Source organism: Streptomyces ficellus (assembly GCF_030406405.1).
GTDB classification, from domain to species: Bacteria; Actinomycetota; Actinomycetes; order Streptomycetales; family Streptomycetaceae; genus Streptomyces; species Streptomyces ficellus_B.
In genome coordinates this window covers 1-57240 of the sequence record NZ_JAUEPL010000044.1, presented here as the reverse complement: position 1 = coordinate 57240, position 57240 = coordinate 1, and the positions used below count along the sequence as shown (strand labels likewise).

Sequence of the window (57240 nt, the reverse complement as noted above, 5' to 3'; positions counted from 1 at the left end):
AAACAACCCCCGCGGATGCCGGTCACGTTCAAGCCCGGCCAGTGAGCCGGCGGGAGCCCCCAGTGACAACGATCACCCCCGACCCCGGGAACCGTTCCGGCGGCCACGCGGCCCAGGCGCCCTCATTTAGCCCGATCACGGGTGCGCCCGGTACGCTCACCGCCGTGCCACACGCTGATCAGTCCCGAACCGCCCAGAAGGACGCCCCCGTGAAACACCCGGGAGCGCCCCGACCGGCCCAGGTCCGCCCCACACCCCTGGGCGAGCTGGCCGCCCACCTGGGAGCGCAGCCGCAACCGACCGGCGAGGTGACCGGGATCACCCACGACTCGCGGGCTGTGCGCCCCGGTGACGTGTACGCCGCCCTCCCGGGCGCCCGCGCCCACGGCGCCGACTTCGCCGGCCAGGCCGCGGACCTCGGCGCCGTCGCGATCCTCACCGACCCCTCCGGCGCCGAACGCGCCGCCGCGACCGGCCTGCCGGTCCTGGTCACCGAGGACCCGCGCGGCCGGATGGGCGAGCTCGCCGCCGAGATCTACGGCCGGCCCGGCAGCGACCTGCTCCAGATCGGGATCACCGGTACCTCCGGCAAGACCACCACGGCCTACCTCGTGGAAGGCGGCCTGCGGGCCGCCGGCCACCGCACGGGGCTGATCGGCACGGTCGAGACCCGCATCGGTGACGAGCGCCTCAAGTCCGAACGGACCACCCCCGAGGCCACCGATCTCCAGGCACTGTTCGCGGTGATGCGCGAGCGCGGCGTCGAATCGGTCGCCATGGAGGTCTCCAGCCACGCCCTCGTGCTCGGCCGGGTCGACGGCTGCGTCTTCGACGTCGCCGTCTTCAACAACCTCAGCCCGGAGCACATGGAGTTCCACTCCGGCATGGAGGACTACTTCCAGGCCAAGGCGCAGCTGTTCACGCCGCGCCGCTCCCGGCAGGGCGTGGTGAACTTCGACGACGAGTACGGAAGGAGGCTGGTCACAGAGGCCTCCGTCCCCGTGGTCACCTTCTCCGCCGAAGGCCATCCGGACGCCGACTGGCACGCCGAGGACGTCGAAATCGGCGCCCATGGGTCCACGTTCACCATCCGCGGCCCCAAGGGCGAGCGGATCGACGCGAGGGCCCCGCTGCCCGGCCCGTTCAACGTGGCCAACGCCCTGGCCGCCGTCGTCACCCTCGCGGTGGCCGGGATCGACCCGCAGACCGCCGCCGACGGCGTGGCCGCCGTACCCGGCGTACCGGGCAGGCTGGAGCGCGTCGACGCCGGGCAGCCCTACCTGGCCGTCGTGGACTACGCCCACAAGACGGACGCTGTCGAATCGGTCCTGCGCTCCCTGCGCAAGGTCACCGAGGGCAGGCTGCACATCGTGCTGGGCTGCGGCGGCGACCGGGACGTCACCAAGCGCGGCCCGATGGGCGCCACCGCGGCCCGCCTCGCCGACACCGCCGTACTGACCTCCGACAACCCCCGCTCCGAGGACCCGCTCGCGATCCTCGCCGCGATGCTCGCGGGCGCCGCCGAGGTGCCGATCCACGAGCGCGGCGAGGTCGTCGTGTACGAGGACCGGGCCGCCGCCATCGCCGCCGCCGTGGCGCGCGCCCAGCCCGGCGACACCGTGCTGGTCGCCGGCAAGGGCCACGAGCAGGGCCAGGACATCGCCGGCGTCGTGCGCCCCTTCGACGACCGCCAGGTCCTTCGCGAAGCCATCGCTGCGCGATACGCAGGCACGGAGCGCCCGGTGGAGCGCGCCAATCGATCCGAGAACAGTCAGGGATGAAGTAGTGATCGCCCTCTCCCTCGCCGAGATCGCCGAAATCGTCGGCGGGCAGTCGTACGACATACCGGATCCAGCCGTACTGGTCACCGGACCCGTCGTCATCGACTCCCGCCAGGTCGAGCCCGGCGCTCTCTTCGCCGCCTTCGCCGGCGAGAACGTCGACGGCCACGACTACGCGCGGCGCGCCATGGACGCGGGCGCGGCGGCCGTGCTGGCCACCCGCCCGGTCGGCGTGCCCGCCATCGTCGTGGACGACGTCCAGAGCGCGCTGGGCGCACTCGCCCGCGCGGTCGTCGGCCGTCTCGGCACGAAGGTCGTCGCGCTGACCGGCTCGGCCGGCAAGACCAGCACCAAGGACCTGATCGCCCAGGTACTCCAGCGCAAGGCGCCCACCGTGTGGACGCCCGGCTCCCTCAACAACGAGATCGGCCTGCCGCTCACCGCGCTGCGCGCCACCCAGGACACCGAGCACCTGGTCCTGGAGATGGGAGCGCGCGGAATCGGCCACATCCGCTACCTCACCGAGCTGACCCCGCCGTCGATCGGCCTCGTCCTGAACGTGGGCAGCGCCCACATCGGCGAGTTCGGCGGCCGCGAGCAGATCGCCCAGGCCAAGGGCGAACTGGTCGAGGCGCTGCCCCCGGCCGAACAGGGCGGCGTGGCCGTGCTGAACGCGGACGACCCACTCGTGAGGGCCATGGAAAAGCGCACCCACGCGCGCGTGATCCTCTTCGGGGAGGCCGACGAGGCCCACGTACGTGCCGAGAATGTCCGTCTCACCGGGAGCGGACAGCCCTCTTTCAGGCTTCACACACCCACCGGGTGCAGTGACGTGACCTTGCGCCTGTACGGTGAGCACCACGTGTCGAACGCGCTCGCCGCGGCCGCCGTCGCCCATGAGCTGGGCATGTCCGTCGACGAGATCGCCACCGCGCTCTCCGAGGCGGGCACCCTCTCCCGCTGGCGCATGGAGGTCACCGAGCGTCCGGACGGTGTGACGATCGTCAACGACGCCTACAACGCGAACCCCGAGTCCATGCGAGCCGCCCTGCGCGCGCTCGCGGCCATGGGCAAGGCCGCACAGGCCAAGGGGGGCCGTACGTGGGCGGTGCTCGGTCAGATGGCCGAGCTGGGCGACGAGGCGCTCGCCGAGCACGACGCGGTCGGACGGCTCGCCGTCCGGCTCAACGTCAGCAAGCTCGTCGCAGTCGGGGGCAGGGAAGCGTCCTGGCTGCAACTGGGCGCATATAACGAGGGTTCGTGGGGTGAGGAGTCGGTGCACGTGTCCGACGCGCAGGCGGCGATCGACCTGTTGCGCAGTGAGCTGCGCCCGGGAGACGTCGTGCTGGTGAAGGCATCCAGGTCGGTCGGGCTCGAGCGGGTCGCCCAGGCACTGCTCGACACCTCCACCGAGGGCGAGGTTGCCGGCCGATGAGGCAGATCCTCTTCGCGGGGGCCATCGGGCTCTTCCTGACCCTGATCGGTACGCCGCTGCTGATCAAGCTCCTGGCCCGCAAGGGATACGGGCAGTTCATCCGGGACGACGGCCCGCGCACGCATGGCAGCAAGAAGGGCACGCCCACCATGGGCGGTATCTCCTTCATCCTCGCCACCCTCATCGCGTACGCCCTCGCCAAGGTCATCACCGGCGAGGACCCGACGTACTCGGGTGTGCTGGTGCTGTTCCTGATGGCGGGCATGGGCCTCGTCGGCTTCCTCGACGACTACATCAAGATCGTCAAGCAGCGCTCGCTGGGTCTGCGGGCGAAGGCCAAGATGGCGGGCCAGCTGATCGTCGGTATCGCCTTCGCGGTGCTGTCACTGCAGTTCGCCGACAGCCGTGGCCAGACCCCGGCCTCCACCAAACTCTCCTTCATCACCGACTTCGGCTGGTCCATCGGGCCCGTGCTGTTCGTGGTCTGGGCGCTGTTCATGATCCTGGCCATGTCGAACGGCGTGAACCTGACCGACGGTCTCGACGGCCTCGCCACCGGCGCCTCGGTGATGGTCTTCGGCGCGTACACCTTCATCGGGCTGTGGCAGTTCCAGGAGTCGTGTGCCAACGCCACGACCCTGACCAACCCCAACGCCTGTTTCGAGGTGCGCGACCCGCTCGACCTCGCCGTCGTCGCCTCCGCGCTGATGGGCGCCTGCTTCGGCTTCCTGTGGTGGAACACCTCGCCCGCCAAGATCTTCATGGGTGACACCGGCTCGCTGGCCCTCGGCGGCGCGCTGGCGGGCCTGGCCATCTGCTCCCGTACGGAGCTGCTGCTGGCCCTCCTGGGCGGTCTGTTCGTCCTCATCACCCTCTCCGTGGTCATCCAGGTCGGCTCCTTCCGGCTGACCGGGAAGCGGGTCTTCCGGATGGCGCCGCTCCAGCACCACTTCGAACTCAAGGGCTGGTCGGAAGTCCTGGTGGTGGTCCGTTTCTGGATCATCCAGGGCATGTGCGTCATCGTGGGACTGGGCCTCTTCTACGCGGGATGGGCAGCCGAAAAGTGAGTACCTCCTGGCAGGGCAAGAACGTCACCGTCGCCGGTCTGGGCGTGAGCGGCATCCCCGCCGCCCGCGTCCTGCACGGCCTGGGCGCGCACGTCACGGTCGTCAACGACGGCGACGACGAGCGCTCCCGCGCGCAGGCGGAGCAGCTGGAGGCGGAGGGCATCACCGTCCGCCTCGGCGATGCCCGCGGCGGAGCCGCTATGGGACGCAGCCCCCTGCCGGAGGGCACCGAACTGGTCGTCACCACGCCCGGCTGGCAGCCGGACAAACCCCTGTTCGCCGCCGCCGCGAAGGCCGGGGTCGAGGTCTGGGGCGACGTCGAGCTGGCGTGGCGCCTGCGCGGCCCCGACGCCGCGCCCTGGCTGGCGGTCACCGGCACCAACGGCAAGACCACCACCGTACGGATGCTGGCCTCCATCCTCCAGGCCGCGGGCCTGCGGACGGCGGCCGTCGGCAACATCGGCGTCTCGCTCCTCGACGCCGTCCTCGGCGAGGAGCGGTACGACGTCCTCGCCGTCGAGCTGTCCAGCTACCAGCTCCACTGGGCGCCCTCCCTGCGCGCCCACTCCGCCGCCGTCCTGAACCTGGCCCCCGACCACCTCGACTGGCACGGCTCCATGCAGGCGTACGCCGCGGACAAGGGCCGCATCTACGAGGGCAACCAGGTCGCCTGCGTCTACAACGTGGAGGACAAGGCCACCGAGGAGCTGGTGCGCGAGGCGGACGTCGAGGAGGGCTGCCGCGCGATCGGCTTCACCCTCGGCACGCCGGGCCCCTCCCAGCTGGGAATCGTGGACGACCTCCTGGTGGACCGGGCCTTCGTCGAGAACCGGCAGAAGCAGGCCCAGGAGCTCGCCCAGATCTCCGACGTCACCCCCCCGGCCCCGCACAACATCGCCAACGCGCTCGCCGCCGCCGCCCTCGCCCGCGCCTTCGGTGTCGAGCCGAAGGCCGTACGCGACGGACTGCGCGCCTTCCGCCCCGACGCCCACCGCATCGAGCACGTCGAGGAGGTGGCGGGCGTCCAGTACATCGACGACTCCAAGGCCACCAACACGCACGCCGCGCAGGCCTCGCTCGCCGCGTACGACCCGATCGTCTGGATCGCCGGCGGCCTCGCCAAGGGGGCCACCTTCGACGAGCTGGTCAGCAAGTCGGCGAAGCGGCTGCGCGGCGTCGTCCTCATCGGCGCCGACCGCGCCCTGATCCGCGAAGCCCTCGCGCGACACGCCCCCGAGGTACCGGTCGTCGACCTGGACCGGACCGACACTGGGGCGATGCCGGCGGCGGTCCAGGAAGCGGCACGGCTCGCCCAGCCCGGGGACACGGTTCTGCTCGCCCCGGCCTGCGCCTCGATGGACATGTTCGCCAACTACAACAAGCGGGGCGAGGCGTTCGCGGACGCGGTCCGCGCCCTCGCCGCCGAGCGCGCCTGACAGCCACCGGTCCGGCCGCGCCGGGCACGACTGGAGGGGACAGCGACCATGCCGGCCGATGACGCCGCGTACGCACCGCACCGCGCGGGTCTCGCCTTGAACGGCCCCACCATGGGCGCCGCCTCGAACGGCCCCACCATGGGCGCCGCCTCGAACGGGACGCCCATGGTGGCCGCCTTGAAGGCCCCGACCATGGGCCCCGCCTCCGAAGGCCGGACCCTGGGCGCCGCTTTTCGCGTCCGCGCCATGGGTCTCGCCCTGCGCGGCCGCACCGCGGGGCTGCGGCGCCCGCCCGTCGCCCGCGGGGGCGGCCGGATCCGCGGGGCCACCTTTCCCCGGCCGCCGCGCGGCAGCGGGGCGCGGGGGCTGTACGAGCGGGCGCGCCGGGCCTGGGACCGCCCTCTGACCGCCTACTACGTCATCCTGGGCGCCAGCCTGCTGATCACGGTCCTGGGCCTGGTGATGGTCTACTCCGCCTCGCAGATCAAGGCGCTGGAGCTGTCGCTGTCCGACACGTACTTCTTCCGCAAGCAGTTCCTGGCCGCCGCCATCGGCACCGGACTGCTGCTGTTCGCCTCGCGGGTCCCGGCCAAGCTGCACCGGGCGCTGGCCTACCCGCTGCTCGTCGGCACGATCTTCCTGATGGTGCTCGTCCAGATCCCCGGGATAGGACACTCCGTCAACGGCAACCAGAACTGGATCTATCTGGGCGGCCCGTTCCAGCTCCAGCCCAGCGAGTTCGGCAAGCTGGCGCTCATCCTGTGGGGCGCGGACCTGCTCGCCCGCAAGCAGGACAAACGGCTGCTGACCCAGTGGAAGCACATGCTGGTGCCGCTCGTCCCGGTCGCGTTCCTGCTGCTCGGGCTGATCATGCTCGGCGGCGACATGGGGACGGCGATCATCCTCGCGGCGATCCTCTTCGGCCTGCTGTGGCTGGCCGGGGCCCCGACCAGGATGTTCGTCGGCGTCCTGACCGTGGCGGCCGCGATCGGCGTGATACTCATCAGGACCAGCGACAACCGGATGGCGCGGCTCGCCTGCATCGGGGCCACCGACCCCGGCCCCGGGGACTCCTGCTGGCAGGCCGTGCACGGGATCTATGCTCTGGCGTCGGGCGGATGGTTCGGTTCCGGGCTCGGTGCCAGTGTGGAAAAATGGGGCCAACTCCCGGAACCGCACACCGACTTCATCTTCGCCATCACCGGGGAGGAACTGGGGCTGGCGGGGACGCTGTCGGTGCTCGCCCTGTTCGCGGCTCTAGGCTATGCGGGTATCCGCGTGGCCGGACGCACGGAGGACCCCTTCGTGAGGTACGCCGCGGGAGGCGTGACCACCTGGATCACGGCCCAGGCCGTGGTCAACATCGGTGCGGTGCTCGGTCTGCTGCCGATCGCAGGTGTCCCTCTCCCGCTGTTCTCCTACGGAGGGTCCGCCCTGCTGCCGACCATGTTCGCCGTCGGGTTGCTGATCGCCTTCGCGCGAGAGGAGCCCGCCGCGAAAGCGGCCCTCGCCATGCGGCAGCCCGCGTTTGGTAAAAGGGCCGGGGTGAGTTGGAAGTCGATGCGACGGCGCGTCAAGAAGCGTCCGTCCGGAGAGCGGTGAATTTCGGTGCATGTCGTACTCGCCGGTGGGGGGACCGCCGGCCACATCGAGCCCGCGCTCGCCCTCGCGGACGCCCTGCGCAGGCAGGACCCGACCGTGGGGATCACGGCCCTCGGCACGGAACGGGGGCTGGAGACCCGCCTCGTACCCGAGCGGGGCTACGAGCTGGCGCTCATCCCCGCCGTCCCGCTGCCGCGCAAACCCACACCCGAGCTGATCACCGTCCCCGGGCGGCTGCGCGGCACGATCAAGGCGGCCGAGCAGATCCTGGAGCGGACCAAGGCCGACTGCGTCGTCGGCTTCGGCGGCTACGTGGCGCTGCCCGGCTACCTGGCCGCCAAGCGGCTCGGCGTGCCCATCGTCGTCCACGAGGCGAACGCCCGTCCGGGCCTCGCCAACAAGATCGGTTCGCGGTACGCGGCCGGGGTCGCCGTCGCCACGCCCGACAGCAAGCTGCGCGGCGCCCGCTACATCGGCATCCCGCTGCGGCACACCATCGCCACCCTGGACCGCGCCCGGGTGCGCCCCGAGGCGCGCGCCGCGTTCGGCCTGGACCCGAACCTGCCCACGCTGCTGGTCTCGGGCGGCTCGCAGGGCGCCCGCCGGCTGAACGAGGTGATCCAGCAGATCGCCCCGGTCCTCCAGCGCTCCGGCATCCAGATCCTGCACGCGGTCGGCCCGAAGAACGAACTGCCGCAGGTGGACAACATGCCCGGGATGCCGCCCTACATCCCGGTACCGTACGTGGACCGGATGGATCTCGCGTACGCCGCGGCCGACATGATGCTCTGCCGCGCGGGCGCGATGACCGTCGCCGAACTCTCCGCCGTCGGGCTCCCCGCCGCATACGTACCGCTGCCGATCGGCAACGGCGAGCAGCGGCTCAACGCCCAGCCGGTGGTCAAGGCCGGCGGCGGCCTGCTGGTCGACGACGCCGAGCTGACGCCCGAGTGGGTCCAGGGCAATGTGCTACCGGTGCTCGCCGACCCGCACCGGCTGTACGAGATGTCCCGCGCCGCCGCCGAGTTCGGCCGCCGGGACGCCGACGACCTGCTCGTCGGCATGGTCTACGAGGCGATGGGGAAGTCGCGCGGATAGGGACCGCGACGCCGCGGGCGCCGTCCGCGTGACCTCCAGGGCGCGCCACAGGGCGTGAGAAGGCAGGGAGCATGGCCGGACCGACGACGACCGCCGAGCGGGGCACCCGCAAGCAGGGAGGCCCATCGCCGGCCCGGCCCTCGGGTCCTGGGCCGCGCGGTGGCCGCCGGCCGCTGCCCGGCCCCCGGGCCGTGCTGCTGATCGCCACCGCGCTGGTGCTCCTCGCCTCGGTGGCGTGGGCCCTGTACGGCTCCGCGTGGCTGAGGGTCGAGCACGTCACGACCTCCGGTACGCGGGTGCTGACGCCCGCGGAGGTCAAGGCGGTCGCGGCGGTGCCGGTCGGCGGCCCCGTCATCTCGGTCGACACGGGCGACATCGAGAACCGGCTCCGGCAGAAATTGCCCCGGATCGACTCGGTGGACGTCGTCCGTTCATGGCCGAACGGAATTACTGTCGACGTGGTCGAGCGCACGCCGGTCCTGCTGGTGGAAAAGGGCGGAAAGTTCATCGAGGTGGACGCGAAAGGTGTGCGTTTCGCCACGGTTGACCGGGCCCGGGCTCCCCAGGGCGTACCCCTGCTGCACTTGACGGTAGGTCAGTCGCCCAGTCTGCGCCGCTTCGGCGCGGAACGGCTGACCGTGGCGGCGGTCCGGGTCGCGGGCGACCTCCCGGCACAGGTCGCCAAGGACACCAAGGTCCTCCATGTCCGCTCGTACGACTCCATCACCCTGGAGCTGACCGACGGCCGGACCGTGGTGTGGGGCAGCGGTGAGGACGGCGGTGCGAAAGCCCGTGCGCTGACCGCACTGATGAAAGCGGCGCCCAAAGCGGGGCACTTCGACGTGAGTGCTCCCACCGCCCCGGCGGCGTCGCGGAGTTGACGCACATATGCGCTGGCCAGCACCCTGGTTGGTCAGCGCTATGGGTGATCACATAGGGTGAAAAGAAAAACGGGAGGTTCGGCGTGTTCGTTGAACGTGCGCCACTTGTCGACTTAGTGTCCTGTTCGGAAGAGTCCAGCGAACACAGACACTGGTAACCCTAAACTTCAACGTTAGGGTTTGGGTCGGCGTTTCGGACCGTCCCATCGGCATCCGTCGTCGCGGCGCGACAACCACCGCGAAGCGGCGACACGTAACTCGAGGCGAGAGGCCTTCGACGTGGCAGCACCGCAGAACTACCTCGCAGTCATCAAGGTCATCGGTGTCGGCGGCGGTGGTGTCAATGCCATCAACCGAATGATCGAGGTCGGTCTCAAGGGCGTCGAGTTCATCGCCATCAACACGGACGCGCAAGCTCTGTTGATGAGCGACGCCGACGTCAAGCTCGACGTCGGTCGTGAACTGACCCGCGGCCTCGGGGCCGGAGCCAACCCGGCAGTCGGTCGCAAGGCGGCAGAGGACCACCGTGAGGAGATCGAGGAGGTCCTCAAGGGGGCCGACATGGTCTTCGTCACCGCCGGCGAAGGTGGCGGCACCGGCACCGGCGGCGCTCCCGTCGTCGCCAACATCGCGCGCTCGCTGGGCGCCCTGACGATCGGTGTGGTCACCCGGCCGTTCACCTTCGAGGGCCGGCGCCGCGCCAACCAGGCGGAGGACGGCATCGCCGAGCTCCGCGAAGAGGTCGACACCCTCATCGTCATCCCGAACGACCGGCTGCTGTCCATCTCGGACCGTCAGGTCAGCGTGCTGGACGCGTTCAAGTCCGCCGACCAGGTGCTGCTGTCCGGTGTCCAGGGCATCACCGACCTCATCACCACCCCGGGCCTCATCAACCTCGACTTCGCCGACGTCAAGTCGGTCATGTCCGAGGCGGGTTCGGCGCTCATGGGCATCGGTTCCGCGCGCGGCGACGACCGCGCGGTGGCCGCCGCCGAGATGGCGATCTCCTCGCCGCTGCTGGAGGCGTCCATCGACGGCGCCCGCGGTGTGCTGCTCTCCATCTCCGGTGGCTCGGACCTCGGCCTGTTCGAGATCAACGAGGCCGCCCAGCTGGTCAGCGAGGCCGCCCACCCCGAGGCCAACATCATCTTCGGTGCCGTCATCGACGACGCCCTGGGCGACGAGGTACGGGTCACGGTCATCGCGGCAGGCTTCGACGGCGGCCAGCCGCCGGCCCGGCGGGACAACATCCTCAGCGCCGGATCGAGCAAGCGGGAGGAGTCCGCGCCCCCCGCCCGCACCACCGAGCCCCCCCGCCCGGTGAGCGGACTGGGCACGGTGCCCGTGCGCGAGGAGTCGCCCGTCCCGGTGGCCGAACCCGCCCCGGCGGTGAACGACAGCTCCCTGTCGGCCACTCCTCCGGCGGTCCCGCCGGCCCGCCCCTACCCGGACACCTCCGCCGAAGAGCTGGACGTCCCGGACTTCCTGAAGTGACCTTGTGAAGTGATAGGGCAGCACGACTCAGTGAGCGGCGCGCACTTCGCCTTCACCGACCGGTGGGGCGGGGTGAGCGCCGTTCCGTACGAAGAGCTCAACCTCGGCGGAGCGGTCGGCGACGACCCCGGTTCGGTCACGACCAACCGCCGGCTCGCCGCCGGGGCGCTCGGGCTCGACCCCGCGACGGTCGTCTGGATGAACCAGGTGCACGGGCGGGACGTCGCCGTGGTCGACGGCCCCTGGGCCGGGGACGACGTCCCGGCCGTGGACGCGGTGATCACCGCGCGGCGCGGTCTTCCGCTCGCGGTGCTGACCGCCGACTGCACGCCCGTCCTGCTCGCCGACCCGGTCGCGGGCGTGACGGGCGCGGTGCACGCGGGCCGCCCGGGGATGGTCGCCGGTGTGGTGCCGGCCGCCGTCGAGGCCATGATCACCCTCGGCGCCGAGCCGTCCCGGATCGTCGCCCGCACCGGGCCGGCCGTCTGCGGCCGGTGCTACGAGGTCCCGGCGGCCATGCGCGACGAGGTGGCGGCCGTCGAGCCGGCGGCCTGGGCGGAGACGAGCTGGGGCACCCCGGCCGTCGACGTCACGGCCGGGGTGCACGCCCAGCTCGATGCGCTGGGGGTGCGGGACCGGCGCGCGTCGGAGCTCTGCACCCGTGAATCGGGTGACCACTACTCGTACCGCCGCGACCGCACCACCGGGCGGCTCGCCGGATATGTCTGGCTTGAGAACACCTCCCGGCCGGAAGTCGGGGGAGGATAGGGCGATGACGGACATGGCGGGCCGCAGGGCTCAACTCGCCGAGAACCTTGCCCGGGTGGAGGAGCGCATCTCCGCCGCGTGCGCGGCAGCCGGCCGCGCGCGGGAGGGCGTGACCCTGATCGTGGTCACCAAGACCTACCCGGCGAGCGATGTGCGGCTGCTGCACGAGCTCGGTGTCCGGCACGTCGCCGAGAACCGGGACCAGGACGCGGCACCGAAGGCCGCCGCGTGCGCGGATCTCGACCTGACGTGGCACTTCGTCGGTCAGCTACAGACCAATAAAGTCCGTTCTGTGGCGAGTTATGCACATGTCGTGCACTCGGTCGACCGGCTGAAGCTCGTCACCGCACTGTCGGACGCGGCGGTGCGCGCCGGGCGCGAACTGGGATGCCTGATCCAGGTCGCGCTCGACGCGGAGTCCGGTGAGCGCGGCCGGCGGGGTGGCGTCTCGCCGGAGGGCATCGAGGAGTTGGCGGACGCGGTGGGCGCCGCGCCCGGGCTGCGGCTCGACGGACTGATGACCGTCGCGCCGCTGACCGGGTCGTACGCGGGGCGCCAACGGGCCGCATTCGATCGGCTGATGGAATTCTCATCCCGCCTGCGCGCGGCACATCCGGCTGCGAACATGGTGTCGGCAGGGATGAGCGCGGACCTCGAGGACGCCGTGGCAGCCGGAGCGACACATGTACGCATCGGTACGGCGGTACTCGGAGTCCGACCCCGGCTCGGGTAACGTCGCGAAGCAAGTCGGACCACAGCAGAAAATATGGTCATTTCCGCCAAAGAGCGGACAGACCTAGTGGATCGCGGGCACTTGGTGACGCTGTGCCCATCATGGTGAGGGCGATCCACCACAGAGCGGAGGACTCAGAGAATGGCCGGCGCGATGCGCAAGATGGCGGTCTACCTCGGCCTCGTGGAGGACGATGGGTACGACGGCCGGGGCTTCGACCCCGATGACGACTTCGAACCCGAACTGGAGCCGGAGCCCGAGCGCGACCGACGCCGCCACCAGCCTCCCCACCAGGCTTCGCACCAGGTGTCGCATCAGGTCTCGCACCAGGTGTCGCACCAGGCGGAGCGCGAGGAGCCGGTGCGCGTCGTCCAGCAGCCCGTGCAGCGCGATCCCGTTCCGCTTCCCGCCGAAAACGGACGTCCGGCGCGAATCGCCCCCGTGGCATCCATCACACCTGAACGACCGAGCCTGGAGAAGAACGCACCGGTGATCATGCCCAAGGTCGTGTCCGAGCGGGAGCCCTACCGCATCACCACGCTGCACCCGCGGACCTACAACGAGGCCCGTACCATCGGGGAACACTTCCGCGAGGGCACGCCTGTGATCATGAATCTCACCGAGATGGATGACACGGACGCGAAGCGACTTGTCGACTTTGCCGCCGGTCTCGTCTTCGGGCTGCATGGCAGCATTGAGCGAGTGACGCAGAAGGTGTTCCTGTTGTCGCCTGCTAACGTCGATGTCACGGCGGAGGACAAGGCCCGCATCGCAGAGGGCGGATTCTTCAACCAGAGCTGAGAGCACGACACCGGGAACGGCCGGCCGGAAGGCCGGAGGACATGAGATCCAGGGGAGAGGGAAGCGCGGGATGGGCGTCGCACTACAAGTGGTCTACATCGCTCTGATGTGCTTCCTCGTCGTCCTGATCTTCCGGCTGGTCATGGACTACGTCTTCCAGTTCGCCCGTTCATGGCAACCCGGGAAGGCGATGGTGGTCGTTCTGGAGGCCACCTACACTGTCACCGATCCACCACTGAAGCTTCTGCGGCGGTTCATCCCGCCGTTGCGTCTCGGGGGCGTGGCACTCGACCTGTCCTTCTTCGTTCTGATGATCATCGTCTACATCCTCATCTCCATCGTGAACAGCTTCATGATGAGGGTGTGAGGGTGTAGCGATACGGTCCTGCCGACTGCCGACGACTACGTAGAGGTGAAGGAAAGATGCCGCTGACCCCCGAGGACGTGCGGAACAAGCAGTTCACGACCGTCCGCCTCCGAGAAGGCTATGACGAGGACGAGGTCGATGCCTTCCTCGACGAGGTCGAAGCCGAACTGACGCGCCTGCTCCGCGAGAACGAGGACCTGCGCGCCAAGCTCGCCGCCGCCACGCGCGCGGCCGCGCAGAACCAGCAGCAGCAGGGCATGCGCAAGCCGCCGGAGCAGCAGGACCGTCCCGTCGGTCCCGGCGCCCCCGTACCCGCCGGGATATCGGGACCGCCGGTCCAGCAGCAGCCCCCGCAGATGGGTCCGCCCCAACTGCCCGGTGGAGCGCCTCAGCTGCCGGCCGGTCCCAGCCACGGTGGTCAGCAGGGCCCGCACGGCCCCGGCCAGATGCAGGGCGGCCCCATGGGTGGCCCCATGCAGGGCGGGCCCATGCAGGGTGGCCCGATGCAGGGCGGTCCCATGGGTGGCCCCATGGGCGGTCACGGTCCGCAGATGCCGCAGCCGGGCCAGGGCCCGGGCGGCGACAGCGCGGCGCGTGTCCTCTCCCTCGCCCAGCAGACCGCCGACCAGGCGATCGCGGAGGCCCGTTCCGAGGCCAACAAGATCGTCGGCGAGGCCCGTTCGCGTGCCGAGGGCCTGGAGCGCGACGCCCGCGCCAAGGCGGACGCCCTTGAGCGGGACGCGCAGGAGAAGCACCGCGTCGCGATGGGCTCGCTGGAGTCGGCCCGCGCCACGCTGGAGCGCAAGGTCGAGGACCTGCGGGGCTTCGAGCGGGAGTACCGTACGCGGCTGAAGTCCTACCTGGAGAGCCAGCTGCGTCAGCTGGAGACCCAGGCGGACGACTCGCTGGCCCCGCCGCGGACGCCGGCGACCGCGTCGCTGCCGCCGTCCCCGTCGATGGCGTCGGCGGGCGCGAGCGCCCCGTCGTACGGCGGCAACCAGACCATGGGCGGCGGCCCGTCGATGGGCGGCGGCCCCTCGTACGGTAGCCAGCAGCAGATGTCGCCGGCCATGACGCAGCCGATGGCACCGGTGCGGCCGCAGGCGCCGCAGCCGATGCAGCAGGCTCCGTCGCCGATGCGCGGTTTCCTCATCGACGAGGACGACAACTGACGGGGGCGGGTCGGGCGTCGCGCGTGTAGTCGCGTGTATGGCGCGTAGCCGTCGGTAGGCAGTCGGGCTGGGGCCCGGGACGTGTGACGTCCCGGGCCCCAGCCCTTTGCGTCCCCGCCGGGGTGGTACGCCGGGTGCGGGCCGTGGGGATGCGAAAGGCCCGGCCACGTGGTGTGTGGCCGGGCCTTGGCGCTTGGTTACGCCTTGCGGAGGCGGAAGGTGAGGGAGAGGCCCTCGTCGGTGAACGGTTCGCCGTACGTGGCGTCCGGCTCGGCGGACGAGAAGTCGGTGGCCAGGACCTCGTCGGCGATCAGGGACGCGTGGTCCGTGAGGGCCGCGCTCACCTCGGGATCGGTGGACTCCCAGCGCAGGGCGATACGGTCCGCGACGTCCAGGCCGCTGTTCTTGCGGGCCTCCTGGATCAGGCGGATCGCGTCACGGGCCAGGCCCGCGCGGCGCAGTTCCGGGGTGATCTCCAAATCCAGGGCGACCGTCGCGCCCGCGTCGGAGGCGACCGACCAGCCCTCGCGCGGGGTCTCCGTGATGATGACCTCGTCGGGGGTCAGGGTGATCGTCTCGCCATTGACCTCCAGCGTGGCCTCGCCGTTGCGCAGGGCCAGGGACAGCGCGGCCGCGTCGGCGGCGGCGACCGCCTTGGCCACGCCCTGGACGCCCTTGCCGAAGCGCTTGCCCAGGGCGCGGAAGTTCGCCTTGGCCGTGGTGTCGACCAGCGAGCCACCCACCTCGGAGAGGGACGCGAGCGAGGTGACGTTGAGTTCCTCGGTGATCTGGGCGTGGAGCTCGGGGGAGAGCGTGTCGAAGCCCGGCGCGGCGACCAGCGCGCGGGAGAGCGGCTGGCGGGTCTTGACACCCGACTCCGCGCGCGTGGCCCGGCCCAGCTCGACCAGGCGGCGGACCAGGGCCATCTGGGAGGAGAGGGTCGGGTCGATCGCGGAGAGGTCGGCCTCGGGCCAGGTGGAGAGGTGGACCGACTCGGGTGCGTGCGGGGTCACCGGAACGACCAGGTCCTGCCAGACCCGCTCCGTGATGAACGGCGTCAGCGGGGCCATCAGGCGGGTGATGGTTTCGATCACGTCGTGGAGGGTGCGCAGCGCCGCCTTGTCGCCCTGCCAGAAGCGGCGGCGGGAACGGCGTACGTACCAGTTGGAGAGGTCGTCGACGAAGGCGGACAGGAGCTTGCCTGCGCGCTGGGTGTCGTACGCCTCCAGGGACTGCGTGACCTGGTCGGTGAGGGCGTGCAGCTCGGACAGCAGCCAGCGGTCCAGGACCGGGCGGTCGCAGGCGGCGGGGTCGGCCTCCGACGGGGCCCAGCCGGCGGTGCGGGCGTACAGCGCCTGGAAGGCGACCGTGTTCCAGTACGTGAGGAGGGTCTTGCGGACCACTTCCTGGATGGTGCCGTGGCCCACCCGGCGCGCCGCCCACGGGGAGCCGCCGGCCGCCATGAACCAGCGCACCGCGTCGGCGCCGTGCTGGTCCATGAGCGGGATCGGCTGGAGGATGTTGCCCAGGTGCTTGGACATCTTGCGGCCGTCCTCGGCGAGGATGTGGCCGAGGCAGACGACGTTCTCGTACGACGACTTGTCGAAGACCAGGGTGCCGACGGCCATGAGGGTGTAGAACCAGCCGCGGGTCTGGTCAATGGCCTCCGAGATGAACTGCGCCGGGTAGCGCTTCTCGAAGACCTCCTTGTTGCGGTAGGGGTAGCCCCACTGCGCGAACGGCATCGAGCCCGAGTCGTACCAGGCGTCGATCACCTCAGGGACGCGGGTCGCCGTCTCCTGGCAGGTCGGGCAGGGGAAGGTGACGTCGTCGATGTACGGGCGGTGCGGATCCAGCGACGACTGGTCCGTGCCGGTCAGCTCGGTCAGCTCGGCGAGGGAGCCGACGCAGGTGAGGTGGTTGTCCTGGCAGCGCCAGATGGGCAGCGGGGTGCCCCAGTAGCGGTTGCGGGAGAGCGCCCAGTCGACGTTGTTGTTGAGCCAGTCGCCGAAGCGGCCGTGCTTGACCGACTCCGGGAACCAGTTGGTCTTCTCGTTCTCCGCGAGGAGACGGTCCTTGACGGCGGTCGTACGGATGTACCAGGACGGCTGGGCGTAGTACAGCAGCGCCGTGTGGCAGCGCCAGCAGTGCGGGTAGCTGTGCTCGTACGCGATGTGCTTGAAGAGCCGTCCACGTGCCTGGAGGTCGGCCGTCAGGGCCTCGTCGGCCTTCTTGAAGAACTGGCCGCCGACCAGGTCGAGGTCCTCCTCGAAGGTGCCGTCCGGACGGACCGGGTTCACGACCGGGAGACCGTACGCGCGGCAGACCTTGAGGTCGTCCTCACCGAAGGCGGGCGACTGGTGGACCAGACCCGTACCGTCCTCGGTCGTGACGTACTCGGCGTTGACGACGAAGTGGGCGGCTTCCGGGAAGTCGACCAGCGTGAAGGGGCGCTCGTACGTCCAGCGCTCCATCTCGGCGCCGGTGAAGGTCTCGCCGGTGGCCTCCCAGCCCTCGCCGAGGGCCTTGGCGAGCAGCGGCTCGGCGACGACCAGCTTCTCGCTGCCGTCGGTCGCGACGACATAGGTGACGTCGGGGTGGGCGGCGACGGCCGTGTTGGAGACCAGGGTCCAGGGGGTGGTCGTCCAGACCAGGAGCGCGGCCTCGCCCGCGAGGGGCCCGGAGGTCAGCGGGAAGCGGACGAAGACGGACGGGTCGACGACCGTCTCGTACCCCTGCGCCAGCTCGTGGTCGGACAGGCCGGTGCCGCAGCGGGGGCACCAGGGGGCGACACGGTGGTCCTGGACCAGCAGGCCCTTGGTGAAGATCTCCTTGAGCGACCACCACACCGACTCGATGTACTCGGGGTCCATCGTCCGGTACGGGTCGTCGAGGTCGGTCCAGTAGCCCATACGGGTGGTGAGCTCGGCGAACGCGTCCGTGTGGCGGGTCACGGACTCACGGCACTTGGCGTTGAACTCCGCGATGCCGTACGCCTCGATGTCCTTCTTGCCGGAGAAGCCCAGCTCCTTCTCGACGGCGAGTTCGACCGGCAGGCCGTGGCAGTCCCAGCCGGCCTTGCGGCCGACGTGGTAGCCGCGCATGGTGCGGAAGCGGGGGAAGACGTCCTTGAAGACCCGGGCCTCGATGTGGTGCGCGCCGGGCATGCCGTTGGCGGTGGGCGGGCCCTCGTAGAAGACCCACTCGGGGCGGCCCTCGGACTGCTCAAGGGACTTCTGGAAGACCTTGGCCTCGCGCCAGAAATCGAGCACGGCGTGCTCGAGCGCGGGCAGGTCGACCTGGGCGGGTACCTGGCGGTACTGCGACATCGAATCCTCCGGCGGACTGTGGTTCATTCCGTCGGAGGGACGAGAGCGCGCTGTGCTCCCGCGGTACCACCCTCCTTGGCCCCGGACGCCTCGTGGGCGTCCTGAGCCCCCTCATTGGGGTCGCGAAGCCGGTTCTACTGACCGTGCGGTCTCCCGCGGGCGTTCTTCCGGCGGCTCCGGGGTGATGCTTCACATCGGGCTCGCCCCCGGGCTCTCACCGTCCCCGGGTCGCTCATGGCTGCGTACGACGCTACTCGTCCCCATCCAAGCCTTTCGCTGCGCCCAGTGTAAGGGCCCGGCGGGGGAGGGGCGGACCCGTTTTCGGGTGGCGGTGGTGTGACCCGAATGGCCACACGGGGTGGGGTGGGTCCGGATGGGGGAGTGGAGCGGATGACGGGGCGGATTACGGGGCGGGGAGCTGGGCACAACGGATGCAGGCTGCCTTGCCGCGGGCATGGGACGACCGGAACCGGCGGCGTGCCCCGTTGCCGCGGGGCCCCAGTCGATTTATCGTCCCAGCACGATTCGCGAGCAAGATCACAATATGTGAAGGGGCCGCGAGATGGTGGCGAAGAAGACCGCCGTGAAGAGGACGGCGTCCGCGAGATCCACCGCCACGGGCGCGGCGGCCAAGGACACGAGTGGGAAGAAGAGCACGGCGGCCGGGGCTTCGAAGAAGGCCACGGCCACGGCCAGGAAGACGGTGACGAAGAAGACCGCTGCCCGGGCCGCGTCGGCGAAGAAGACGGCTGGGACGGCCTCGATGGCTTCGACGGCCGCTGAGCGGGCACGGGGCGACACCGCGGCCGCGAAGAAGGCCACCAGGGCCGCGAAGCGCGCCGAGACGGCGGAGGCGGCGGCGCCCGGGAAGAGGGCGGCGGGTAAGGAGGCGGAGGCTGCCGGCAAGGGTGCCGCGAAGAGACCTCCGGCCAAGAAGGCGTCCACGCAGGGTGCGCCCGCGGCGAAGGCCGCGGCGAAGAAGACCGGCACCTCCACCACGGCGAAGACGGTGCCGGCCAAGAAGGCTGCCGCGAAGAAGACCGCGGGGGCCGGCAAGGCGACGGAGCGGGCCGCGCCGGGCAAGAAAGTCACCGCGAAAAAGGCCCCCGCCAAGGAGGTGGCCGCGGCGAAGAAGGCCCCGGCGACGAAGGCTGCGGTGAAGAAGGCCCCGGCGACGAAGGCCGCGGTGAAGAAGGCCGCAGTGAAGAAGGCCACCACGTCGAGGGCCCCGGCCGGAAAGAAGGCGGCCCTCAAGGGTCCGGTTTCCGAGCGAGAGGCCGCCCTGGCTGGGGCGGCGCCCGGTGAGGAGGCGGCTCCCCGTAAGAAGGCGGTCGCCAAGAAGGCCGCCGCGAAGAAGACGGCCTCCAAGGGCGCGGTTCCGGAGGGGGAGGCCGCCGTGACGGGGGCCGGGCCGGCTGAGGAGGCCCCTCGTAAGAAGGCGCCGGGGAAGAAGGCTGCCGCGAAGAAGGCCGTGGCGAAGAAGGCCGCCTCCAAGGAAGCGGTTCCCGAGCCGGCGGGGGCCGGGGCCGGTGAGGAAGCGGCTCCTCGTAAGAAGGCGGTGGGCAAGAAGGCTGTCGCCGAGGAGGCGGCCGCCGGGCGGGAGGGGGGCGCGACTGAGGCGCGGCCCGGCAAGAAGGCGACCGCCAAGAAGGCGACCGCCAAGAAGGCGACCGCCAAGGAGGTGTCCGGCGGGAGGGAGGCCGGGCGGGTGGGCAGGAAAGGCGTGGCCGGGAAGGCCGCGGAACACGAGGGGGCGGCCCAGGCCGCGGAGCAGACAGGAGCCAGGACAGTGGCAGCGAAGAAGACCGCGGATGTGACCCCGGCGCCGGCCGCCTCGGCCGTACCCCCCGCCCGGGGCATCGCCGAGACGGCGCCCGAGGAGCTGGCCGTACGGCCCGGGGAGGAGCCCTGGAGCCCCGAGGAGGTCGCGGAGGCGCGCGCCGAGCTGGAGAGCGAGGTGGTCCGCCTCCAGGCGGAGATCGCCGCCTCCGAGGAGGCCCTGTCCGGGCTGATGCGGGACTCCGGGGACGGCGCCGGGCACGACGAGGCCGACACCGGCACCAAGAACATCACGCGCGAGCACGAGATGGCGCTCGCCGCCAACGCCCGCGCCACCCTGGAACAGACCCAGCACGCCCTGCAACGGCTCGACGCGGGAACGTACGGACTGTGCGAGGTGTGCGGCAAGCCCATCGGCAAGGCGCGCATGCAGGCCTTCCCGCGCGCCACCCTGTGCGTGGAGGACAAGCAGAAGCAGGAACGGCGGGGCTGAGGAGGCCGGGTCCGTACGTGTGTGCCGTACCCTCGTGCACAGTCAGGCACCTAGGTTGAGGGACTCACGTGGCAGAGGCGGAGAGCGTCATCGGTACGCCGGATGTTGACGACGAGGCTGCGGCGCCCGCCGAGCAGCCCAGGGGCAGGCGCCGCGTCGTGGTGCTCTTCGCCGTGGCCCTCGTGGCGTACCTGCTGGACCTCGGCACCAAGATGCTCGTGGTGGCCAAGCTGGAGCACCAGGAGCCGGTCCGGGTCATCGGTGACCTGCTGAGGTTCGTGGCGGTACGCAACCCGGGCGCGGCGTTCGGGATGGGCGAGGCGTTCACGGTGATCTTCACCTGCATCGCGGCGACGGTCATCGTGGTGATCATCCGGCTGGCGCGCAAGCTGTACAGCCTGCCCTGGGCGATCGCGCTGGGGCTGCTGCTGGGCGGCGCGCTCGGCAATCTCACCGACCGGATCTTCCGTGCGCCCGGCGTCTTCGAGGGCGCGGTCGTGGACTTCATCGCGCCCGCGCACTTCGCGGTGTTCAACCTGGCGGACTCGGCGATCGTGTGCGGCGGGATCCTGATTGTGATCCTGTCGTTCAAGGGGCTGGACCCCGACGGGACCGTCCACAAGGACTGACAAGGCATACTCGACGGGTGAGCACCATTCCGGAAATCCGTACGCTGCCCGTTCCCGATGGCCTGGAAGGCGAGCGCGTCGACGCCGCCATCGCCCGTATGTTCGGGTTTTCCCGTACCAAGGCGGCCGAGCTGGCCGCCGCCGGGAAGGTGCTCGTCGACGGCGCGGCGGTCGGCAAGTCCGAGCGCGTCAGCGGTGGCGCGTGGCTCGAGGTCGAGATGCCCGGTGCCCCCGCCCCCGTACAGATCGTCGCCGAGCCCGTCGAGGGCATGGAGATCGTGCACGACGACGACGACATCGTCGTGATCGTGAAGCCGGTCGGCGTCGCCGCTCACCCGAGCCCCGGCTGGACCGGCACCACCGTGATCGGCGGCCTCGCGGCGGCCGGGTACCGCGTCTCCACGTCCGGCGCGGCCGAGCGGCAGGGCATCGTGCACCGGCTGGACGTGGGCACGTCCGGGCTCATGGTCGTGGCCAAGTCGGAGCGGGCCTACACCCTGCTCAAGGCGCAGTTCCGGGACCGGGTCGTCGACAAGCGCTACCACGCGCTCGTGCAGGGCCACCCCGACCCGCTGAGCGGCACGATCGACGCGCCGATCGGGCGCCACCCGAACCACGACTACAAGTGGGCGGTCACGGCCGAGGGCAAGCCTTCGGTGACGCACTACGACCTGATCGAGGCGTACCGCGCCGCCTCCCTGCTCGACATCAAACTGGAGACGGGTCGGACTCATCAGATCCGGGTTCATATGGCGGCTCATCGCCACCCGTGCGTCGGCGACCTGACCTATGGCGCCGATCCGACGATGGCGAAGCGGCTGGGCCTGACCCGGCAGTGGCTGCACGCCGTACGACTCGGCTTCGAGCACCCGTCGGACGGTCAGTGGGTCGAGTTCGAGAGCACCTACCCGGCCGACCTCCAGAGCGCCCTGGACAGGATCGCCGCGGAGAGCGCGTGAGCGAGTTCGTCGTACGGGAGGCCGTGACCGAGGCCGACCGTGAGGCGGGCTTCGCCGTCCGCCGCGAGGTCTTCGTCACCGAACAGGGCGTGCCCGAGGAGATCGAGTACGACGCGTACGACGCGACCGCCGTCCATGTGCTGGCCGTCCGCCGCGCCGACGCGGCCGCCCTGGGCACCGGTCGGCTGCTGTACGGGCCGCACGCGGCCGGCAAGACGGGCGGCGCGGACGGTGTGGGCTCGCTGGGGCGGCTCGCCGTGTCCAAGGCGGCGCGGGGCCTCGGAATCGGCGTAGCGCTGGTACGGGCCATCGAGGAGGCGGCACGCGCGCGTGGGCTGACGGCGGTGGACCTGCACGCCCAGACGCAGGCGCTCGGATTCTACGAGCGGCTCGGGTACGAGGCGTACGGCGACGAGTTCCAGGACGCGGGCATCCCGCACCTCGCGATGCGACGGGTCCTGTAGCCCGCATGGCAGGGTGGAAACCTTGATCGTCGTGGCCTGACGGCCGGAGGGGCGCACCGTGGACCAGCTGGCTCTCTTGCTCGCGCTGTTGCTCGGGGCGGTACTGACCGTACCGCTCGGGGAACGGCTGGGACTGCCCGCGCCGGTGCTGATGACGCTCGCGGGCATGGTGCTGGCGCTGCTGCCCTTCGTACCGAACGTCGAGATCCCGCCGGAGTTCATCCTCCCGCTCGTGCTGCCGCCGCTGCTGTACGCGACGGTTCAGCGGACGTCATGGCGCCAGTTCGCGGCCAACAAACGCCCGATCTTCCTGCTCGCCGTGGCGCTCGTGTTCGTCACGACGGCCGCCGTCGCGGCGGTGGCGAGCGCCGTCGTACCCGGCCTGCCGATCGCCGCCGCCGTCGCGCTCGGCGCGCTCGTCGCCCCGCCCGACCCGGTCGCCGCGACCGCCGTCGCCGGCTCGCTGGGGCTGCCGCGCCGGCTCGTGTCGATCCTGGAGGGCGAGGGCCTGTTCAACGACGTCACCGCGATCGTGCTGTACCACGTGGCGATCGGGGCGGCGGTCGGCGGAACGTTCACCTGGGCGGGCGCGGCCGGCGAACTGGTGCTCTCCGGCGTGGTGGCCATCGTGGTCGGGCTGGCCCTGGGCTGGCTCACCAACCGGCTCCTGGGGCTGCTGGGCGACGCCACCCTCCAGACCGGGCTCACGCTGCTGGTGCCGTTCGTCAGCTACGTACTCGCCGAGGAACTGCACGGTTCCGGTGTCCTCGCCGTCCTCGTCACCGCCCTGTTCCTCGCCGAACACGCCACGGACGCCGATGACGTCATGGGCCGTCTCGCCGGGCGGACCTTCTGGGAGATCGTCGACACCCTCGTCACCGGCATCGCCTTCGGCCTCATCGGCCTGGAGCTGCACCACGTCTTCGGCACGGCCGACGGGCGGGAGCTACAGATGCTGGGGTGGGGCGCGGCGATCGTCGCCTGCGTGGTGGGTGTACGGCTGCTGTGGCTGCTGCCGGCGACGTGGCTCGCCAAACGGCTCCATACGAGAAGGGATTACAACGAGGAGATCCCCATGAGCTGGCGGGAGACCGTCGTCATGTGGTGGGCCGGGATGCGGGGCGTGGCGTCGGTCGCGCTGGCGCTGGCCATTCCGCTGCGTACGGAGGACGGGGCGCCGTTCCCGGGGCGCGACGAGATCGTCTTCATCGCCTTCTGCGTGATCATGGCGACCCTGGTCTTCCAGGGACTGACGCTGCCGTGGCTGGTGAAGCGGCTCGGCGTACGCGCCGACACGGACGCGGAACGGGAGCTGGAGCGGAAGCTCGCCGTCCGGGCCGCCGGGGCCGCGAAACGGCGCCTGAAGGAGATCGAGGAGGTGGAGGACCTGCCTGAGGATCTCCAGGAGCGGCTCCAGCGCGTCGCATTCGACGTGGGGGCGCGGATCAGCCCCGACCTGGTGGACGAGGAGCGGCGGTCGGCGTCCGCGAAGCGGGCGGAGCGGTTCAAGGCGATGCAGCGGATCCAGCGGGAGCTGATGTCGGCGGCGCGGCACGAGGTGCTCTCCGCGCGCAGCGAGCCGGGTGCGGACCCGGAGGTGGTCGACCGCGTGCTGCGGCAGCTGGACGTGCGGAGTCTGCGCTGAGGGAGGTGTGGGCCGCCTGACGCGTGGCGTCTGGCGCATGGCGTCTGACGCGTGGCGTCTGACGCGTGGCGTCTGGCGCGTGGCGTCTGGCGCATGACGTCTGACGCGTGGCGTCTGGCGCGTGGGCGGTGCGGTCGGGGGTGGTGGGGCGTGGCCCCTCCGGGCTCGGCTCCTCGGGGACCGGCGGGGTGCCCGGCCTTGGTGGGGAGCCCGGGCGTTCCGCCGGTCCCCTGCGGGGCCGACCCTGCACGGCCCCGCCCCGGCCGGATCCCGGCTGCGGGTCGTGGAACGTCGGGTTTGGAGGCGGCCTCGGCCGGACGCCGGCTGCGGGGCGTGGGACGTGCGGCGTGGAGGCTGGCCTCGGCCGGACGCCGGCTGCGGTCGTGGGACGTGCGGCGTGGAGGGCGGCCTCGGCTGGATTCCGGCTGCGGGTCGTGGGACGTGCGGCCTGGAGGGCGGCCCCGGCCGGATCCCGGCTGCGGGGCGTGGGACGTGCGGCGTGGAGGCTGGCCCCGGCCGGACGCCGGCTGCGGTCGTGGGACGTGCGGCCTGGTGGGCGGCCTCGGCTGGATTCCGGCTGCGGGTCGTGGGACGCCGGCTCGGCTGCGGGTGGGTCAGCCGCGGCCTGTGCGGCGGGCGTCGTCCGTGACGTAGCCGTCCGCGTTGTTGCTGTGGACCTCCGCGGCCCGTGGCGGACGCTGGTCCGTGTTGCTGCCGTGGGCCGGCCACGGCAGCGCCGCCGGGGACGTGGCGATGCGCGGCAGCGCGTACGGGTGCTCCTCGCACAGCCACGCGACCATCTGCTCGCGTACGACGCACCTCACCGTCCAGACGTCGTCGGCGTCCTTCGCCGTGACCACCGCGCGGACCTGGATCGTGCTGGGTGTGGTGTCCGTGACGGCCAGGGACCAGTCGCGGCCGTCCCAGGCGGGGCACTCCGCGAGGATCTCCTTGAGCTTGTCGCGCATCAGGCTCACGGGCGCCGTGTGGTCCAGGTGGAAGAAGACCGTGCCGGTCATCTGGGCGCCGCCGCGTGACCAGTTCTCGAACGGCTTGCTGGTGAAGTACGAGACCGGCATCGTGATGCGGCGCTCGTCCCAGGTCCGTACGGCCAGGAACGTCAGTGTGACCTCCTCCACCACGCCCCACTCGCCGTCCACGACCACCGTGTCGCCTATCCGGACCATGTCGCCGAAGGCGATCTGGAAGCCGGCGAAGAGGTTGCCGAGCGTGGACTGTGCCGCGACACCGGCCACGATGCCGATGATGCCCGCGGAGGCCAGCATCGACGTACCGATGGTGCGGAAGTCGGGGAACGTCAGCAGCATCGCCGCGACCGCCACCACGCCGACCACCGCCGTGACGATCCGCATGATCAGCGTGACCTGCGTGCGCACCCGGCGCACCCGGGCCGCGTCGCGGGTGGACGAGGCATAACGGGCATAACTGGACTCCACTATGGCGGCGGCGATCCGTACCACCAGCCAGGCGCTGGCGCCGATCAGGACCAGGGTCAGCACCTGGCCTATGGCCGCCTCGTGGTTCTCCAGGGCCCGCCACCCCGTCTGCCGGTACGAGCCGCGCAGCAGTGCGGCGACGAGGACGACCTGAAGGGGCAGCCGGCAGCGGCGCAGCAGCCCCCACAGCGGGGTCTCGTGGTGCCGGGCGTCGGCTCGGCGCAGGATGACGTCGGCCGCGTAGCCGACGAGCAGCGTGAGCACGACCGAGCCACCGATGACGGTCAATGGGCGCAGTACGTTCTCCATGGCTCCGAATCCAGCTGGCAGGATTGGCCGGATGAACATCATGCTCTTTCACTCGGCCTACGGTCTGCGCCCGGCCGTGCACGCCGCAGCCGGCCGGCTGCGTGCCGCCGGGCACCACGTGCACGTGCCCGACCTCTACGACGGTCAAACGGCCGATCGTTTGGAGGAGGGCATGGCTGTCAAGGACCGGATCGGCAAGGAAGAGCTGCTGAAGAGGGCGATCCTGGCCGCAGCGCCCTACTCCGGGCAAGGACTCGTGTACGCCGGTTTCTCCCTGGGCGGGTCCCTCGCGCAGACTCTCGCGCTCGGTGATGAGAAGGCGCGCGGACTGCTGTTGTTGCACGGCACTTCGGACCTGGCGGAGAACGCGTCGGTGGACCAGTTGCCCGTACAGCTGCATGTCGCCGATCCCGATCCCTTCGAGCCGGACGACTGGCTGAACGCCTGGTACCTGCGGATGCGGCGGGCCGGTGCGGATGTGGAGGTCTACCGCTATCAGGGCGCCGGACACGTGTACACCGACCCGGACCTGCCCGACTACGACGAGGACGCCGCCGAGCGGACGTGGCGGATCGCCCTGGGCTTCCTGGACAGCCTGTAAAGGGGCACGGTGTCCGCACACCGTGCCCCCGCTGGGCTCAGCCGGCCCGGTAGGCGGTCCAGTGGTCCTTCATGCGCTGCACCTGGCCCGCCGTGAACTGGTACATGCACGCGTCGTACGTGTAATCCATGAAGTTGTGAATCGGGTCAACACCCGTCTTGTTGGTGCACGTGTCGCGCCCGGTGGGGCACTGGTAGGCCGGGCTCTTCTCGGCGGCGGTGTCGGCCACGTAGTCGCCGTTGCCGTTACAGCCGCCCTGGAAGGTGTGGTACAGCCCCATCCAGTGGCCGACCTCGTGGGTGCCGGTGTCGCCCTCGTCGTAGTTGGTGGCCGAACCGCCGGGCAGGGAGGCGTCGAGCACCACGACGCCGTCCATCGTGGGGTTGGACTTGTACGAGGACGGGAAGGTCGCCCACCCGAGCAGTCCGCCGCTGAGGTTGGCGGTGTAGAAGTTGAGCGCACCGGCGCCGCCCTTGCGGAGGGCGGACTTCATGGCCTTCTCCTCGGCCGAGCCGGAGCTGAGGTTGTACCAGGCGGCGTTGTCGGTGTAGTCCGTGCCGGCCAGCGAGAACTGGAAGCCGGAGTCGGCGTTGCCTGTTCCCTGGCCGCCGAAGGCGGAGTTGAGGACGGCCATCTGCCGACCGACGTCGGTGGCGGAGAGCTTTCCGGTCTCGCCGTCGTGGATGACGTGGAAGTAGACCGGGACGGTGGTGGCGGCGGCGGTGAACCGGCCGGCGCCGCCGGCCCGCGCGGCCTCCAGTCTCTTCCTCAGGTCGGCGTCCATGGCCCGGGCCTTGGCGTCGGTCACCTCGTTGGGCTCGTGTGCGTGGCCGGCGCCCGCGTGGGTCTCGCGCGCGCCCGCGCCCGGGCCCTCGGCGCACTCCTCGGCCGCGGCGGTGACTGCGGGGGCCTTGGCGGCGGCGCCCGTCGGGGTGGAGAGCGGGAAGAGGGCCAGGGATCCGGCCATGACCGCCGTACCGAGGACACGTCGGTGCATACGCGGGGATATTCGGGCAAGAGCACGCATGGTGACTCCTCGCGGGGGGTTGTGGAGAGGGCCTTCCTCGCCACCGCGGGGAGATTACGTGGCCATGTCAGATTTCCATGAGCAGGGAACCAGCCCAATCGATCGTTGAGTAAGTGAAGACATCCGGGAGAAATCCTTCGGCCCGCGCGAGGGTGCGAGCCGCGTGCGTAACGAACCGGCCACCCAAGGCGGGTGGTGTGTCCCCATTGCGTCCACGGAACACACCACCCGGCATGACTGTGTGATCCCCTGTTAACAGGTGGGTGATTGGCCGAAAATCACCCGTAGGGGGCCGCTAGCGAACCGGCGCGTACACCCGCTCGACCCTCTGCGTTCCGCTGAGCGTCCGGTATGAGCGGATCCAGGCCGAGGAGGCGTCCGGATTCCTCTTGTCGGAGACGGTGTAGTAGTCCATCTGCGAGCGCTCCGCGGTCACATCGAGGACGCCGTACCCGTGATGGTCCATGTCCACCCACTTCACATGGCGGTTGGCACCCCTGATGGCCGCCGCGGCGACCAGTGAGACGGTGCCGGGGGCGACATGGAGGATGTCGTCCAGGTTGTCCGAGGTCACCGACGTCACCACGAACTCGGTGGCCGCCGAACGGGACTTCGGGTACGTCGCTGCCGTCACCGGTACGTCGTTGGCCCACGCCATGTGGATGTCGCCGGTCAGGAACACGGTGTTGGTGATGGATCGTTCCGTCAGGTGCGCGAGGAGCTCCTTGCGGTCGTCCGTGTAGCCGTCCCACTGGTCCACGTTGATCGCCAGCCCTCCCTTGGGCAGGCCGAGCAACTCCGCGACCGGCTGCAGCAGATGGGCCGGCAGGGAGCCGAAGGCGACCGGCGAGATCATCACCGACGTGCCGACCAGCTTCCAGGCCGCGTCCGAGGCGGCCAGCCCTGCCTTCAGCCAGTCCAGCTGGGCGCGGCCGGTGAGCGTGCGGTCCGGGTCGTCGACCTGGCCGCTGCCCATCGAGACCTGCTGCGAGCGGAACGAGCGCAGGTCCAGCAGGTGCAGATCGGCCAGCCTGCCGAAACGCAGCCTCCGGTAGACGGTGCCCTCGGTGGAGGCGCGTACCGGCATCCACTCGAAGTACGCCTGCTTCGCGGCCGCCACGCGGGCCGCCCAGTCGCCCTCGGTGCCCGGCGTGTGGTTCTCCGCGCCGCCCGACCAGGTGTCGTTGGCGAACTCGTGGTCGTCCCAGATGGCGATCACCGGGTGCGCGGCGTGCAGGGCCTGGAGGTGGGCATCCGCCTTGTACGTGGCGTGCCGCAGACGGTAGTCGGCGAGGGTGACGATCTCGTGCTTCGGCTCGTGCTGCCGTATGACGTACTCCGGCTTGGGGTAGCCGCCCGTCTCGTACTCGTAGATGTAGTCGCCGAGGTGGACCACCGCGTCGAGGTCGGCCCGCGCGGCGAGATGGCGGTACGCCGAGAAATGGCCCGCCTCCCAGTTGGCGCAGGAGACCACACCGAAGCGGACGCCGGACGTGGTGGCGTCGACGGCCGGAGTGGTGCGGGTCCGGCCGGTGGGCGAGACGGCCGTACTGGCCGTGAAGCGGTAGTAGTAGGCGGTCTCCTGGCGGAGGCCTCTGACATCCACCTTGACGGTGTGGTCCGAGGCGGCCGTCGCGATGACCGTGCCCCGGGCCACGGTCCGGGTGAACGCTCTGTCCTCCGAGACCTCCCATCTCACCTCGGTGTCCGCGCCCTGACCGGACCCGGGAAGGGCGTCGGGGCTCGGCGTGACGCGCGTCCACAGCAGGACGCCGTCGGGCAGCGGATCGCCGGAGGCGACTCCATGGAGGAAGGCGGGGGCCTTGACGTCGGCCGCCGCGGGCGCGGCGGAGGCCAGGACGGGGGCGGCGACGGCGGTGGCGGCAGCGGCTTTGACGACCGTGCGGCGGCTGGGAGCGGGAAGAATTCGACTGGTCACGGCCGATCAGATTACTGATCGGTAAAGCCGATAGGAGGGCGAACTCCGCAGAGTTCGCCCTCCCGTTGGCCAAAAGCCGTGCCCTTATCCCTTGAGCGCCTTGTCGATCGCGGCCGTGAAGTCGGCGGCCGTCATGGGGGCGTTCTTGCCACCGGGGTCGGTGACGGTCTTGCCGTCCATCTTCAGCGACGGCGTACCCGTGACGTCACTCTTGTCGAAGGCCTCGGACATCTTCATCGCCCAGGCGTCGAAGGTGCCCTCCTCGACGTTCTTCTTGAACTCCGCGTTGCTCTTCAGGGCCGGGACCGTGTCGGCGATCTCCAGGAGGTAGGAGTCCTTGGCGAACTTGTCGTCGCTCTCCTCCGGGTGGTACTTCGCCGAGTAGAGCGCCTCCTTGTAGTCCAGGAACGCCTCGGGGCTGACGTTGAGCGCGGCGCCCAGCGCGGACAGCGCGTTCTTGGAGCCCTCGCCCTGATCGGCGTTGTCGATGAAGGTGGCGCCGATGTACTGGATCTTGTACTTGCCCGCGGTGACATCCTTCTCGATCGTCGCGCCCACCTGCTGCTCGAACACCGCGCAGACCGGGCAGCGGGAGTCCTCGTACAGCTCCAGCGTCTTCTTCGCGGCCGGCTTGCCGATCACGACGGTGGTGCCGTTGTCGCCCGAGGTGTTCTTCGGGGCCGTGACGCTCTTCTGCTCCTTCATCGCCTCCCAGTGGGAGGGCTTGGTCGCCTGCATGACGCCGTAGGCGATGCCGCCGGCCACCGCCAGGACGGCGATGGCGGAGACGCCGACGGTGACCTGCCGGCGAACCTTGTCCTTCTTGGCCTGGCGCTCGCGCTCCTGGCGCAGCCGCTCGCGGGCCGCGGCCTTGTTGGCGTGGCTGTTGCGTGCACTCATGATCATGTTCTCCGGGTGAAAAGGGTCGTACGGGACTGCTGTGCTCAGGCGGTCAGAGCCCGGCACGGCGGTCCACGCCGCCCCACGGAGTGCACGAGAAGGCGGGTACGGGAGACGCGCGGACGGCTCGCGGGCCGCGGCCCCCGGCGTACGCCCGGGCCCGCCGTACCCACCGCGGCGGCCGCGATCCGCAGCGGCCGGAACGCGAAGGCGGCCACCGTCCGCACCAGCCCGGCGAGCGCGCTCTCACCCCGCCGCAGCCAGGCCGCGGCGAGCAGCCCGACCGCGACGTGGGCGGCGAGCAGCAGCCACGGCAGCGCCGGGTCGGGGGAGCGGAGCAGGGCGGCGGCCCCACCGCCCTCGGCCGCGACACCGGGCAGCGGGGCGCCCACGCCGCCGCCGCACAGCACATCGACGCCGACCGCGCGCAGAGAGCCGGCGACCGGGCCGCCGGCCGGCCCGTAACAGACATGCTGACCGGTCGTGAACACGGTGTCCGCGGCCAGCTCCAGCGGAACGAGCACCCCCGCGATGGGCCCGAAGCCGCGCTCCGCGCCCGCCAGCGCGTAGGCGACGGCGAACACCGCGGCCGCCACCGCGGCGACGGTCACCACCGGCAGCGCCACCCCCGACAGCAGCACATGGGAGGCCACGGACAGCGTCACCACGAGTGCCGTGAAGAGCGCCGCCCGCAACCACCTGAGCTGCGCTACGGATATGTCGTCCATCGACCGAGAGTGTGCCACGACCGCCCGTAAGCGGTCCCTAAAGGATCCGGACTTCCCCGGCCGCTCCTCAGAGACCCGGAATACGGCCGTTGCGGAACAGGTCGACGAAGATCTGGTGGTCCGCCCGCGCCCGCGCCCCGTAGCCGTGCGCGAAGTCCACCAGCAGCTCCCCGAAGCCCTCCTCGTCCGCCGCGATCGCCGCGTCGATGGCCCGCTCCGTGGAGAACGGCACCAGGGAGTGCCCGCTCTCGTCGTCCGCCGCCGCGTGCATTGTCGCCGTCGCCCGGCCCAGGTCCGCGACGGTCGCCGCGATCTCCTCCGGCTCGTCGATGTCCGACCAGTCCAGGTCCACGGCGTACGGCGAGACCTCGGCCACCAGCTGTCCGGCGCCGTCCAGCTCCGTCCAGCCCAGCCACGGGTCGGCGTGCGCCTGGAGGGCGCGCTGCGAGATGACCGTACGGTGCCCCTCGTGCTGGAAGTACGCGCGCACCGCCGGGTCCGTCACATGGCGGGAGACCGCCGGGGTCTGGGCCTGCTTCATATAGATCACGACATCGTTCTCCAAGGCGTCGCTGTTGCCTTCGAGGAGGATGTTGTACGAGGGCAGCCCGGCCGACCCGATGCCGATGCCGCGCCGCCCCACCACGTCCTTCACGCGGTACGAGTCCGGCCGGGCCAGGCTGGACTCGGGCAGCGTCTCCAGATACCCGTCGAAGGCCGCCAGCACCTTGTACCGGGTGGCCGCGTCCAGCTCGATCGACCCGCCGCCCGGCGCGAACCGGCGCTCGAAGTCACGGATCTCGGTCATCGACTCCAGCAGCCCGAACCGGGTCAGCGACCGGGCGTCACGCAGCGCGTCCAGCAGCGGGCCCTCCGCCGTGTCCAGCGTGAAGGGCGGCACCTCGTCGTTCTTGGCGCCGGTCGCCAGGGCGTGGATCCGCTCCCGGTAGGCGGCGGCGTAGATCCGTACGAGCTCGGTGATCTGCTCGTCGCTCAGCGCCTTCGCGTAGCCGATCAGCGCCAAGGACGCCGACAGCCGCTTCAGGTCCCAGGTGAAGGGGCCGACGTACGCCTCGTCGAAGTCGTTCACATTGAAGATCAGCCGGCCGTTGGCGTCCATGTACGTGCCGAAGTTCTCGGCGTGCAGATCGCCGTGGATCCACACCCGGCCGGTCCGCTCGTCCAGGTACGGGCCGCCGCGCTGTTCCCTGTCGAGGTCGGCGTAGAACAGGCAGGCCGTGCCACGGTAGAAGGCGAAGGCCGAGCCGGCCATCTTCCGGAACTTGACCCGGAAGGCGGCCGGGTCGGCGGCCAGGAGCTCGCCGAAGGCGGTGCCGAACACGGAGAGGATCTGCTCACCGCGTTCCTCGGCGGTGGGCTGCGGGACCGACATCGCGGGGTGCCTCCTGGTGCGTACGTCAACGGCTGCGCGCATGATTCGCGCGCATGACAAAAGGGACGGCTGTTCCGTCCATCCCAACGCGCGACGGTACCTCCGAGTGCCCCCGTTGATCGACAGCCGCGGTCCGTCCCGGCATCGCGTCGCCCGCCGCTCGTTGTCAGTGGGGAGTCGTAGACTTCCGAGCTGTCCCCCTTCCCCGACCTCCCGGAGCCGCAGCCGTGTCGAAGCCGCCGTTCACGCACCTTCACGTGCACACCCAGTACTCGCTGCTGGACGGTGCCGCGCGGCTCAAGGACATGTTCGATGCCTGCAACGAGATGGGCATGACGCACATCGCCATGTCCGACCACGGCAACCTGCACGGGGCGTACGACTTCTTCCACTCGGCGAAGAAGGCGGGTGTCACCCCGATCATCGGCATCGAGGCGTACGTCGCCCCGGAGTCGCGGCGCAACAAGCGCAAGATCCAGTGGGGCCAGCCGCACCAGAAGCGGGACGACGTCTCCGGTTCGGGTGGTTACACCCACAAGACGATCTGGGCGGCCAACGCGACCGGCCTGCACAACCTGTTCCGGCTCTCCTCCGACGCCTACAAGGAGGGCTGGCTCCAGAAGTGGCCGCGTATGGACAAGGAGACCATCGCCCAGTGGTCCGAGGGCCTGATCGCCTCCACCGGATGCCCCTCCGGCGAGCTGCAGACCCGGCTGCGCCTCGGCCAGTTCGACGAGGCCCTGAAGTCGGCCTCCGAGTACCAGGACATCTTCGGCAAGGACCGGTACTTCCTGGAGCTGATGGACCACGGCATCGAGATCGAGCGCCGGGTCCGCGACGGCCTGCTGGAGATCGGCAAGAAGCTCGGCATCCCGCCGCTGGTCACCAACGACTCCCACTACACCTACGCGCACGAGGCCTCCGCCCACGACGCGCTGCTGTGCATCCAGACCGGTAAGAACCTCTCCGACCCGGACCGCTTCAAGTTCGACGGCACCGGTTACTACCTCAAGTCCACGGACGAGATGTACGCCATCGACTCCTCCGACGCCTGGCAGCAGGGCTGCGCCAACACGCTCCTGGTCGCCGAGCAGGTCGACACCACCGGCATGTTCGAGAAGCGCGACCTCATGCCGAAGTTCGACATCCCCGAGGGCCACACCGAGGTCAGCTGGTTCAAGGAGGAAGTGCGGCGCGGCATGCACCGCCGCTTCCCCGGCGGCATCCCCGAGGACCGCCAGCGGCAGGTCGAGTACGAGATGGACGTCATCATCCAGATGGGGTTCCCGGGGTACTTCCTCGTCGTCGCCGACTTCATCATGTGGGCCAAGAACCAGGGCATCGCGGTGGGCCCCGGCCGGGGCTCCGCGGCCGGTTCGATCGTGGCGTACGCGCTGGGCATCACCGACCTCGACCCCATCCCGCACGGCCTGATCTTCGAGCGCTTCCTCAACCCCGAGCGCGTCTCCATGCCCGATGTGGACATCGACTTCGACGAGCGCAGGCGCGTCGAGGTGATCAGGTACGTGACCGAGAAGTACGGCGAGGACAAGGTCGCCATGATCGGCACGTACGGCACGATCAAGGCCAAGAACGCGATCAAGGACTCCGCGCGCGTGCTGGGCTACCCGTACGCGATGGGTGACCGCATCACCAAGGCCATGCCCGCCGACGTCCTCGGCAAGGGCATCCCGCTCTCCGGTATCACCGACCCCTCCCACCCCCGGTACTCGGAGGCGGGCGAGGTCCGGGCGATGTACGAGAACGAGCCGGATGTGAAGAAGGTCATCGACACCGCGCGAGGCGTGGAGGGCCTGGTCCGGCAGATGGGCGTGCACGCCGCCGGCGTGATCATGTCCAGCGAGCCGATCGTCGACCACGTCCCGGTCTGGGTCAGGCACACCGACGGCGTCACCATCACGCAGTGGGACTACCCGAGCTGTGAGTCGCTCGGCCTGCTGAAGATGGACTTCCTGGGCCTGCGCAACCTCACGATCATGGACGACGCCGTCAAGATGGTGAAGGCCAACAAGGGGATCGACATCGATCTCCTGAGCCTGCCCCTCGACGACCCGACCACCTTCGAACTGCTCCAGCGCGGCGACACCCTCGGCGTCTTCCAGTTCGACGGCGGACCCATGCGGTCCCTGCTGCGGCTGATGAAGCCCGACAACTTCGAGGACATCTCCGCCGTCTCGGCCCTCTACCGGCCGGGCCCGATGGGCATGAACTCGCACACCAACTACGCGCTGCGCAAGAACGGCCAGCAGGAGATCACCCCGATCCACCCGGAGCTGGAAGAGCCGCTCAAGGAGGTCCTCGGCGTCACCCACGGCCTGATCGTCTACCAGGAGCAGGTGCAGAAGGCCGCCCAGATCATCGCCGGGTACTCGCTCGGCGAGGCCGACATCCTCCGCCGGGTCATGGGCAAGAAGAAGCCCGAGGAACTGGCGAAGAACTTCACCATCTTCCAGGCCGGCGCCAAGAAGAACGGCTACAGCGACGAGGCGATCCAGGCCCTGTGGGACGTGCTGGTCCCCTTCGCCGGATACGCCTTCAACAAGGCGCACTCCGCCGCGTACGGCCTCGTCTCCTACTGGACCGCGTACCTCAAGGCCAACCACCCCGCCGAGTACATGGCGGCGCTGCTCACCTCGGTCAAGGACGACAAGGACAAGTCGGCCGTCTACCTGAACGAGTGCCGCCGCATGGGCATCAAGGTGCTCCCGCCCAACGTCAACGAGTCCGAGTCGAACTTCGCCGCCCAGGGTGACGACGTCATCCTCTTCGGCCTGTCCGCCGTGCGGAACGTCGGTACGAACGTCGTCGAGTCGATCATCAGGTGCCGCAAGGCGAAGGGGAAGTACACCTCCTTCCCCGACTTCCTCGACAAGGTGGAGGCGGTCGTCTGCAACAAGCGCACCATCGAGTCGCTGATCAAGGCCGGCGCCTTCGACACCATGGGCCACACCCGCAAGGGCCTGGTCGCCCACCACGAGCCGATGATCGACAACGTGGTGGCGGTCAAGCGCAAGGAGGCCGAGGGGCAGTTCGACCTCTTCGGCGGCATGGGTGAGGAGACCAGCGACGAACCGGGCTTCGGCCTGGACGTCGAGTTCTCCGACGTCGAGTGGGACAAGTCGTACCTGCTGGCGCAGGAGCGCGAGATGCTCGGTCTGTACGTCTCCGACCACCCCCTCTTCGGTATCGAGCACGTCCTGTCGGACAAGACCGACGCCGCGATCTCCCAGCTCACCGGCGGCGAGCACGCCGATGGCGCGGTCGTCACCATCGGCGGCATCATCTCGGGCCTCCAGCGCAAGATGACCAAGCAGGGCAACGCCTGGGCCATCGCGACCGTCGAGGATCTCGCCGGCTCCATCGAGTGCATGTTCTTCCCGGCCACGTACCAACTGGTGTCCACCCAGCTCGTCGAGGACACCGTCGTCTTCGTCAAGGGCCGCCTCGACAAGCGCGAGGACGTGCCCCGGCTGGTCGCGATGGAACTGATGGTGCCCGACCTGTCGTCGGCGGGCACGAACGCGCCTGTCGTCGTCACCATCCCGACCGTGAAGGTGACCCCGCCGATGGTCAGCCGCCTCGGCGAGATCCTCTCGCACCACAAGGGCAACACCGAGGTGCGGATCAAGCTCCAGGGCCCCCGGAAGACCACGGTCCTCCGGCTCGACCGGCACCGGGTCCAGCCCGACCCGGCGCTCTTCGGCGACCTGAAGGTGCTGCTCGGCCCGTCCTGCCTGGCCGGGTAGTCGGCTCGCGGGAGTCCGGCCGGCTGAGCAGGCCGAACGCCCAGGAAGGGGCGCGCCCGTCGTCACGGGTGCGCCCCTTCCCGCATGGACTCACCGTCCAGCGAGGTCAGTTGTGGCCGAAGCGTTTCTGCCGGCCCTTCTGCGCCATGTCCGACGGAGTCACCGGGGAGATCCGCTCCTCCGCCTGCGTCTCGATCGCCGACGTCTGGGCCTGCTGCTCACCGCGCTGGGCGGGCGACGTCTTGTGCTGACTACGGTCCGACTTCTTGTTCTTGGCCATGGTGATGCCTCCTGTGGGGTGTAGGGGCCAGGGCCGCTGTCAGACTCACATACGCCGATAACAGCCGCATTTTGGATCATTACGGACCGTGGTCGGCGGTCGTTGGCGAGGCGGAGGGCGATCCGCCACGCCGATGATCCAGTTCCGGCCGTTAACCCTCCGGCAGTCGGGCAGACTCGAAGGAAACCCGAAGCAACTCCCGATCCCGAGGTTCCCGAAAGAGGGTGGAACACGTGGACCGCTGCGTCGTTCTGGTGGACGCCGGCTACCTGCTGGGAGCCGCCGCCAGCCTTCTCGCCGGAGAACCGGCCCGCTCCCGGATCACCGTCGACCACACCGCCCTCATCCACGGCCTGCGCGAACGCGCCGAGGCCGACACCCAGCAGCCCCTGCTCCGGATCTACTGGTTCGACGGCGCCCCCGACCGCGTACCCCAGCCGGAGCACCGCCGGCTGCGCGTCATGCCCCGCGTCACCGTCCGGCTGGGCGCCCTGACCCGCAGCGACGGCCGCTGGGCCCAGAAGGGCGTCGACGCCGCGATGCACGCCGAACTGACGGAACTCGCCCGCAACCGCGCCTGCTCCGACATCGTGCTGGTCACCGGCGACGGCGACCTGCTGCCCGGCCTGATGTCGGCCAAGGAGCACGGCGTCGCCGTCCATCTGTGGGCCGTCCAGGCCGCGGACGGCGACTACAACCAGTCCGAGGACCTGGTCGCCGAGGCCGACGAACGCCGGGTGCTGGACCGCGAATGGATCACCCGTGCCGTGCGGGCCAAGGAGCTCACCGGCGCCTGCGCGCCACCCACCGCCCCGCGCCCCGAGATCGCCGCGATCCTCTCCGCCCCGCTGCCCGAGTCGGCCCTCGCCGCCTCCGCCGAGCGCGCCGCCGAGGCCGCCCCCGCGGGCGTCAACGGCACCGCCGTCAACGGCACGGGGGGCCTCGGCACGGGGGCCAATGGCACGGCGGTCAACGGCACGGCCCGCGAGGACGGCGACGGCGACGGCGACGCCGCGACCGGTACGACCGGCCCCTCCGGCACCACCAAGGGCGTCCCCACCCCCAAGGACCTGGCCGCCCTGTGCGCCCCCGGGCCCCACACCGCCGCCGCCCCGCCACCCGCCAACGCCACGCTGCGCTGGTCGTCCGACCGGGGCTGGGTCGACCGCCCCGGCGCCGCGGCCGGCGAGCCGCCCGAGACCGCGTCGCTGCCCACCCTCGCCCAGCTCACCAGCGCCGAGCAGCGCTGGGCCGACCGGGAGGAGGACATCACCACGGTCGGCGGCGACCCCTTCGAGGTCGGCCAGGTCTTCGCACGGCGCTGGATGGCACGCCTCCCCGACCCCGCCCACGTACAGAAGCTGTCCAGCATGTACCCGCGCATCCCGCACCGCATCGACGGCGAACTGCTGCGGTACGCGGCCAGGTTCGGGCTGCTCGCGCACAAGGACGATCAGATCGACGAGCACGACCGGTACGCGATCAGGGCCGGGTTCTGGCGCGAGATCGACGTACGGACGGCCACCGAACACGCGACCGCCGGGGAGTAGCACCCCGGTCCCGCCCGCCCCGGGCGCATTCCGGGCAGCCCGACCCTTTAGGCTCATCCCTCGTGAGTACGGTGTGCGCGGTGCGGGATCTGGTCAAGACGTACCCCGCCACGCGCGGCAGGCGCGGGGCGCCCGCGACGCCCGAGGTGCGCGCCACCGACGGGGTCTGCCTCCAGGTGCGCGGCGGCGAGATCTTCGGCCTGCTCGGCCCCAACGGAGCCGGCAAGTCGACCCTCGTACGCCAGCTGACCGGCCTGATGCGGCCCGACTCCGGCACCGTCGAGGTGCTGGGCCACGATCTCGTACGCCACCCCGAGCGCGCCTCGCGCCTCATCGGCTACCTCGGGCAGGAGTCCACCGCCCTGGACGAGCTGACCGTGGCGCTCGCCGCCGAGACCACCGGGCGGCTGCGCGGGCTGACCGCCCGCGACGCGCGGGCGGGGCGCGATGCCGTACTGGAGGAGCTGGGCCTGACCGGACTCGCCGGGCGCCCCCTGAAGAAGCTCTCCGGCGGACAGCGGCGGCTGGCCTGCTTCGCCGCCGCGCTGGTCGGCGCACGGCCCGTGCTGATCCTGGACGAGCCGACCACCGGCATGGACCCGGTGGCGCGGCGGGCCGTGTGGGCCGCGGTCGACCGGCGGCGCGCCGAGCACGGCACGACGGTGCTGCTCGTCACGCACAACGTCATCGAGGCGGAGACCGTACTGGACCGGGTCGCCGTCCTGGAGCGCGGCCGGGTCATCGCCTGCGACACCCCGACGGGCCTGAAGGAACAGGTGGCCGGCGAGGTGCGGGTGGAGCTGGTGTGGCGCGACCGGGCGCCGCTGGAGGTGCCCGAGGTGGCCGCGCTGCGGGCGTCCGCGCAGGAGTCGGGACGCCGGTGGGTGCTGCGGCTCGCGCCGGACGAGGCGCGGGCGGCGGTCGCGGCGGTGACGGGCGGCGCGGCGTTCGCGGCGCTGGACGACTTCACGCTGGCGACGCCGAGCCTGGAGGACGTGTACCTGGCGCTCGGCGGCGCGGCGAAGGGGCTGGTCAAGGCATGAGCTCGCCGGCAGGCATGAACGTGAGGGACAGGAGCGTCGTCAGGTGAGCACCGTGCCCGCACAGGCCCTTACCCCCGGCGTGGTCCGCAGCGCCGCCGTGGACGACGAGCCGGGTGCCGCCCCACTCGCGCCCCGGGCGCGGCTGCTGCCCGCGCTCGTCGCGGTCTACCGCGCCCAGCTGTCGCGGGCGAGGGTGGCCCGCATCCCCCTGCTGTTCGTGGCGACCTTCCAGTCCATCGGGATCATGGTCCTGATGCGCGGGGTCGTGGACGGCGGGGCGGAGGCGCGGGCGGTCGTCGCCGGGTCGTCGGTGCTGGTCGTGGCGTTCGTCGCGCTGAACCTGCTCGCGCAGTACTTCGGGCAGCTGAAGGCGAGCGGCGGACTGGACCACTACGCCACGCTGCCCGTGCCGCCCGCCGCGGTGGTACTGGGCGCGGCCGGTGCGTACGCCTCCTTCACGGTGCCCGGGACGGTCGTGACGGCCGTCGTCGGGTCGGTGCTCTTCCAACTGCCGCTGACGCACCTGTGGGTGCTGGGCGCGGTGGTGCCGCTCGCCGGAGCCGCGCTCGCCGGGCTCGGTGCGGCGCTCGGGCTGCTCGCGCCGCGCCAGGAGCTCGCCACGCTGCTGGGCCAGCTCGGGATGTCGGCCGCCCTGCTGCTCGGCGTGCTGCCGGCCGGCCGGCTGCCGGAGCCCATCGGCTGGGCGCGTGACCTGCTGCCCTCGACGTACGGGGTCGAGGCGCTCGCCCGCACCTTCGACGCCCGCCCCGACTGGGCGGCCGTGGGCCTGGACCTCGCGGTCTGCGCGGTGGTCGGCGTCGTCTCCCTCGCCCTCGCGACCTGGGCGTACCGGCGGGCCGCGGTGCGGTGAGGTACGGGGTGAGGTACGCGTTGTGCGGGGCCCGGGCGGCGGGCGGCGGCCGGTGAGGCGACGCCGGGGGTCGCCTGGCACGATGGCAGGGTGACCGCACCGCTGACTCCGCCCCACCGGCCGTCCCATCAGCCGTCCCATCAGCCGTCCCACCAGCAGTCCCCGCACGACTCCGCCTGGCCGCCGCCGTACCCGTCCGGCGCGGCGCACGCGGGGGAGGCGGGGGAGGCGTACGACGCGGACGACGCGCCGGATGTGGCGACGGAGGTGCGCCAGGGTGCCCTGGTGCTGCTCGTGGTGACCTTGTCGGGTATCGCGCTGGGGCTGCTGTGGCTGTGGCTGGCGCCGCGGATCCCGCTGGTCTCGGACGGCGAGGCCGTGTTTTTGAAGGACACGGAGGGCGAGGGCGCGGTCGGTGCCGATGGCACGTTCGTCCTGCTGGCGCTCGGCTTCGGCGCGCTCAGCGCGGCGGTGGTGTTCTGGTTCCACCGGCACGGCGGCATCGCGGTGGTGGTGGGCCTGGCGCTGGGCGGCCTGCTCGGCTCGCTGCTCGGCTGGGGCGTGGGCACGCTGCTGGGGCCGACGCACGACGTGGCCGCGCACGCCCGGGCGGTCGGCGCCGGGGTCACGTTCGACGCGCCGCTGGAGCTCCACGCGCAGGGCGCGGTGCTGGCCTGGCCGGTGGCGGCGATGCTCGTCCACCTGGCCCTCACGGCCGCCTTCGGGCCCCGCGACCCGGAACCGGACTGGAACACCACGCCGTACGACGCTCCGCCGCCCCCCAAGGACGCCCCAGGCTGAAGGCGGGCCGCGCCGGGGCCCGCCGCCCGCGAGGACGCCCCGGCTGAACGGCCGCGCCGGGGGCCGCCGCCCGGGAGGACGCCACAGGCTGAACGGGGCCGCGCCCCCGGCCGCCGTCGAGCCGCCGTCGAGCCCGCCGTCCGCAAGGACATCCCGGCCCGGACCGGCGGCCGTGCCCGTGGCCCCCGGCCGCCGAGCCCGCCGCCCCGAGCCCGGACCGGACCGGACCGGACCGGACCGAAACAGCGGCCGCGCCCCGGACGCGCCGCCGGCAAGGCGGGGTTACGCGCGGCCGATCGGCGCCAGTACCGCGTCCGTGAGGGCCGCCAGGTCCGCGGCGGACAGTTCCACTTCCAGGCCCCGGCGCCCCGCCGAGACGCAGATCGTGTCGTGCTTCGACGCCGACGCGTCCAGTACCGTACGCAGCCGCTTGCGCTGGCCCAGCGGCGAGATGCCGCCCCGGACGTACCCCGTCGCGCGTTCCGCCGCCGCCGGGTCGGCCATCGCCGCGCGCTTGCCGCCCACCGCGGCCGCGAGGGCCTTCAGGTCCAGCTGGCCGGCCACCGGGACGACCGCGACCGTCAGGGCGCCGTCGACATCGGCGACCAGGGTCTTGAAGACCCGGTCGGGGGAGACGCCCAGGGCCTCGGCGGCCTCCTCGCCGTAGGACGGGACGGACGGGTCGTGGTCGTAGGCGTGCAGCGTGAAGGGCGTGCCCGCGGCGGTGAGGGCGACCGTCGCCGGGGTGCCGCCGGCCCGCCGGCCGCCACCCCCCTTGGCCGGACGCGTCTCGCGTGCCCCTTCCGGGTTCTGCTTGGGCTTCTTCGCCACGTCGGGTGTCCTCCCGTCAGTTGGGGCTGGTCGGAGCGCGGGTCAGGTCGACCGCCGGCAGCGACGGCAGGTGCCGCAGCACCGCCGTCTCGGCGCGCAGCAGGTGCAGCTCCTCGCGCAGCCGTGTCGCCGTGTCCGGCGCCTGGAGCAGCCGCTGCTTCGCCGGGGTGTCCAGCACCGCCGCGGCGGCCACCAGATACGAGACGACCGATGGGTCGTCCGGCAGCTCCTGGTCCGCCGTGAGGGACCGCTCCCGCGCTCCGGCCAGCCGCTTCTGGTAGGCGCGGAAGGCCCGCAGCACACCCTCGGCGAGCGCGCCCGCCCCGTCGCCCTGCTCCTCCTCCAGCTCCTCCACCTCCGCGATGAGGAACGGCCCGCTCGCGTCCACCGACAGCAGCTTCACCCGGGTCGTACCGGTCGCCAGCACCTCGAAGCTGCCGTCCGTCCGCTCCCGGATCGTCGCCGCGTCCGCGACGCAGCCGACCCGGTGGAACGCCTGGATCGGGTCGGCGCCGAAGCCCGCGGCGGGGCCCTTCTCGGGCAGCGCCGTCTGGTCTGGCATGCCGGGCGCGGTGGGTGCGACCTCCCGCCCGTCGCGGATCGCCACGACGGCGAAGCGGCGCGGTTCCGACTCATCGGTCTTCAGCAGTTCGCGCATCATGGCGCGATACCGCTCCTCGAAGACGTTCAGGGGCAGCACGAGGCCCGGGAAAAGCACCGCGTTCAGCGGAAAGAGTGGCAGGCGAGCGGTGGTCACAGCGGTTAAGCGTAATGGCCGCCCGAGCGGCCACGTCCGGCCCGTCCGCGCAGCGGGACGGCCGCCGCCACTTCGAGGCGTACGCGGTCACGCGCGTCGAGGAACCGGCCGAGCGGATCGTCCTCGGCCGATGACCACGGGAACGACCACGGGAACGACGTCGCGTACGGCCCGATCAGCCGGAACTGTTCCAGCGCCGCCGCCCACCGCTGCCGCCGCACCAGCACGTACGCCAGCATGTTGCGCATCTCGGCCGGCCACGGGTCGCCCGCCGCGTACCGCCCGGACAGCTCGATCGCCTGCTCCACCGCCGCGTCGATGCGCTCCTCCTGCTGGCCGGATCGCTGTACGGGGACGGGGTCACCGGCCACCAGTCGCACGAAGGCCGCGCGCAGCGGGAGCGCCCGTATCAACGATCCCGGCAGCGCGTCCGCCGCGGCCTGCTCGGCGAAGTCGAAGCACTCGAAGCACCCGTGGCGCGGGGCACGGCGGACGCGGGGGGCGTCCCCCCGCCGGGCACAGCACTGCGCGGACAGGTACGTGAGCGCGGCGACATGGCACCCGTAGTGGTGCGAGGCCCGGCGAACGGCCTGCTCCCACAGCGACTCGAAGGCCGGGTGCGTGGCCCGCGTGCCGCGCGCGTGGTCCAGCGCCAGGCGCCAGGGCACCGGGTCGCGCGGCGCGGCCCCGGCCGCCGCGTCGATCAGCGGGCCCAGCTCGCGCAGCCGCTCGGCCCGGGCCGGGGACTCCCACGCCTTGCGGACCGCCACCTCCGCCTTGAGCAGCAGCGCGTCCGGGTCGCCCGGCGCGTCCGCCAGCCAGCGCGTCAGCCACTCGCCCCGGCTGTGCGCGAACGCGGCCAGCCGCGTCACATACCGGTCGCGGCTCTCCCACTCGGCGGCCCCGCGCGTGGCGGCCAGCAGCGTGGCGGCCGGCTCGTGGTCCCCGAGGGCGGCGGCGACCAGCGCCGGGCCGAGCCGCTCGTCCGGCGCGTCGAGCAGCACCGCGTGGTCCGGCACCAGCCCGTCGGCGAGCTGGGGAGTGTGCCGGACCGGGCGGGCGGTGCTGAGCAGGGCACGGAGCAATGACATGGTGCGGCCATTGAAAACCGCAGGTGGGAGCCGCGCCAGTGGCGTGCTGTGAAGCTTTGGTGGCGGCGGAATGGTTGCGCTGCCGAATGCCAAGAGAACGTAAAGAAAGCGGTGCACGGGTGGGGTGTACGGGTGGGGCGTACGGGTGTCAGCTGCGCCGGAGAAGGCGTGAGGCGCCCGCTGCGACCGTGGTGGCGAGGACCCAGCCCAGCAGGATCAGCACGGTCGACGCCCACTGCCATATGCCCCCCAGCCGCCAGTAGCCGTCCTGGCCGAGATTGATCACCGGCAGCAGCAGATCCAGCGCGTACAGGGCGGCGTTCCAGTTCGGATGCTCGCCCGGCTTGATCGCCGGCGGGTCGCACCGCGAGAAGGCCAGCGTCCCCGCGGCCCACAGCACCGCCATCCACAGCGCCGCCCGCCCCGGCCGGTAGCCGTATGCCACCGTCCAGTCCTGGAGGTACCCCCAGGTCTTCGCCGCCAGCGGCAGCGTCTCGCGCCGTCTGCGCTGCTTGGCCAGCAGCACCTCGCGGGCGTCCGCGTCCTCACCGCTGTTGCGCAGCACCGCCGCCAGCCGCTCGTACGGCTCCGGGGCGAACTCGGGGGTCGCCGCGGCCACCCACTCCAGGCGGCGGGCGAGCGGGAAGTGCCCGTACGGGACGAGGTTCTCGTATACGAAGCCGGCCATCGCGAGCCCCCCGGGACCCGGCCAGCTGGTCGACTGGTCGATCAGCGTGACCACCTTCGCGCCGTTGAGCACCACCCGCCCCTCCGCCGGACGCTCGCCGTTGAACCGCAGCTCCGGGGTGACGATCCGGCGCAGCGACAGCTCCTCCCGGCGCTCCGAGGACAGCAGGAACCGCGCGTGGTGGAAGTCCACCGCGTCCCCGAACCGGCCGTCGTCCAGCCGCACCCCGCCCCGGCACTCGAAGGGCTGCATACGGGTGCCGCGCATCGGCGTGTGGACACTGGCGAGGCCCAGCCCGCCGGGCGGCGTCGCCCCGGCCACACTGCCCGTGGTGTCGCTGACCCAGGCGTACGTCATATGGAGCGTCCGCTCCACGCTCAGCTGCGGAGCGTTCAGCGCCCGCCGGCCCTCCGCGCCCCGCAGCCGGCTGCCGCGCAGGCTCAGCGAGACGCCGACCTTCGCGCCGCGCATGCTGAACTCGCCATACGTCTCGATCAGCTCGGCCTGGAGGTCCTGTGCCACCGACATGCCATCGGCGACGATCGCCCGGCCACGCCGGTCGGGCCGCACATGGATCTGGCTGATCAGCAGATCCGTGCCTATCTGGGCGTCCGTCAGCCGCATCCCGCGCTCCACCCGGCAGCGCGGCAGGTGCAGATCGCCCTCCGTGTGCAGCCGCGCCGCCTCCAGGCGCGGTATCGCGCACCCCACCATGCGCAGCGTGGTGAACCGGGACTCCGGCAGCACCACCTCGTTCTCGAACCGGCAGCCGTGCAGCTCCACATACGGGCCGATCGTCCCGCCCGCCAGGTCGAGCGTCCCGGTGATCTGCACCCCGCGCAGCTTCAGCGCCGCGACGCGCCCGGCCAGCGCGGGCGGCCCGTCCAGCAGCAGCAGCGCCACCTTGTCGGCCCGCACGCTCCGCTCGGGCGGCCAGACGCGTGGCGAGAACGGATCGTCGAGCATCGCGTTGCCCGTGCTCAGGTCATAGGTGGCGCCGATCCGGAACGCCTGCCACATCCCCACCTCGGTCGGGGTGAGGTCGTGCGGCACATCGTCGTCGTGCGGCTCGGTCACTGCCGCCCCCTCCGCTTCCCCGCTTCGTACGGCTGTTCTTCCCGCTGAGTGACGGACTGAACGCTAACGGTCAGGTGTGACAGTCGCGGGCCGGTGTGGCGTGTATCAGCCAGTGATACGGACGACCGGACGCGGGAAACCGTCTGCGAGAATTGACCTGTGATCTCACGAATCGATCTGCGCGGCGACGCCCTCCCGAAGGGTGGCGCTCTGCGCGACCTGCTGCCCCGTGCCGAGTTCGACGTGGAAGCCGCCCTGACGAAGGTGCGGCCCATCTGCGAGGCCGTGCATCATCGGGGAGACGCGGCGCTGATCGACTACGCGGAGAAGTTCGACGGCGTGGTCCTCGATCAGGTACGCGTTCCGGCCGCCGCGCTCACGCGCGCGCTGCAGGAACTGGATCCGGCCGTCCGTGCGGCCCTGGAGGAGTCGATCCGGCGGGCCAGGATCGTCCACCGGGAGCAGCGCCGCACCCAGCACACCACCCAGGTCGTGCCCGGCGGCACCGTGACCGAAAAGTGGGTGCCGGTCGAGCGCGTCGGCCTGTACGCGCCGGGCGGCCGGTCCGTCTACCCCTCGTCCGTGATCATGAACGCCGTGCCCGCGCAGGAGGCGGGCGTCGAGTCCATCGCGCTCGCGTCCCCGCCGCAGAGGGAGTTCGGGGGCCTGCCGCACCCGACGATCCTCGCCGCCTGCGCGCTGCTCGGCGTCGAGGAGGTCTACGCCGTGGGCGGCGCCCAGGCCGTCGCCATGTTCGCCTACGGCACGGAGACCTGCGCCCCGGCCAACATGGTCACCGGCCCCGGCAACATCTGGGTCGCCGCCGCCAAGCGGTACTTCACCGGCCGCATCGGCATCGACACCGAGGCCGGCCCCACCGAGATCGCGGTCCTCGCCGACGACACCGCCGACCCCGTGCACATCGCCGCCGACCTGATCAGCCAGGCCGAGCACGACCCGCTCGCCGCCGCCGTCCTGGTCACCGACTCCGTCGAGCTGGCCGAGGCCGTCGAGAAGGAGCTCCAGCCGCAGGTCGCCGCCACCAAGCACGTCGAGGACCGGATCCTGCCCGCGCTGCGCGGCAAGCAGTCCGCGATCGTGCTGGTCGACGGCCTGGAGGAGGGCCTGCGGGTGGTCGACGCGTACGGCGCCGAGCACCTGGAGATCCAGACCGCCGACGCCGCCGCCGTCGCCCAGCGCGTCCGTAACGCCGGCGCGATCTTCGTCGGCCCGTGGGCGCCCGTCTCGCTCGGCGATTACTGCGCGGGCTCCAACCACGTGCTGCCCACCGGTGGCTGCGCCTGCCACTCCTCGGGCCTGTCCGTGCAGTCCTTCCTGCGCGGCATCCACATCGTGGACTACACGCGCGACGCGCTGGCCGAGGTGGCCCACCACGTGGTGACGCTCGCGGAGGCGGAGGACCTGCCGGCGCACGGTGCCGCCCTGAAGGCCCGGTTCGGGTGGAAGGTGCCGCAGCGGTGACCGCCGAGAACATCCGCATCGACGACCTGCCCATCCGCGACGAGCTGCGCGGCAAGTCCCCCTACGGCGCGCCGCAGCTCGACGTACCCGTACGCCTCAACACCAACGAGAACCCGTATCCGCTGCCCGAGCCGCTGGTCGAGCGGATCGCCGAGCGCGTCCGCGAGGCCGCCCGCACGCTCAACCGCTACCCCGACCGGGACGCCGTCGAGCTGCGTACGGCACTGGCCGCCTACCTCACCCGGACCACCGGGTACGAGGTGGGACTCGCCAACGTCTGGGCCGCCAACGGCTCCAACGAGGTCATCCAGCAGCTGCTGCAGACCTTCGCGGGACCCGGGCGGATCGCGATCGGCTTCGAGCCCTCGTACTCGATGCACGGCCTGATCTCGCGCGGTACGGGTACCGGCTGGATCTCCGGGCCGCGCGGCGAGGACTTCACCATCGACGTGGCCGCCGCCAAGGCCGCCATCGCCGAGCACCGGCCCGACGTCGTCTTCATCACCTCCCCCAACAACCCCACGGGCACCGCCGTCGAGGCGGACACCGTGCTGGCGCTGTACGAGGCCGCCCAGGCCGCCAAGCCGTCCCTGGTCGTGGTCGACGAGGCGTACGTGGAATTCAGCCACCGCCCGTCCTTGTTGCCCCTCATCGAGGGCCGCCCCCACCTGGTGGTCTCCCGGACCATGTCCAAGGCGTTCGGCGCGGCCGGACTGCGGCTCGGCTACCTGGCGGCGCACCCGGCCGTCGTGGACGCCGTCCAGCTGGTGCGCCTGCCGTACCACCTGTCCGCCGTCACCCAGGCCACCGCGCTCGCCGCGCTGGAGCACACCGATACGCTGCTGGGGTACGTCGAGCAGCTGAAGGCGGAGCGGGACCGGCTGGTCGCCGAGCTACGGGCGATCGGCTACGAGGTCACCGAGTCCGACGCCAACTTCGTACAGTTCGGACGATTCGACGGCGAGGGGGCCGCGCACTCGGTGTGGCGGCGGATCCTCGACCGGGGCGTCCTGGTCCGGGACAACGGCGTACCGGGCTGGCTGCGGGTCACCGCCGGCACGCCCGAAGAGAACGACGCGTTCCTCGATGCGGTTCGCGCACTGAAGAAGGAGCAGAGCTCATGAGCCGCGTAGGACGGGTTGAGCGCACCACCAAGGAGACGTCCGTCGTCGTCGAGATAGACCTCGACGGGACCGGCAAGGTCGATGTGGCGACCGGCGTCGGCTTCTACGACCACATGCTCGACCAGCTCGGCCGCCACGGTCTGTTCGACCTCACCGTCAAGACCGACGGCGACCTGCACATCGACTCGCACCACACCATCGAGGACACCGCCCTCGCGCTGGGCGCCGCCTTCAAGCAGGCGCTCGGCGACAAGGTGGGGATCTACCGGTTCGGCAACTGCACGGTCCCGCTGGACGAGTCCCTCGCCCAGGTCACCGTCGACCTCTCCGGCCGCCCCTACCTGGTGCACACCGAGCCGGAGAACATGGCGCCGATGATCGGCTCGTACGACACGACCATGACCCGGCACATCCTGGAGTCGTTCGTCGCCCAGGCCCAGATCGCGCTGCACGTCCACGTGCCGTACGGGCGCAACGCCCACCACATCGTGGAGTGCCAGTTCAAGGCCCTGGCCCGCGCCCTGCGCTACGCCTCGGAGCGCGATCCCCGCGCGGCCGGGATCCTGCCCTCCACGAAGGGCGCGCTGTGAGCGACGCACGCGCGGCCGCCGGGCCGCAGATGACCGCGATGCCCGCACCTCTGCGCCGCGCGGGCGGAGAAGCGAACGGAAGAGCACTGTGAGCGACGCACGCGCGGCCGCCGGGCCGCAGATGACCGCGATGCCCGCACCTCTGCGCCGCGCGGGCGGAGATGGGGGTACCTCCCAGGCGTCAGCCCTGGGGGAGAACGGAAGAGCACTGTGACCGGTCTGTCGACCATCCTGATCGTCGTCGGCCTCTTCCTGGCAGGAGGCGTGTACTCCTTCAGCAAGCAGCAGATGCCCAAGGGCGTGATCGTCCTGCTGACCATCGCCTCGGTGATGTGTATCGTCGCGGGCGTCCTGCGGATTCAGGGGATCTGGGAATGAGCACCTCGAAGAACGTCGTGGTCTTCGACTACGGATTCGGCAACGTCCGCTCCGCCGAGCGCGCCCTCGCCCACGTCGGCGCGGACGTCGAGATCACCCGCGACTACGACAGGGCCATGAACGCCGACGGGCTCCTCGTCCCCGGCGTCGGCGCCTTCTCCGCCTGCATGGCGGGGCTCAAGGACGCCCGCGGCGACTGGATCGTGGAGCGCCGGCTCGCCGGCGGCCGCCCCGTCATGGGCATCTGCGTGGGCATGCAGATCCTCTTCGCGCGCGGCATCGAGCACGGCGTGGAGACCGAGGGCCTGGACGAGTGGCCCGGCACGGTCGGGCCGCTGAAGGCCCCGGTCGTGCCCCACATGGGCTGGAACACGGTCGAGGCGCCCGAGGGCAGCGAGCTGTTCGCCAGCCTCGACGCCGACGCCCGGTTCTACTTCGTGCACTCCTACGCCGTGCACGACTGGAGCCTGGAGACGGCCAACCCCGCGATGCGCGCGCCCAAGGTCACCTGGGCGACGCACGGCGAGCGGTTCGTGGCGGCCGTCGAGAACGGCGCGCTGTGGGCGACGCAGTTCCACCCCGAGAAGTCCGGCGACACCGGCGCCCAGCTGCTGACCAACTGGCTCAACACCTTCTGACCCTCCTTCTTCCGACCCTCCCTTCTTGAGAATCCGGGACCCGCTGAGATGAGCAAGCTCGAACTCCTCCCCGCCGTCGACGTCCGGGACGGCCAGGCCGTACGGCTCGTCCATGGCGAGTCCGGTACGGAGACGTCCTACGGCTCTCCGCTGGAGGCTGCCCTCGCCTGGCAGCGCGCGGGCGCCGAGTGGCTGCATCTCGTCGACCTCGATGCCGCCTTCGGCACCGGGGACAACCGGGAGCTGATCGCCGAGGTCGCCGTGTCCATGGCGGACATGAACCTCAAGGTGGAGCTGTCCGGCGGCATCCGCGACGACGCCTCGCTCGCGGCCGCGCTCGCCACCGGCTGCACCCGCGTCAACCTGGGCACCGCCGCGCTGGAGACCCCCGAGTGGGTCGCCAAGGTCATCGCCGAGCACGGCGACAAGATCGCGGTCGGCCTGGACGTACGGGGCACGACGCTGCGCGGCCGCGGCTGGACCCGCGACGGCGGCGACCTGTACGAGACGCTGGCCCGCCTCGACTCCGAGGGCTGCGCCCGGTACGTGGTCACCGACATCGCCAAGGACGGCACCCTCCAGGGCCCCAACCTGGAGCTGCTGCGCAACGTCTGCGCCGCCACCGACAAGCCGGTCGTCGCCTCGGGTGGCGTCTCCTCGCTGGACGACCTGCGGGCCATCGCCGCGCTGGTCCCCGAGGGCGTCGAGGGCGCGATCGTCGGCAAGGCGCTGTACGCCAAGGCGTTCACCCTGGAGGAAGCGCTCGCGGCGGTGGCCGAATGACCGACTCCGTACGCCGTGTCGTCACCGGTGCGCCCTGGGAGGAGCAGTTCGGCTACTCCCGCGCCGTGGAGCTGCCCAACGGGCTGGTGCTGGTCTCCGGCTGCACCTCCGTCATAGACGGCGAGATCGCCGAAGGCGACCCCTACGAGCAGGCCGTCAACTCCTTCAACGTCGCCTTCGGCGCGCTGAAGCAGCTGGGCCTGGGCGTGGCGGACGTGGTCCGTACGCGCATGTACATCACCCACGCGCGGGACGTGGAGGAGGTCGGCCGCGCCCACAAGGAGCTGTTCGACGCCGTCCGGCCCGCCGCCTCGATGCTCATCGTCGAGGGTTTCGTCGACCCGCGGCTGGTCGTGGAGGTCGAGGTCGAGGCGTACCGAGGAGGTGCCGCGTCATGACCCTCGCGGTCCGAGTGATCCCCTGCCTGGACGTGGACAACGGCCGGGTCGTCAAGGGCGTCAACTTCCAGAACCTGCGCGACGCGGGCGACCCGGTCGAGATGGCCAAGCTGTACGACGCCGAGGGCGCCGACGAGCTGACCTTCCTCGACATCACCGCCTCGTCCGGCAACCGGGAGACCACCTACGACGTGGTGCGCCGCACCGCCGAGCAGGTCTTCATCCCGCTGACGGTCGGCGGCGGCGTGCGCAGCGCCGACGACGTCGACAAGCTGCTGCGCGCCGGCGCCGACAAGGTCGGCGTCAACACCGCGGCGATCGCCCGCCCCGAGCTGATCCAGGAGATCGCCGAGCGCTTCGGCCGTCAGGTCCTGGTCCTGTCGGTGGACGCCCGCCGCACTGCTGAGGGCACCTTCGAGGTCACCACGCACGGCGGCCGCCGCGGCACCGGCATCGACGCCGTCGAATGGGCCCACCGGGCCGCCGAGCTGGGCGCGGGCGAGATCCTGCTCAACTCGATGGACGCGGACGGCACCAAGGACGGCTACGACACCGAGATGATCGCCGCCGTACGCAAGCACGTCACCGTCCCGGTGATCGCCTCCGGCGGCGCGGGCAAGCTCGCGCACTTCCCGCCCGCGATCGACGCGGGCGCGGACGCGGTGCTGGCGGCGTCGGTCTTCCACTTCGGCGACCTGCGGATCTCCGAGGTGAAGGCCACGCTCCGCGAAGCGGGTCACCCGGTGCGCTGAGCTCCTCGGGGGTGGGTCAGCCGAGCGGCTGGGCGAGCTGTATGAGGTTCCCGACCGTGTCGTCCAGCACGGCCGTCAGCAGCGGTCCCTGCTCGGTGGGCGGCTCGGTGAACGTCACGCCCAGCCCGCTCAGCCGCTCGTACTCCGCCCGCAGGTCGTCCACCCCGAGCACGATGCACGGCAGCCCGGCTTCGCGCAGTCCCTTCCTGTACTGCTCGGCCACCGGGCTGTCCCCGGGCTCCAGCAGCAACTCCACGTCCTGTCCGGGCGCGGCGACCGTGATGAAGCGCGCCCCACCCAGGTCCAGGTCCGTGCGGGTCTCGAAGCCGAGCACGTCCCGGTAGAAGGCGTGGGCCTTCTCCTCGTCGTCGACGTACACGCTGGTCATCGCGATCCTGATCATCGTGCGTCCTCCTCGGTGGCGTGCGTCTTCCTGGCTGAGCCGCGTACGTCCGATGATGCACGTCCCCACTGACAACGGCCGTTCGGCCGGCGGAGGCCCGGCAGGTCTGCCGACGCACAGCAAATATTTCGCAAACGTGTGCGGATTGCCGTCCGGGCCTGAGAGGGTGCGTCGATGGCGACCGGCACCCCTGCAGCTACAGCGACACCCGTCACCGGGGAACCGCCCGCCTACCGTGACGCCAACGTGCTGCGCGGCTCACCGCCTACGCCGCTTCCACCGCCGGCGACAGCGTCTACTACCTCGCCCTGTCCTGGGCCGTCGTCCGCAGCGGAAGCCCCGGGGCGGCGGGTGCCGTCATGGCGGTCAGCGCCCTGCCGCGGGCCCTGCCCCTGCTGGGCGGGGGAGTCGTCGCCGACCGTTTCGGGCCGCGCCGCGTCGTCCTCGCCGCCGACACCGTGCGCTGCCTGAGCACGCTGGCTCTCGCCGCCCTCCTGTTCGCGGCCACGCCCGGCCTGTGGCTGCTCACCGCCGTCGCCGTGGTCTTCGGCATCGTCGACGCCCTGTTCATGCCCGCGGTCGGCGCCCTGCCGCCGCGGATCGCCCCGCCCGGACAGCTCGCCCGGATCCAGGGCCTGCGGGGCCTCGCCCACAGGGCCGCCCTCGTCCTCGGCGCGCCCCTGGGCGGCCTCGCGGTGGCCGCCGGAGGCTCCGTCGCCGCCTTCGGGCTGGCCGGCCTGCTCTTCGCCCTCTCCCTGCCGCTCCTGCTGGCCCTGCGGATCCACCCACTGCCCACCGCCGCCGCCCGCGCCAAGGGCACCGCCCCGCGTGACCTCGCGGACGCGGATACGGCCCTGGACACCGCCCCGCGTGACCTCGTGGACGCGGATCCGGCCAAGGGCGCCGCCCCGCGTGACCTCGCGGACGCGGATCCGGCCAAGGGCACCCCCCCCGCGTGAGGTCGCCGGGGCCGGTCGCGTCAAGGGCGCCGCCCTGCGAGACCTCGTGGACGGGCTGCGCCATATGCGCCGCCATCCCGTCCTCGCCCCGCTCATCGTCGTCATCGCCCTCAGCGACCTGGGCTTCGTCGGGCCGCTCAACGTGGGCCTCGCCCTGCTCGCCGACGCGCGCGGGTGGGGGGCCTCCGGCATCGGCTGGATCCTCGCCGGGTTCGGCACCGGCTCCGCCGCCGCCTCGCTGCTGCTGACGGTATGGGGCCGGGTGCCGCGCGCCGGGTCCGTACTGTCCTGGACGCTGGCCGCCGGCGCCGTCGCGATCGCCGCCCTCGCCTTCGTACCGCGCCTCGCGGCGGCGGTCGCGGTGGCCCTGCTCATCGGGCTCCTGGCCGGGCTGAGCGGCGCCGTGTGCTCGGCGCTCGTGCAGACCGAGTCGGACCCGGCCTACCTCGGGCGGGTGACGTCGGTGACGAACTTCTTCAGCCTCGGCGTCGCACCCCTCACCTTCCCGCTCACCGGCGCGGCGATCGGCCTATGGGGAACCGGGCCCGTCTTCACCGTCAGCGCCGCCGTATGCGCCCTGGGCGGCGTCTATGGGCTCTGCTCCGCGCCCCTGCGCCGCGCCCGGCTCCCCTAGACCTGGAACACCGGGCTAGATACCCAGCTGCTTCGCCCCGTGCAGCCGCTCCACGGCGTCCTTGTCGCCCTCCACCTGCACATCCGCCGCGTCCTGCCGGCCGAAGGCGAACATCGTCAGCTCACCCGGCTCGCCGGTCACCGTCACCACCGGGGTGCCCCGGTGTGCCACCGCCGTCTGGCCGTTCGGGCGGCGCAGCACCAGACCCACCGGCGCCTTGCGGCACAGCATCCGCGCCGCCTTCTCCAGGCGTACCCACAGGGCCTCCGAGAAGACCGGGTCCAGCCGGCGAGGCGTCCAGCCCTGCTGCGCCCGCCGCACGTCCTCCGCGTGGACGTAGAACTCGACCGTGTTCGCGCCCTCGTCGACCTGCTTGATCGCGTACGGGGACATGCGTGGCGGACCCGTACGGATCAGCTGGATCAGCTCGTCGTACGGCTTGGAGGCGAACTCCGCCTGCACCTGTTCCAGGCGCCCGCGCAGCGCCCCGATCAGCATTCCCGCCGCCGCGTCCGGGCGGCGCTCGCGCACCACCACATGGGCCGCCAGATCACGGGTCTTCCAGCCCTCGCACAGGGTCAGGGCGTCGGGGCCGGCGGCCTCCAACAGATCGGCGAGCAGAAGCCGTTCACGCTTGGCATGGGTCGACATGCAGGCCAGCGTACGGCCGCGGCGCCCGGTCCGCCCAGTGGACGCACCACGGGGAAGCCGCCGCGGTCACGGCACAATGGCGTCATGACCAGCAACCTTGACCCGGCCATCGCCGCCCGTCTCAAGCGCAGCCCCGACGGGCTGGTCCCGGCCATCGCCCAGCAGTACGACACCGGCGAGGTGCTGATGCTGGGCTGGATGGACGACGAGGCCCTGCACCGCACCCTCACCACCGGCCGCTGCACCTACTGGTCCCGCAGCCGCCAGCAGTACTGGGTCAAGGGCGACACCTCCGGGCACGTCCAGCACGTCAAGTCCGTCGCCCTCGACTGCGACGCCGACACCGTCCTGGTCAAGGTCGACCAGGTGGGGGCCGCCTGCCACACCGGCGCCCGCACCTGCTTCGACGGCGACGTCCTCCCCCTCGGCAAGTAAGGTCGGGCGCCATGGATCTCGAGACCTTCCGCAAGCTGGCGGCCGACCGCCGCGTCATCCCGGTCAGCCGCCGCCTGCTCGCGGACGGGGACACCCCGGTCGGCCTCTACCGCAAGCTCGCCGCCGAACGCCCGGGGACCTTCCTCCTGGAGTCGGCCGAGAACGGTCGCTCCTGGTCGCGGTACTCGTTCATCGGCGTACGCAGCGCCGCCACCCTCACCGCCCGCGACGGCCAGGCCCACTGGCTGGGCCTGCCGCCCGTCGGCGTGCCCGTGGACGGCGACCCGCTGGAGGCGCTGCGCGCCACCGTCGAGACCCTGCACACCCCGCGCGACCTGGCCTCGGGCATGCCGCCGTTCACCGGGGGCATGGTCGGCTACCTGGGGTACGACATCGTGCGCCGTCTGGAGCGCATCGGCGAGCACGGACGCGACGACCTCCGGCTGCCCGAGCTGACCATGCTGCTCACCTCGGACCTCGCCGTGCTCGACCACTGGGACGGCACGGTGATGCTGATCGCCAACGCCATCAACCACAACGACCTGGACACGGGCGTCGACGAGGCGTACGCGGACGCCGTCGCCCGCCTCGACGCCATGGCCGCCGACCTGGCCAAGCCGGTCCGGACGCGGCCCGTCGCGCTGCCGCCCTCCGAGCTCCCGGCGTACACCGCCCTGTGGGGCGGAAAGGCGTACCAGGAGGCCGTCGAGGACATCAAGGAGCGGATCCGGGCGGGCGAGGCCTTCCAGGTGGTGCCCTCGCAGCGCTTCGAGACCCCGTGCACGGCGAGCGCGCTGGACGTCTACCGGGTGCTGCGGGCCACCAACCCGTCCCCGTACATGTACCTGTTCCGCTTCGACGGTTTCGACGTGGTCGGGTCCAGCCCCGAAGCCCTGGTCAAGGTCGAGGACGGGCGCGCGATGGTGCACCCCATCGCGGGCACCCGCCCGCGCGGTGCCACCCCGCAGGAGGACCAGGCCCTCGCCGACGAGCTCATCGCCGACCCCAAGGAGAGGGCTGAACACCTCATGCTCGTCGACCTGGGCCGCAACGACCTGGGCCGGGTCTGCGAGCCGGGCTCCGTCGAGGTCGTGGACTTCATGTCGATCGAGCGGTACTCGCACGTCATGCACATCGTCTCGACCGTCACCGGCCGCGTCGCCGAGGGCCGCACCGCCTTCGACGTCCTCACCGCCTGCTTCCCGGCCGGGACGCTCTCCGGCGCCCCCAAGCCGCGCGCCATGCAGATCATCGAGGAGCTGGAGCCGACCCGGCGCGGCCTGTACGGCGGCTGCGTCGGCTACCTGGACTTCGCCGGCGACTCCGACACCGCCATCGCCATCCGTACCGCCCTGCTGCGCGACGGCACGGCGTACGTCCAGGCCGGCGCGGGGGTCGTCGCGGACTCCGACCCGGTCGCCGAGGACACCGAGTGCCGCAACAAGGCGGCCGCCGTCCTCCGCGCCGTACACACCGCCAACCGGATGAAGGGCGCATGACGGCATAAGGGATAGTGGGACGTGTGAGTGCCGCATCCGTACCCCAGCCCCGTGCCGGCCGCGCGGACGGGACGGCGGCCGCTTCGGGCGGTCGCCGCAGTCTCGCCGCCGCCCTGTTCCTCGGCGCCGTCGGCGCGGCCGTCGTCCTGCTGTCCTCCGGCCAGACCTGGGCCGAGGGCACGGTCACGGTCGGCGGCGGCACGGTGCCGCTCGACGCGGCGGGCGGCGACGTCACCGGCGTACCGACCGCCCTCGCCGTCGTCGGCCTGGCGGCCCTCGTCGCCGTCTTCGCGGTACGCCGCGCCGGCCGGTTCCTCGTGTCGCTGCTGCTCGCCCTGAGCGGCGCGGGCGCGGCCCTGGCGGCCTGCCTGGGCGCCTCCGGCAGCGCCGCGCTCGATGAGAAGGCCGCCGGCACCACCGGTGACGCCGCGGCCCGTGTCGAGGCGCTCACGCACACCGCCTGGCCCTATGTGACGGCCGCCGGAGGGCTGCTGATCCTCCTCGCCGGGCTGCTCGCCCTCCGCTACGGCAGGGCCTGGCCCGCGATGTCCGGCCGGTACGAGCGCGACGGCGCCCCCCGCGCCCGTAACGGCGCCCGCAGGACCACCACCGACCCGGACCGCCCCGAGGACCTGTGGAAGGCCCTGGACCGCGGCGAGGACCCCACGCGCGACGCCTGACGGCGACCCCCGGATCACCCCGCACGCGCGCGTGCGGGACAATGACGCTGAGCGTCCGCACCCGGCGGGGCCGTACACAGAGCAACAGCAACGAGGAGCACTTCATGGCGGGCAGCGACCACGGACACACCCCGGCCGCCTGGACCGGTGTCACCATCTCCTTCATCGGCTTCTGCGTCGCCGGTGCCTTCATGGTGGCGGCCAACCCGCTCGGTTTCTGGGTGGGCATGGCCGTCGTCCTCCTCGGCGGTGTCGTCGGTTACGCGATGAAGCTCGCGGGTCTCGGGGCGAAGGAATCGCCCGACCTCGTACGGGCCCGCGAGGAGGCCGCCCGCGCGGACCACGCCGGCGAGGCCGCCCAGGAAGACGCCCGCGCGGACACCCACGCGGACGCCCGCGCCTGACCCGTCCGGGGGCACGTCACCAGGTAAGGCGCGGTCCGGCAGAGCCGGGCTGCGCCTTCACGCATGATCGGAGACAATCACCCGGTGGACGCCACGCCGACTCCCCCCGGACCCGGACAGGCCCCGGCCCCGCCACCGCCCCCGGTTCTCCCGGCCCCGGCCCCGGTGGCCCGGTCGTCGGCCGCGCGGCCCCCGGCCCCGGCTCCCCTGCCGCCGTCCTCGGCCACGCGGCCCCCGGTGCCGCCGTCTACGGCCGGGCAGGCGTCATATCGCGGTTCTGTCCTGCTTCACCATGGTTTGTCCACCAGGCTGCGCGGAGACCTCGATGCCACCGTCATCCGGCTGCGCAGGCGGCGGCACGCGGAGGGCTCATCAGCCATTGACTGA

At 71.6% G+C, this 57240-nt stretch carries 53 protein-coding genes and 1 pseudogene (1 of these 54 only partly in view); 39 read left to right on the top strand and 15 right to left on the bottom strand.

Annotated elements, in window-relative coordinates; all coding sequences use genetic code 11:
• The 14 genes from QWM81_RS24365 to QWM81_RS24300 form a co-directional block, all read left to right on the top strand.
• On the top strand, positions 1-45 hold part of the coding region annotated (locus QWM81_RS24365; RefSeq protein ID WP_290114471.1) for a peptidoglycan D,D-transpeptidase FtsI family protein (this coding region is incomplete at its 5' end). The annotated region extends 1856 nt beyond the left edge of the window; 45 of 1901 annotated nt are visible.
• A gap of 17 nt (positions 46-62) precedes the next feature.
• Positions 63-1781 (top strand): UDP-N-acetylmuramoyl-L-alanyl-D-glutamate--2,6-diaminopimelate ligase, encoded by a 1719-nt coding sequence (locus tag QWM81_RS24360; protein WP_290114470.1) that lies wholly within the window; start codon positions 63-65, stop codon positions 1779-1781.
• Between the two features lie 4 nt (positions 1782-1785).
• Entirely contained in the window at positions 1786-3216 is a 1431-nt protein-coding gene (locus tag QWM81_RS24355) for a UDP-N-acetylmuramoyl-tripeptide--D-alanyl-D-alanine ligase (protein WP_290114469.1), read from the top strand.
• A complete protein-coding gene (gene mraY, locus QWM81_RS24350) occupies positions 3213-4283 on the top strand; it encodes a phospho-N-acetylmuramoyl-pentapeptide-transferase (protein ID WP_290114468.1) in 1071 nt (356 codons plus the stop codon). The genes QWM81_RS24355 and mraY overlap by 4 nt, the downstream gene beginning before the upstream one ends.
• Complete coding sequence (gene murD / locus QWM81_RS24345; protein WP_290114467.1) at positions 4265-5719, top strand: UDP-N-acetylmuramoyl-L-alanine--D-glutamate ligase; 1455 nt, start codon at positions 4265-4267, stop codon at positions 5717-5719. The genes mraY and murD overlap by 19 nt, the downstream gene beginning before the upstream one ends.
• Before the next feature lie 246 nt (positions 5720-5965).
• Complete coding sequence (gene ftsW, locus QWM81_RS24340; protein ID WP_290114477.1) at positions 5966-7321, top strand: putative lipid II flippase FtsW; 1356 nt, start codon at positions 5966-5968, stop codon at positions 7319-7321.
• 6 nt (positions 7322-7327) lie between these two features.
• On the top strand, positions 7328-8419 hold the full coding sequence (gene murG, locus QWM81_RS24335; protein ID WP_290114466.1) for an undecaprenyldiphospho-muramoylpentapeptide beta-N-acetylglucosaminyltransferase: 1092 nt from the start codon (positions 7328-7330) through the stop codon (positions 8417-8419).
• Positions 8420-8490: 71 nt separating this feature from the next.
• Entirely contained in the window at positions 8491-9300 is an 810-nt protein-coding gene (locus QWM81_RS24330; RefSeq protein ID WP_290114465.1) for a cell division protein FtsQ/DivIB, read from the top strand.
• Between the two features lie 279 nt (positions 9301-9579).
• Positions 9580-10794, top strand: a complete 1215-nt coding sequence (ftsZ, locus tag QWM81_RS24325) for a cell division protein FtsZ (protein ID WP_290114464.1) — start codon at positions 9580-9582, stop codon at positions 10792-10794.
• 9 nt (positions 10795-10803) lie between these two features.
• Complete coding sequence (pgeF, locus tag QWM81_RS24320) at positions 10804-11562, top strand: peptidoglycan editing factor PgeF (protein ID WP_290114463.1); 759 nt, start codon at positions 10804-10806, stop codon at positions 11560-11562.
• Between the two features lie 13 nt (positions 11563-11575).
• Entirely contained in the window at positions 11576-12295 is a 720-nt protein-coding gene (locus tag QWM81_RS24315) for a YggS family pyridoxal phosphate-dependent enzyme (RefSeq protein ID WP_290114476.1), read from the top strand.
• Between the two features lie 141 nt (positions 12296-12436).
• Positions 12437-13096 carry a cell division protein SepF gene (locus QWM81_RS24310; RefSeq protein WP_290114462.1) on the top strand — a complete coding sequence of 220 codons (660 nt, stop codon included), beginning with the start codon at positions 12437-12439 and terminating at the stop codon, positions 13094-13096.
• A 70-nt stretch (positions 13097-13166) separates the two neighbouring features.
• Positions 13167-13463, top strand: a complete 297-nt coding sequence (locus tag QWM81_RS24305; protein ID WP_290114461.1) for a YggT family protein — start codon at positions 13167-13169, stop codon at positions 13461-13463.
• A 56-nt stretch (positions 13464-13519) separates the two neighbouring features.
• The gene (locus QWM81_RS24300) at positions 13520-14635 is read left to right on the top strand and encodes a DivIVA domain-containing protein (RefSeq protein WP_290114460.1); all 1116 of its coding nucleotides are present in this window, start codon (positions 13520-13522) and stop codon (positions 14633-14635) included.
• A gap of 197 nt (positions 14636-14832) precedes the next feature.
• On the opposite strand, the gene ileS is transcribed toward QWM81_RS24300, so the two are convergent.
• Both ileS and QWM81_RS24290 read right to left on the bottom strand, forming a co-directional pair.
• On the bottom strand, positions 14833-17991 hold the full coding sequence (gene ileS / locus QWM81_RS24295) for an isoleucine--tRNA ligase (protein ID WP_435372441.1): 3159 nt from the start codon (positions 17989-17991) through the stop codon (positions 14833-14835).
• Positions 17992-18501: 510 nt separating this feature from the next.
• On the bottom strand, positions 18502-18984 hold the full coding sequence (locus tag QWM81_RS24290) for a hypothetical protein (RefSeq protein WP_290114458.1): 483 nt from the start codon (positions 18982-18984) through the stop codon (positions 18502-18504).
• Here QWM81_RS24290 and QWM81_RS24285 point away from each other — a divergent pair.
• The 5 genes from QWM81_RS24285 (at position 18974) to QWM81_RS24265 (ending at position 23933) form a co-directional block, all read left to right on the top strand.
• On the top strand, positions 18974-20236 hold the full coding sequence (locus tag QWM81_RS24285) for a TraR/DksA family transcriptional regulator (RefSeq protein WP_290114457.1): 1263 nt from the start codon (positions 18974-18976) through the stop codon (positions 20234-20236). The genes QWM81_RS24290 and QWM81_RS24285 overlap by 11 nt on opposite strands.
• A 68-nt stretch (positions 20237-20304) precedes the next feature.
• Positions 20305-20865: a signal peptidase II gene (gene lspA, locus QWM81_RS24280; protein ID WP_290114456.1), complete on the top strand. Its 561-nt coding sequence runs from the start codon at positions 20305-20307 to the stop codon at positions 20863-20865.
• 17 nt (positions 20866-20882) lie between these two features.
• Entirely contained in the window at positions 20883-21824 is a 942-nt protein-coding gene (locus tag QWM81_RS24275) for an RluA family pseudouridine synthase (protein ID WP_290114455.1), read from the top strand.
• Complete coding sequence (locus tag QWM81_RS24270; RefSeq protein WP_290114454.1) at positions 21821-22288, top strand: GNAT family N-acetyltransferase; 468 nt, start codon at positions 21821-21823, stop codon at positions 22286-22288. Before QWM81_RS24275 ends, QWM81_RS24270 begins: the two co-directional genes overlap by 4 nt.
• 58 nt (positions 22289-22346) lie before the next feature.
• Positions 22347-23933, top strand: a complete 1587-nt coding sequence (locus QWM81_RS24265; protein ID WP_290114453.1) for a Na+/H+ antiporter — start codon at positions 22347-22349, stop codon at positions 23931-23933.
• A gap of 614 nt (positions 23934-24547) precedes the next feature.
• On the opposite strand, the gene QWM81_RS24260 is transcribed toward QWM81_RS24265, so the two are convergent.
• Positions 24548-25699: a mechanosensitive ion channel family protein gene (locus tag QWM81_RS24260; RefSeq protein ID WP_290114452.1), complete on the bottom strand. Its 1152-nt coding sequence runs from the start codon at positions 25697-25699 to the stop codon at positions 24548-24550.
• 31 nt (positions 25700-25730) lie between these two features.
• Here QWM81_RS24260 and QWM81_RS24255 point away from each other — a divergent pair, with 31 nt between their 5' ends.
• On the top strand, positions 25731-26300 hold the full coding sequence (locus QWM81_RS24255; RefSeq protein WP_290114451.1) for a dienelactone hydrolase family protein: 570 nt from the start codon (positions 25731-25733) through the stop codon (positions 26298-26300).
• A gap of 37 nt (positions 26301-26337) precedes the next feature.
• On the opposite strand, the gene QWM81_RS24250 is transcribed toward QWM81_RS24255, so the two are convergent.
• The 5 genes from QWM81_RS24250 to QWM81_RS24230 all read right to left on the bottom strand — a co-directional run bounded on the left by QWM81_RS24250 (position 26338) and on the right by QWM81_RS24230 (position 32287).
• Positions 26338-27297 carry a zinc metalloprotease gene (locus QWM81_RS24250; protein ID WP_290114450.1) on the bottom strand — a complete coding sequence of 320 codons (960 nt, stop codon included), beginning with the start codon at positions 27295-27297 and terminating at the stop codon, positions 26338-26340.
• A gap of 325 nt (positions 27298-27622) precedes the next feature.
• On the bottom strand, positions 27623-29266 hold the full coding sequence (locus QWM81_RS24245) for an alkaline phosphatase D family protein (RefSeq protein ID WP_290114449.1): 1644 nt from the start codon (positions 29264-29266) through the stop codon (positions 27623-27625).
• 84 nt (positions 29267-29350) lie between these two features.
• Positions 29351-30166: a DsbA family protein gene (locus QWM81_RS24240; protein ID WP_290114448.1), complete on the bottom strand. Its 816-nt coding sequence runs from the start codon at positions 30164-30166 to the stop codon at positions 29351-29353.
• A 44-nt stretch (positions 30167-30210) separates the two neighbouring features.
• The gene (locus tag QWM81_RS24235) at positions 30211-30894 is read right to left on the bottom strand and encodes a hypothetical protein (protein ID WP_290114447.1); all 684 of its coding nucleotides are present in this window, start codon (positions 30892-30894) and stop codon (positions 30211-30213) included.
• A gap of 67 nt (positions 30895-30961) precedes the next feature.
• Positions 30962-32287: a DUF2252 domain-containing protein gene (locus QWM81_RS24230; RefSeq protein ID WP_290114446.1), complete on the bottom strand. Its 1326-nt coding sequence runs from the start codon at positions 32285-32287 to the stop codon at positions 30962-30964.
• Positions 32288-32514: 227 nt separating this feature from the next.
• Between QWM81_RS24230 and dnaE the strand changes: the two genes are divergently transcribed.
• Positions 32515-36054, top strand: a complete 3540-nt coding sequence (dnaE, locus tag QWM81_RS24225; protein WP_290114445.1) for a DNA polymerase III subunit alpha — start codon at positions 32515-32517, stop codon at positions 36052-36054.
• 106 nt (positions 36055-36160) lie between these two features.
• Here dnaE and QWM81_RS24220 read toward each other — a convergent pair whose 3' ends face one another.
• A complete protein-coding gene (locus QWM81_RS24220; protein ID WP_290114444.1) occupies positions 36161-36334 on the bottom strand; it encodes a hypothetical protein in 174 nt (57 codons plus the stop codon).
• A gap of 224 nt (positions 36335-36558) precedes the next feature.
• On the opposite strand from QWM81_RS24220, the gene QWM81_RS24215 reads away from it, so the two are divergent.
• From QWM81_RS24215 to QWM81_RS24200, 4 genes are all read left to right on the top strand, one after another.
• The gene (locus QWM81_RS24215; RefSeq protein ID WP_290114443.1) at positions 36559-37884 is read left to right on the top strand and encodes an NYN domain-containing protein; all 1326 of its coding nucleotides are present in this window, start codon (positions 36559-36561) and stop codon (positions 37882-37884) included.
• Between the two features lie 71 nt (positions 37885-37955).
• Positions 37956-38927 carry an ABC transporter ATP-binding protein gene (locus QWM81_RS24210; RefSeq protein WP_290114475.1) on the top strand — a complete coding sequence of 324 codons (972 nt, stop codon included), beginning with the start codon at positions 37956-37958 and terminating at the stop codon, positions 38925-38927.
• Positions 38928-38970: 43 nt separating this feature from the next.
• Positions 38971-39798, top strand: a complete 828-nt coding sequence (locus QWM81_RS24205) for an ABC transporter permease (protein WP_435372440.1) — start codon at positions 38971-38973, stop codon at positions 39796-39798.
• 90 nt (positions 39799-39888) lie between these two features.
• Positions 39889-40599 (top strand): DUF2567 domain-containing protein, encoded by a 711-nt coding sequence (locus QWM81_RS24200; protein ID WP_290114442.1) that lies wholly within the window; start codon positions 39889-39891, stop codon positions 40597-40599.
• 282 nt (positions 40600-40881) lie between these two features.
• On the opposite strand, the gene ybaK is transcribed toward QWM81_RS24200, so the two are convergent.
• The 4 genes from ybaK to QWM81_RS24180 form a co-directional block, all read right to left on the bottom strand.
• A complete protein-coding gene (gene ybaK, locus QWM81_RS24195; RefSeq protein ID WP_290114441.1) occupies positions 40882-41430 on the bottom strand; it encodes a Cys-tRNA(Pro) deacylase in 549 nt (182 codons plus the stop codon).
• A gap of 16 nt (positions 41431-41446) precedes the next feature.
• Entirely contained in the window at positions 41447-42187 is a 741-nt protein-coding gene (locus QWM81_RS24190; RefSeq protein ID WP_290114440.1) for an LON peptidase substrate-binding domain-containing protein, read from the bottom strand.
• A gap of 5 nt (positions 42188-42192) precedes the next feature.
• Positions 42193-43278 carry a hypothetical protein gene (locus QWM81_RS24185; RefSeq protein WP_290114439.1) on the bottom strand — a complete coding sequence of 362 codons (1086 nt, stop codon included), beginning with the start codon at positions 43276-43278 and terminating at the stop codon, positions 42193-42195.
• A gap of 148 nt (positions 43279-43426) precedes the next feature.
• Positions 43427-45043 (bottom strand): oxidoreductase, encoded by a 1617-nt coding sequence (locus tag QWM81_RS24180; protein WP_290114438.1) that lies wholly within the window; start codon positions 45041-45043, stop codon positions 43427-43429.
• Positions 45044-45202: 159 nt separating this feature from the next.
• Between QWM81_RS24180 and hisD the strand changes: the two genes are divergently transcribed.
• The 8 genes from hisD (at position 45203) to hisF (ending at position 51188) form a co-directional block, all read left to right on the top strand.
• Positions 45203-46525 (top strand): histidinol dehydrogenase, encoded by a 1323-nt coding sequence (hisD, locus tag QWM81_RS24175; RefSeq protein ID WP_290114437.1) that lies wholly within the window; start codon positions 45203-45205, stop codon positions 46523-46525.
• Positions 46522-47649 (top strand): histidinol-phosphate transaminase, encoded by a 1128-nt coding sequence (locus QWM81_RS24170; protein ID WP_290114436.1) that lies wholly within the window; start codon positions 46522-46524, stop codon positions 47647-47649. Before hisD ends, QWM81_RS24170 begins: the two co-directional genes overlap by 4 nt.
• Positions 47646-48239, top strand: a complete 594-nt coding sequence (gene hisB, locus QWM81_RS24165) for an imidazoleglycerol-phosphate dehydratase HisB (RefSeq protein WP_058941846.1) — start codon at positions 47646-47648, stop codon at positions 48237-48239. The genes QWM81_RS24170 and hisB overlap by 4 nt, the downstream gene beginning before the upstream one ends.
• 210 nt (positions 48240-48449) lie before the next feature.
• Entirely contained in the window at positions 48450-48617 is a 168-nt protein-coding gene (locus tag QWM81_RS24160; RefSeq protein WP_290114435.1) for a hypothetical protein, read from the top strand.
• Positions 48608-49255, top strand: a complete 648-nt coding sequence (hisH, locus tag QWM81_RS24155; RefSeq protein ID WP_290114473.1) for an imidazole glycerol phosphate synthase subunit HisH — start codon at positions 48608-48610, stop codon at positions 49253-49255. The genes QWM81_RS24160 and hisH overlap by 10 nt, the downstream gene beginning before the upstream one ends.
• Positions 49256-49303: 48 nt before the next feature.
• On the top strand, positions 49304-50038 hold the full coding sequence (priA, locus tag QWM81_RS24150) for a bifunctional 1-(5-phosphoribosyl)-5-((5-phosphoribosylamino)methylideneamino)imidazole-4-carboxamide isomerase/phosphoribosylanthranilate isomerase PriA (RefSeq protein WP_290114434.1): 735 nt from the start codon (positions 49304-49306) through the stop codon (positions 50036-50038).
• Positions 50035-50436: a RidA family protein gene (locus QWM81_RS24145; RefSeq protein WP_290114433.1), complete on the top strand. Its 402-nt coding sequence runs from the start codon at positions 50035-50037 to the stop codon at positions 50434-50436. The genes priA and QWM81_RS24145 overlap by 4 nt, the downstream gene beginning before the upstream one ends.
• A complete protein-coding gene (hisF, locus tag QWM81_RS24140; protein WP_290114432.1) occupies positions 50433-51188 on the top strand; it encodes an imidazole glycerol phosphate synthase subunit HisF in 756 nt (251 codons plus the stop codon). The genes QWM81_RS24145 and hisF overlap by 4 nt, the downstream gene beginning before the upstream one ends.
• 16 nt (positions 51189-51204) lie before the next feature.
• On the opposite strand, the gene QWM81_RS24135 is transcribed toward hisF, so the two are convergent.
• On the bottom strand, positions 51205-51591 hold the full coding sequence (locus QWM81_RS24135) for a VOC family protein (RefSeq protein ID WP_290114431.1): 387 nt from the start codon (positions 51589-51591) through the stop codon (positions 51205-51207).
• 308 nt (positions 51592-51899) lie between these two features.
• Between QWM81_RS24135 and QWM81_RS24130 the strand changes: the two genes are divergently transcribed.
• Both QWM81_RS24130 and QWM81_RS24125 read left to right on the top strand, forming a co-directional pair.
• Positions 51900-52550: an MFS transporter gene (locus tag QWM81_RS24130; RefSeq protein ID WP_435372442.1), complete on the top strand. Its 651-nt coding sequence runs from the start codon at positions 51900-51902 to the stop codon at positions 52548-52550.
• 31 nt (positions 52551-52581) lie between these two features.
• Positions 52582-53184, top strand: a pseudogene (locus QWM81_RS24125) (MFS transporter); the annotation flags it as partial.
• Positions 53185-53199: 15 nt separating this feature from the next.
• Here the strand turns inward: QWM81_RS24125 and QWM81_RS24120 are convergent.
• Entirely contained in the window at positions 53200-53835 is a 636-nt protein-coding gene (locus QWM81_RS24120; RefSeq protein WP_290114430.1) for a TIGR03085 family metal-binding protein, read from the bottom strand.
• Between the two features lie 84 nt (positions 53836-53919).
• Here QWM81_RS24120 and hisI point away from each other — a divergent pair, with 84 nt between their 5' ends.
• The 4 genes from hisI (at position 53920) to QWM81_RS24100 (ending at position 56853) form a co-directional block, all read left to right on the top strand.
• Entirely contained in the window at positions 53920-54270 is a 351-nt protein-coding gene (hisI, locus tag QWM81_RS24115; protein WP_290114429.1) for a phosphoribosyl-AMP cyclohydrolase, read from the top strand.
• Positions 54271-54281: 11 nt separating this feature from the next.
• Positions 54282-55769 (top strand): anthranilate synthase component I, encoded by a 1488-nt coding sequence (locus tag QWM81_RS24110; protein ID WP_290114428.1) that lies wholly within the window; start codon positions 54282-54284, stop codon positions 55767-55769.
• A 14-nt stretch (positions 55770-55783) separates the two neighbouring features.
• Complete coding sequence (locus QWM81_RS24105; protein ID WP_290114427.1) at positions 55784-56449, top strand: TIGR02234 family membrane protein; 666 nt, start codon at positions 55784-55786, stop codon at positions 56447-56449.
• 104 nt (positions 56450-56553) lie between these two features.
• Positions 56554-56853 (top strand): HGxxPAAW family protein, encoded by a 300-nt coding sequence (locus tag QWM81_RS24100; protein ID WP_290114472.1) that lies wholly within the window; start codon positions 56554-56556, stop codon positions 56851-56853.
• Positions 56854-57240: the final 387 nt, after the last annotated feature.

Excerpts from the sequence above, each read along its gene's own strand:
- mraY (WP_290114468.1), top strand. The coding sequence starts at position 3,213 with ATGAGGCAGATCCTCTTCGCGGGGGCCATCGGGCTCTTCCTGACCCTG.
- murD (WP_290114467.1), top strand. The coding sequence starts at position 4,265 with ATGGGCAGCCGAAAAGTGAGTACCTCCTGGCAGGGCAAGAACGTCACC.
- ftsW (WP_290114477.1), top strand. The coding sequence starts at position 5,966 with ATGGGTCTCGCCCTGCGCGGCCGCACCGCGGGGCTGCGGCGCCCGCCC.
- QWM81_RS24330 (WP_290114465.1), top strand. The coding sequence starts at position 8,491 with ATGGCCGGACCGACGACGACCGCCGAGCGGGGCACCCGCAAGCAGGGA.
- QWM81_RS24315 (WP_290114476.1), top strand. The coding sequence starts at position 11,576 with ATGGCGGGCCGCAGGGCTCAACTCGCCGAGAACCTTGCCCGGGTGGAG.
- QWM81_RS24310 (WP_290114462.1), top strand. The coding sequence starts at position 12,437 with ATGGCCGGCGCGATGCGCAAGATGGCGGTCTACCTCGGCCTCGTGGAG.
- QWM81_RS24305 (WP_290114461.1), top strand. The coding sequence starts at position 13,167 with ATGGGCGTCGCACTACAAGTGGTCTACATCGCTCTGATGTGCTTCCTC.
- QWM81_RS24300 (WP_290114460.1), top strand. The coding sequence starts at position 13,520 with ATGCCGCTGACCCCCGAGGACGTGCGGAACAAGCAGTTCACGACCGTC.
- ileS (WP_435372441.1), bottom strand. The coding sequence starts at position 17,991 with ATGAACCACAGTCCGCCGGAGGATTCGATGTCGCAGTACCGCCAGGTA.
- QWM81_RS24260 (WP_290114452.1), bottom strand. The coding sequence starts at position 25,699 with ATGGAGAACGTACTGCGCCCATTGACCGTCATCGGTGGCTCGGTCGTG.
- QWM81_RS24255 (WP_290114451.1), top strand. The coding sequence starts at position 25,731 with ATGAACATCATGCTCTTTCACTCGGCCTACGGTCTGCGCCCGGCCGTG.
- QWM81_RS24250 (WP_290114450.1), bottom strand. The coding sequence starts at position 27,297 with ATGCACCGACGTGTCCTCGGTACGGCGGTCATGGCCGGATCCCTGGCC.
- QWM81_RS24240 (WP_290114448.1), bottom strand. The coding sequence starts at position 30,166 with ATGAGTGCACGCAACAGCCACGCCAACAAGGCCGCGGCCCGCGAGCGG.
- QWM81_RS24235 (WP_290114447.1), bottom strand. The coding sequence starts at position 30,894 with ATGGACGACATATCCGTAGCGCAGCTCAGGTGGTTGCGGGCGGCGCTC.
- QWM81_RS24230 (WP_290114446.1), bottom strand. The coding sequence starts at position 32,287 with ATGTCGGTCCCGCAGCCCACCGCCGAGGAACGCGGTGAGCAGATCCTC.
- QWM81_RS24220 (WP_290114444.1), bottom strand. The coding sequence starts at position 36,334 with ATGGCCAAGAACAAGAAGTCGGACCGTAGTCAGCACAAGACGTCGCCC.
- QWM81_RS24185 (WP_290114439.1), bottom strand. The coding sequence starts at position 43,278 with ATGTCATTGCTCCGTGCCCTGCTCAGCACCGCCCGCCCGGTCCGGCAC.
- hisB (WP_058941846.1), top strand. The coding sequence starts at position 47,646 with ATGAGCCGCGTAGGACGGGTTGAGCGCACCACCAAGGAGACGTCCGTC.
- priA (WP_290114434.1), top strand. The coding sequence starts at position 49,304 with ATGAGCAAGCTCGAACTCCTCCCCGCCGTCGACGTCCGGGACGGCCAG.
- QWM81_RS24145 (WP_290114433.1), top strand. The coding sequence starts at position 50,035 with ATGACCGACTCCGTACGCCGTGTCGTCACCGGTGCGCCCTGGGAGGAG.
- hisF (WP_290114432.1), top strand. The coding sequence starts at position 50,433 with ATGACCCTCGCGGTCCGAGTGATCCCCTGCCTGGACGTGGACAACGGC.
- QWM81_RS24135 (WP_290114431.1), bottom strand. The coding sequence starts at position 51,591 with ATGATCAGGATCGCGATGACCAGCGTGTACGTCGACGACGAGGAGAAG.
- QWM81_RS24120 (WP_290114430.1), bottom strand. The coding sequence starts at position 53,835 with ATGTCGACCCATGCCAAGCGTGAACGGCTTCTGCTCGCCGATCTGTTG.
- hisI (WP_290114429.1), top strand. The coding sequence starts at position 53,920 with ATGACCAGCAACCTTGACCCGGCCATCGCCGCCCGTCTCAAGCGCAGC.
- QWM81_RS24110 (WP_290114428.1), top strand. The coding sequence starts at position 54,282 with ATGGATCTCGAGACCTTCCGCAAGCTGGCGGCCGACCGCCGCGTCATC.
- QWM81_RS24100 (WP_290114472.1), top strand. The coding sequence starts at position 56,554 with ATGGCGGGCAGCGACCACGGACACACCCCGGCCGCCTGGACCGGTGTC.